This is a genomic window from Parasaccharibacter sp. TMW2.1890 (assembly GCF_023337645.1).
Taxonomy (GTDB): Bacteria; Pseudomonadota; Alphaproteobacteria; order Acetobacterales; family Acetobacteraceae; genus Bombella; species Bombella apis.
The window spans coordinates 1-56977 of the sequence record NZ_NWUV01000004.1 but is presented as its reverse complement, the minus strand read 5'-3'; the positions used below and the strand labels follow the sequence as shown (position 1 = coordinate 56977).

The window sequence follows — 56977 nt, the reverse complement described above, 5'->3', positions numbered from 1 at the left end:
GTCGTGGACAACACGTCCCATTTCCGCATGGAGCCGGGCGTGCCGCTCGTGGTGCCGGAGGTCAATGCAGCTGCCCTGAAGAAGGCCCGCAAGGGCATCATCGCCAACCCCAACTGCTCCACCGCCCAGATGATGGTGGCCCTGAAGCCGCTGCATGACCTGTTCCGCATCAGGCGTGTGGTGGTGTCCACCTATCAGGCCGTGTCGGGAGCCGGGAAGTCTGGCATGGATGAGCTGTTCAGCCAGACGAAGGGCAGCTTCGTGAATGACGCACCGACCATTGCCCAGTTCACCAAGCAGATCGCCTTCAACCTGATCCCGCATATCGACCGCTTCATGGAGGATGGTTCCACCAAGGAAGAATGGAAGATGGCGGTCGAGACCCGCAAGATTCTGGACCCGGACATCAAGGTTCTGGCCACCTGCGTGCGTGTGCCGGTCTTCATCGGTCATTCCGAGGCCATCAGCATCGAGTGTGAGAAGCCGGTCGATCTGGAGAAGGCCCGTGCCGCCCTGCGGAAGGCTCCGGGCGTCGTGCTGCGGGACGAGCGGGAAGATGGCGGTTACGTCACCCCGATCGAATGTGTGGGTGAGGATGACACCTATGTGTCCCGCCTGCGCATTGACCCGACCGTGGAGAATGGTCTGGCCTTCTGGTGCGTGTCGGACAATCTCCGCAAGGGAGCAGCCCTCAATGCCGTGCAGATTGCCGAAAGCCTGCATGAGCAGCATCTGATCGGCAAGAACTCGCCGCTCTGGCAGCCGGTTCCCCGCCCGGAAGAGCCGGCGTAAAAGGCGTTACTTTCTGGAAAAGGTTCTGTCTTTCTGGTGGAACCTTTTCATAAGTTACGCCTGTAAAAGAGTGTAAGTGAAATCCTCTTCCCAAAAGGTGGTGCTGTCTCCATAGTGGATGGGCTATGTCTTATTTCACTTACACGCCTCCTCGCACGCCTGTTCCCTCCGGGGGGCGGGTTGGTGTTCTTCTCGTCAATCTCGGCACGCCGGATGATACGGGGTATTTCTCCGTCCGCCGCTATCTGAGGGAGTTTCTTTCAGACAGGCGGGTGATTGAGGCCCATCCCCTCATCTGGCAGCCGATCCTCAACACGCTGGTGCTGGCCCGTCGGCCCTCGGCCAGTGGGGCCAACTATGCCCGCATCTGGGACAGGGAGGAGAATGCCTCCCCTCTGCGTGTCTTCACCCGCAAGCAGGCGGAAGGGCTGGCCGAGCGTCTGGCCCCGGATGGAATCCCGGTGGCCTGGGGGATGCGCTATGGCCAGCCCTCTGTGAAGCAGGCCGTGGCGGAGCTGATGGACCAGGGTTGTGACCGTATCGTCAGCATTCCTCTCTATCCGCAATATTCCGCCACGACGACCGCAACGGCCAATGACCAGCTGTTCCGTGCCCTGATGCGCCTGCGGCGTCAGCCTTCCGTGCTGACGGTTCCTTCCTTCCCGGATCATCCACAGTTCATTGAGGCCCTGGTGGCTTCCGTGCGCCGGGTTTATGAGGGACTGTCTTTTACGCCGCAGCGTCTGGTGGCCTCCTATCATGGCCTGCCGAAAGAGTTCGTGGAGAAGGGCGACTCCTACCGGGATGAATGTGTCCGCACGACGAAAGCTCTGGCGGCGGCTCTGGGTCTGAGCGAGGAGGAGGTTCCGCTGACCTTCCAGTCACGCTTCGGCCCCATGGAATGGTTGCAGCCTTATACGGCCCCTTACATCTCGGCCCTGCCGAAACAGGGGATCACGAAGATTGCCGTCATCATGCCCGGTTTCATGGCGGACTGCATCGAAACGCTGGATGAAATTGGTCGTGAGGTGCGTGAGGAATTCATGGAAGCAGGTGGTGAGGAATTTGCTTTCATTCCCTGCCTGAATGATGCGCCAGAGGCTGTCACGTTGCTGGAGACCCTCTCCCGGCAGGCCATGAAAGGGTTCCAGTTCTGACTGGGTGAAGGAACATTCCGTTCAGGCATGAAAAAACCCGGCCATTTCTGGCCGGGTTTTTCTGTTCACACAGGAACGGTCAGGCATCAGTGAGCCGCAGGCTGTGCGTTACTTTCCGGATGTTCGGCATCGTACCACTGGGCCTTCTGGTTTGTCGCAGCAGCAGAATGGTTGTTCTGCCACCAGCCGGAACCATTCTGCTTGCTGTCGACAGGATGTTCCTTCTCCCACAGGGCAGCTTTCTCGGCGATGCTCTTGCGGTATTTGTGGCGCTGATACATGCCGACGGCGCAGCCGCCTACAGCACCGATTACGCCATGCTTATGGGCAACATGGCCAGCTACGGCCCCGGCGGCACCATATTTCAGGCAACCACCCGGCTCGGCCATGGCTGGAGCAGCAGAACCGGCCAGCACGGCAGCAGCGATGAGAGAGTAAATCTTGCGGGTCATGATCTGATCCTTGCAGAAAAATGAGACTGGCCTGTTGGTCATGGATGAGTGGCGTCCGGTTTCGGCCATCATGATGAAAGGCACGCCCTCTTATTGCTCATAATGGAGAGAGCGTCCATTGCCCCTTCATGATATGGGGAGAGGGACAGGGCTGGAAAGGATGCTAAAGGTTAATCTTTACTTTAATGATACGATCACACTATGGGGAGCGCCAACATGACAAAGGGACCACGCCGGGAAAGACAACCTGCCTGGCCAACGAAAGAAAATGGAATTGTCAGGGGATGAAATGGTCGGAGTGAGAGGATTCGAACCTCCGGCCCCTGCGTCCCGAACACAGTGCTCTACCAGGCTGAGCTACACTCCGACTTTGTGGGGCTATTCCTACCCTTCATCAGGGAAAGGCGCAAGGGGCAAACGGACTGTTTTTATAGAAAAATGAAGCCTTCTTTACAGAAATGGGCATGACACGCAAAAAAACCCGCCTCCCAGAAGGAAGAGCGGGTTTTTGCAAAGAACCGGGCAAAGGGGCGTGTCTGCCTCGCCTGCCGGGTGCCTCAGAGGGCTTTTTCCAGAGCGGGGAGAAGCTCGAAGAGATCCCCGATCATGCCATAATCGGCCACTTTGAAGATCGGTGCTTCAGGGTCGATGTTGATGGCAACGATCACACGGCTGTCCTTCATCCCGGCGAGATGCTGGATGGCCCCAGAGAGGCCGGTGGCGATATAGAGTTCGGGAGCCACGACCTTGCCGGTCTGTCCGACCTGCATCTCATTGGGCGCAAAGCCGGAATCAACAGCCGCACGGGAGGCCCCGATGGCAGCGCCCAGCTTGTCGGCCACTGGTTCCAGCAGGGTATGGAAGTTGCTGGCATCCTTGAGGCCTTTGCCGCCAGAGATGACCACACGGGCCACTTCCAGCTCCGGCCGGTCAGACTGGCTCTGCTCCAGTTTTACGAAGCCGCTTTTGCCGTCATCTGCCGGAGCGTCCAGCACGTCGATGGGGGCACTGCCACCTTCTTCTTCCACGGGGTCGAAGCTGGAGGAGCGGACAGTCATGATTTTGATGCTGTCGCTGGACTGCACGGTAGCCAGTGCATTGCCCGCATAGATGGGCCGCACAAAGGTGGCATCATCCTTGATGGCCACGACGTCGGAGATCGGCTGGGCGTCCAGCAGACCAGCGAGGCGGGGCAGGATGTTTTTGCCAGTGGAGGACGCTGCGGAGAGGATATGGCTGTAAGACTCTGCCAGGCTGGCCAGCAGGGCAGCCGCAGGTTCGGCCAGAGCATGGTCCAGTGCGGGGACATGCAGGACCTTGCGGATGCCCGGCAGTTTGCTGGCGGCCTCTGTTCCTGCCTTGCCCAGAAGCAGGGCATCGACATCGCCAAAGCGGGAGGCAGCGGCAACGGCGGAGCGGGAGCCCTGACGGATCCTGCCGTTTTCGGCTTCAATCAGAACAAGTGCGGTCATCAGATCACCTTCGCTTCCGTCTTGAGCTTTTCGACCAGCTCTTCCACCGTTTCCACAATGACACCGGCCTTGCGTTCCGGCGGCTCCGCCACGCTGACGATCTTCAGGTGCGGCGTCAGGTCCACGCCGAGGGAACCGGCCTCGATCGTTTCCAGCGGTTTCTTGCGGGCCTTCATGATGTTGGGCAGGGAAGCATAGCGTGGCTCGTTGAGGCGCAGGTCCGCCGTGATGACGGCTGGCAGGCTCAGGGAGACGGTTTCCGTTCCGCCATCGACCTCACGGGCGACCTCGACCCTGCCATCGGCAATTTCCACCTTGCTGGCGAAGGTCCCCTGCGGCCAGCCCAGACGGGCGGCCAGCATCTGGCCTGTGGCGTTCATGTCGTCATCAATGGCCTGTTTGCCCATGGAGACAAGACCCGGCTGTTCTTTCTCCACAACGGCCTTGAGAAGGCTGGAGACGGCACGGGGTTCGACTTCGGCATCGGTCTGGATGAGGATGGCCCTGTCGGCACCCATGGCCATGGCCGTGCGCAGAACATCCTGAGCGACCTGTGCCCCGATGGTAACAGCAACCACCTCGTCAGCCTGGCCTTTCTCACGAAGGCGGAGGGCCTCCTCCAGTGCAATTTCGTCGAACGGATTCATGGACATTTTCACGCCCTGCGTTTCGACACCACTACCATCAGCCGCGACACGCGGCTTGATGTTGTAATCAACAACCCTTTTGACGGGGACAAGAACCTTCATGGTCATCCTTTGTTGCTGTCGCGGCTCAAAGTGAAACTGTCTTCAGACTATCCCCTTTTGTCTCAAAAGTCACATCCCGGAAGGATAGTTGGGCCCGCTGCTGCCCTCTGGCGTGCACCAGGTGATGTTCTGGTCCGGGTCTTTGATGTCGCAGCTCTTGCAGTGCACACAGTTCTGGGCATTGATGACCAGCTCGTCCGTTTCGCTGGTCTCATAGACACCAGCCGGGCAGTAGCGGCTCTCCGGTGCGGCGAAGCGGGTCAGGTTGACCTCTTTCCATGTGGCCATGTCCTGCACTTTCAGGTGTACGGGCTGGTCCTCATCATGGCTCAGATTGCTGAGGAAGACGGACTCGGCCCGGTTGAAGGTCAGTGTCCCGTCCGCCTTGGGGTAGCTGATTTTTGGGGCCTTTTCTGCCGGGATCATCGTCTCGTTGTCGGCATGGCGATGGCGCAGCGTCCACGGGGCCTGCCCGCGGAAGATCATGCTGTCGATTCCGCTATAGAGGGCCCCGCCCAGCATCCCCCAGTGCGAGAAGGCCGGACGGATGTTGCGGGCGGTGTGCAGTTCCTTCCACAGCCACGAGCTTTTGAGGCGGTCCATGTAGGAAGACGCTTCGGCCTGCTCATTCTGGATGGCGTCCATCACCGCCTCGGCAGCGATGATGCCGGATTTCATGGAGGTATGGATGCCCTTGATCTTGGGCATGTTGAGGAAGCCGGCACAATCGCCTGTCAGCACCCCTCCGGGGAAGACCGGGTGGGGCAGGGACTGCACGCCTCCCTCAGAGATGGCCCGTGCCCCGTAGATGATGCGCCGGCCACCCTCGAAATGCTCCCGGAAGGCCGGGTGCTGCTTGGTGCGCTGCATTTCCTCGAACGGTGACAGCCACGGGTTGCGGTAATCTAGGGCCGTGATGAAGCCGTAGGAGACGAGATTTTTCCCGAAATGGTAGAGGAAGGCCCCGCCGTAGGTGTGTGTGTCCAGCGGCCAGCCGAAGCTGTGCTGCACGAAGCCGGGGCGGTGTTTTTCTGCCGGAATTTCCCAGACTTCCTTGATGCCAAGGCCGAAGGTCTGTGGGTCGGCCCCCTTGCGGAGGTCGAAGGTGTTCATGGCCTTCTTGCTCAGGGAGCCACGGGCACCTTCGGCCAGAATGGTCTGGCTGGCCCGCAGGATCATGCCCGGCATGTAGTCCGGTTTTTCTTCTCCCTTCCGGTTCACGCCCATGTCCCCGGTGATGATACCGCAGACCCTGCCATTCTCGATGAAGAGGTCAGCTCCGGCGAAACCGGGATAGATTTCGACTCCCAGAGCCTCGGCCTGTTCTCCCAGCCAGCGGCAGAAGGCTCCGAGAGAGATGACGTAATTTCCCCGGTTGTCCATCTGCGGCATGAGCAGATGCAGGGCCGGGACGGGGAGAGCGGCCTTTCTGGTCAGGAACAGCAGCTTTTCACTGCTGACGGGTGTATCCAGCGGGGCCCCCCGTTCTTTCCAGTCCGGGAAGAGTTCGGCCAGCGTTGTGGGCTCCAGTACGGCGCCAGAGACGATATGGGCGCCGACTTCGCTGCCCTTTTCCAGCAGACAGACGGAGAGGTCCGGATTTTCCTGTTTCAGCCGGATGGCCGCCGTCAGTCCGGCAGGCCCCCCACCCACGATGACAACATCAAAAGCCATTTCTTCCCGTTCAATGGCGGTGTTATCGCTCTGTGGCTGCGTCATGGCGTACTCCTGCTGGCTGCCTGAAACATGAAGCTGTACGGGGGACGTATCTCACCCTTTCCGTGTGAAGGTCCAGTAAAAAGGCTGCCGTCCTTCACGGAAGGCCTTGGCCTCATAACGGGTGGGGGACCAGCCCTCAGGCCGTTCCAGTGCAGGGGCTGGAGCCTCGAAGAGGTCCTGCTGGCCCATCACCTCCGTGACCCACTCCTGATAGACGGGATGGTCGCTGGCCACTCGCCAGTGGGCACCGGGCTTGAGGAGTCTGGCCATCTGCCGGATGTTTTCGGGATGGATGAAACGCCGTTTGGCATGGCGTGCTTTCGGCCACGGGTCCGGGAACATGAGGTAGGCCCGGTCCAGGCAGCCATCGGGCAGGCCCTTCAGCAGCTGGCGGCCATCTTCCGCCCAGAGGCGCAGGTTGTCAGGACCGGTGGCCGTGGCCTCTTCGCCTTCGGGAATGATGCGGGAGAGGAGGGAGCAGACGCCGTTATCGAACACTTCCGAGGCGATGTAGCCTGTCTCGGGGTTCCGGGCCGCCTGATCGAAGGCATGTTCACCGCCACCGAATCCGATTTCCAGATAGAGCTTTGAAACCGGCTTCCCGAAGCCCTTCAGCGGGTCGGCCATGTTGCGGAAATGCACACGGGGCAGGGCCTCATCCAGCAGGCGCTGCTGGCGGGGGCGGAGAGGATGGCCACGCTGGCGGCCATAGAGACGTTCGGGCTGGGGTTTGATGTCGTCAGGCAACGGTCGATACACAGTCTGAAAATGGCAAAAAGCCCCCACCCTCAACGCATGGTCCATGCGGGTCGGGAGAAGGGGCCTGAAGGGTGGAGGGGGACAGCCCCCTCCATGGAGACAGACTCAGCGGTTGAGCGCGCTCTTGAGCTGCTCGGCCAGGTCGGTGTTCTCCCATGTGAAGTTGTCCAGAGTGGGGTCTGGAATACGGCCAAAATGCCCGTAGGCGGCCGTCTTGGCGTAGATGGGGCGGTTCAGGCGCAGGCGCTCACGGATGCCACGTGGGGAAAGGTCCACCATCTCGTTCAGCAGGGAGCCGAGGCGGACCTCATCCACATCCTTGCCGGAGCCGTCGAGATCGACATAGACGGAAAGCGGACGGGAGACGCCGATGGCGTAGCTGAGCTGGATGGTGCAGCGGTCGGCCAGACCGGCCGCCACCACGTTCTTGGCGAGGTAGCGGGCGGCATAGGCGGCGGAACGGTCCACCTTGGTGGGGTCCTTGCCGGAGAAAGCCCCGCCACCGTGAGGGGCGGCACCGCCATAGGTGTCCACGATGATCTTGCGGCCTGTCAGACCGGCATCACCATCCGGCCCACCGATGACGAAGTTGCCCGTCGGGTTGACGTAGAATTCGTGTTCCGGGCACATCCAGCCTTCCGGCAGGACTTCACGCACGGTCTCACGCACCATCTCACGGATGGTGTTCTGCCGCATTCCTTCGACATGCTGCGTGGAAACGACGACGGAAGTTGCGCCGACCGGCTTGCCATCCACATAGCGCAGCGTGACCTGGCTCTTGGCATCTGGCAGCAGGCCAACGCCACGGGCATCACCCTGCTTGCGGTAGTCCCGGATGCGCTCGAGGATGTTCTGGGCATAGAACAGGGGAGCAGGCATCAGCTCTTCTGTTTCACGTGTAGCGAAACCGAACATGATGCCCTGGTCACCGGCCCCTTCATCCTTGTCGCCTGCGCTGTCCACGCCGACGGCAATGTCAGCGGACTGGGCATGAAGGAAGGAGGTGATCTCGGCCTTTTTCCAGGAGAAGCCTTCCTGGTCGTAGCCGATGTCCTTGATGGCCTGACGGGCACGGTCGATCAGGGTGTCCTCCACGGCCTTGGGGCCACGGACTTCACCGGCCAGAATGACACGGTTGGTGGTAACCAGCGTTTCACAGGCTACACGGGCTTCCGGGTCGGCTTCAAGGTAAGCATCGAGGACGGTATCGGAGATACGGTCTGCCACCTTGTCGGGATGACCTTCGGAAACGGATTCAGACGTAAAGAGAAAATCGCCGTGATTGCGCACTCAGGGACCTCACAGGGAATGAGTGGTGAAAAGAGGCTGCCCCTGCCCCCCGAAAGGCACAAGTGACAGGAAGTAAGAGTTCTACCGCTTGGCTGAAAATACCCTCGAGGTCAAGAGCGGGCTTACTGCATGGCCGGGATGTGCTGTATGGGAGGGGCATGATGAATATGAGAGGATAGGTTTCAGAGTGACTGGATGTGCAGGGGAAAATGAAATCCTGTTTCGGGAAGAAGAGGATTTTCTCAGAACCCAGCTGATTACCTATCTGGGAAATAAAAGGGCGCTTCTGGATTTCATCGAGGCAGCCATCGTCGATGTGAAAACAAGGCTTGGCAAGGATCACATTGATTTTCTTGACCTTTTTTCAGGAACAGGCGTCGTGGCCCGCATGGCCAGACGCCATGCCAGATGTATCCACTGCAATGATCTTGAAGAGTACAGCTTCGTTACGAATACCTGCTACCAGACGAACAGGGGGGCTCTTGATATTCATGAGCTGGATCATGAAATCCGGCGGATCAGACGGGATGTTGAAACGAATTTCGAGCCGGGCTTCATTGCGGAATTATATGCTCCGCAGGATGATCGCACCATAAAATACGGAGAAAGAGTTTTTTACACGAGACGGAATGCCATTTTTCTGGACAGTTTTTGTAGAGCCCTTGCCCAGACACCGGATCATCTGAAACCGTATGTTCTTGCTCCGGTCATTGCCCAAGCTTCCGTGCACACGAATACATCTGGTGTTTTCAAGGGATTTTACAAGAATCGGGCCGGATTTGGTCAGTTTGGAGGAGATTCCCGCAATGCCTTGTCCCGCATCATGCGGAATATTGAGGTGGTTGCGCCGGTTCTGAGCCATTTTTCCTGTGAGTCGTTCATTCATAAGGGCGATGCGAATGACGTTGTAAGGGATGTTGGGAAGGTGGACATTGCCTATTTTGATCCCCCTTACAATCAGCATCCTTATGGATCGAACTATTTCATGCTGAATATCTTATGTGATTACAGGAGACCGCTTGATATCAGTCGGGTTTCCGGCATCCCGAAGGAGTGGAACAGATCTTTCTACAACAAGGCACGACATGCAGAGACACGTCTCTTTGATGCCATTGACAATGTGAAAGCCGATTTCGTGCTTATTTCCTATAATTCCGAAGGGTTCATCAAGCGTGACCGTTTCATATCGGAACTCTGGTCCTTGGGGAAGGTGAGTGTCATGGATACGTGTTACAACACGTTCCGTGGCTGCCGGAATCTGTCTGACAGGGACAGATATGTAACAGAGAATCTGTATCTGGTGGACAAAAGGTAAGGATACACGACCAGAAAGGACGGGATGGCATGCGGGACCTGCCTGTTGGCAGCTCCCACATGATGCAGGGGGCTCAGGGTGTGTTCAGTACGTCCTGCATCCCGTAAAGGCCGGGGGTGCGGCGGGGATCAGCCAGCCAGAGGGCGGCTTTCAGTGCCCCACGGGCGAAGACACGGCGGTCCAGCGCCCGGTGGGAGAGGGAGATTTCCTCATCAGCGGCAAAGAAGCGCAGATCATGCTCGCCAACAACCTGCCCGCCCCGCAGGGAGGCAAAGCCGATGGCACCATCAGGCCGTTTCCCGTTCTGATCCAGCCGCCTGACAGCCTCGAAGTCATCATCCCGGCCTGCGGCTACGGCTCGACCGATGGCCAGCGCCGTGCCAGAAGGTGCATCCAGCTTCTGGCGGTGATGGACTTCCAGAATTTCAGCATCGTAGTCCGGCAGGGCGGCGCCGAGTTGACGGGCCAGGGAAAGCAGCATCGTCAGGGCCGGGGAGAAATTGGCCGCCTGTAGAACGGCTACCTGTCCGGCGGCTTCATGCACGGCCTGCTGGGCTGCTCCGTCCAGCCCTGTTGTGCCCAGAACCCAGGCACAGCCTGCCGCAGCGAAGGCTTTGGCATGGGCGGGGACAAGACTGGCATGGCTGACATCAATGATGACATCGCATCGGCTGGCCAGTTCTGATGCGCTGGAGACGATGTTGCGGGCAGGGTCTGCCGTGCGGGACAGGCCGCCAGCCAGAAGGGCCCCGGCCTCCTCGGCGCAGAGATGGCCAAGACGCCCTGTGATGCCAGCAATGCCGATGCGGGGGGAGGTGTTGCTCATCGTTGGTGTCCTTTACCGGTGGTCAAGGAGCTTTTTGACACGGGCAAAGAAGCCGGTATGTTCCGGGCTGCCTTTGCTGTGGTCACCGCTTTCGGCCTCAAACTCCTCCAGCAGCTCACGCTGGCGCTTGGTCAGATGGCTGGGTGTTTCCACGGTGATGCGGATATACATGTCACCTCGTGCCTTGGAGTGCAGGACGGAGAAGCCCTTGCCACGAAGGCGGAAATTGTCGCCTGTCTGTGTCCCGGCAGGGATTTTCACCATTGTCCGGCCACCATCAATCAGCGGCACTTCGATCTCGTCGCCCAGAGCGGCCTGTGTCATGCGCAGGGGCACACGGCAGTGGATATTGGCTCCTTCACGCTCGAAGATGCTGTGACTGTCCACTGTGACCAGAACATAAAGGTCCCCGGGCTGGACACCTTCACCTCCGGCTTCGCCCTTGCCTGCCACACGGATGCGGGTGCCATCTTCGATCCCAGCCGGGATGTCGATTTTTACGGTCTCTCTGGCGGCTTCCGTACCGCTGCCGTGGCAGCTGTGGCATGGATTGCTGACAGTCTGGCCTGCGCCGTTACAGGTGGGGCAGGGGCGCTCCACCACGAAGAAGCCCTGCTGTACCCGCACGGCACCCTGCCCGTGACAGGTCTGGCAGGTCTGCCGGCTGGCGTTGGGATCGGCCGAACCTGAACCATGACAGCTGGAACATGCCTTGCGTGTGGCGATCTCGATCTCCCTGCTGATGCCTGAGAAGGCTTCCGTCAGGGAAATGTCGACCTGGACCTGTACATCCTCGGCCTGACGCTGCTGGCGGCCACGACGTCCGCCCATATTGAACATTTGCTCGAAAATGTCGCCCAGACCGCCAGCATCAAAACCGCCGAAGCCGCCACCAAAACCACCGGCTCCACCGCTGCCGCCCATACCGTTCTGGAAGGCATCATGGCCGAAACGGTCATAGGCGGCCCGTTTCTGGTCGTCTTTCAGCACTTCGTAAGCGGCATTGACTTCCTTGAATTTCAGCTCGGCCTTTTCGTCCCCCGGATTGCGGTCGGGATGGTAGCGCATGGCCAGCTTGCGATAGGCCTTTTTGATCTCTTCACCGCTTGCGGAGCGGGAGACACTGAGTGTCTCGTAATAATCCATCTGTGTAGCCATAGTGATCCTCAGTCACGCAGGAGAGCGGACACCCGGACAAGGCGTGCGGGGTGTGGCCTGCCGGAGCCGGACAGGTGCAAGGCCCTCAATGTAAAAAGGGCGCCTGTTCCCCGCAGAGAGAGGGAAACAAGACGCCAACCGCAGGAAGGGAGCCCGGCCTGCCGGCACGGACTCCGTCCCTTTTCAGCGATTATTTCTTTTTCTTGTCGTCAACATCTTCGAATTCAGCATCGACGACATCTTCGTCAGTCTTGCCACCGGCCTGATGTTCCTCACCGGCGGAGGCACCGGCCTGATGGACGGCCTGACCAACCTTCATGGCAACCTGTGTCAGATGCTCGCTGGCGCTCTTGATGGTCTCGGCATTGTCGCCTTCCAGAGCCTCGCGGGCCTTCTTGATGGCTTCCTCGGCTTCGGTTTTGTCAGCGGCCGGAACCTTGTCACCATTTTCGGAGAGGGTCTTCTCCGTCTGATGGATCATGGCTTCGGTGCTGTTACGCAGGTCCACCAGCTCACGGCGGGCCTTGTCAGCAGAGGCGTTCTCCTCAGCTTCCTTGACCATGCGATCAATGTCGGCATCGGAGAGACCACCATCGCTCTTGATGGAGATGTTCTGCTCCTTGCCTGTGGCCTTGTCCTTGGCGGAGACGTTCACGATACCGTTGGCGTCAATGTCGAAGGTCACTTCAATCTGCGGCACACCACGGGGAGCCGGAGCGATGCCTGTCAGGTCGAAGTTGCCGAGCAGCTTGTTGTCCGCAGCCATTTCGCGCTCACCCTGGAAGACCTTGATGGTCACGGCAGGCTGGTTGTCTTCGGCTGTGGAGAAGGTCTGGCTCTTCTTGGTCGGGATCGTCGTGTTGCGGTCGATCAGACGGGTGAAGACACCACCCAGCGTCTCGATACCGAGGGACAGCGGGGTCACGTCCAGCAGCAGCACGTCCTTCACGTCACCCTGGAGCACGCCACCCTGCACGGCGGCACCGATGGCAACCACTTCGTCCGGGTTCACGTTGCGGGCGGGTTCCTTGCCGAAGAACTCCTTCACGCTTTCCACGACCTTCGGCATACGGGTCTGGCCACCGACAAGGATGACTTCCTTGATGTCAGCCGGTGTCAGATCAGCATCCTTGAGGGCCTTGCGGCAGGGCTCCAGAGAGCGCTTGATGAGGTCTTCAACGAGGCTTTCCAGCTTCGCACGGGTCACCTTGACGACCAGATGCTTCGGACCGGAGGCATCTGCCGTGATGAAGGGCAGGTTGACTTCCGTTTCCTTGGCGGAGGACAGCTCGATCTTGGCCTTCTCGGCGGCTTCCTTCAGGCGCTGGAGGGCCATCTTGTCCGTGCGCAGGTCCAGACCCTGCTCACGCTTGAACTCGTCAGCCAGATAGTCGATCAGCTTGTTGTCGAAGTCTTCACCGCCGAGGAAGGTATCACCATTGGTGGACTTCACCTCGATCACGCCATCGGAGATTTCGAGGATGGAGATGTCGAACGTACCACCACCAAGGTCATACACGGCCACGTTGCCGGAATCGCCCTTCTCGAGCCCGTAAGCGAGAGCGGCGGCGGTCGGCTCGTTGATGATGCGCTTGACGTCCAGACCAGCGATGCGGCCCGCATCACGGGTGGCCTGACGCTGTGCATCGTTGAAGTAGGCCGGAACGGTGATGACGGCCTCGGTCACCTTCTCGCCCAGATAGGCCTCTGCCGTCTCTTTCATCTTGCCGAGAACGAAGGCGGAAATCTGGGACGGAGCGTAGTTCTCACCACGGGCACGCACCCATGCATCGCCGTTGTCACCCTTCACGATTTCGTAGGGAACGGTCTTCTGGTCCTTGGCGACGGTCGGGTCATCGTAGCGGCGACCGATCAGACGCTTGACGGCATAAAGCGTGTTGGTGGGGTTGGTGACGGCCTGACGCTTGGCGGCCTGACCGACCAGACGCTCACCGCTATCTGTAAAGGCAACGACAGACGGCGTGGTGCGGGCACCTTCGCTGTTCTCGATCACCCTGTTCTCGTTACCCTCGCGGACTGCAACGCAGGAGTTGGTGGTCCCGAGGTCAATACCAATAATCTTGCCCATGGATATCTGTCCCTTTTCAGCGGCTTCCCACAACCCCTCAAGGCATTGGGAGAAGCCCTATTGCGACGTTATCAGGTCTGGGGGCAGGCCAAGGCCTGCAACACCCTTGCTGTTCGATCTGGGGAGGGGTGTCTTGTGTTTCAAGAGCAGGAATGGAAAAGATTTACAGTGTCCTGCTGGAGGTGTGAGGAGTTTCTTTTTGGTCAAGGTCTTCTTTTTCGGGTAAGGTCCCACCTTTACCCTGCAACCGGTTTCATCCGTGGGAGCCTGTCTTCTGTCCTGTCTGTTTTCCCTGTTCCGCAAGGCGGGCCGTCTTCTGCCCCTGTTTTCCGAGCCGGGGCGGGGCCCGACCTGGTGTTCGGTTCTTTTTCTGCCGTCTGCTGCTTTTCTGCTGCTGTGTGCCTGCCAGCCCATAGGGCCGGAACATCTCCAGAATGATCAGCTGGCTTATTCCCGGGCACTGGGGGAAGTGCAGAAGCGTGAGATGCTGCTCAATATCGTGCGGCTGCGTTATGGCGAGCCGCCTGCGTTTCTTGACACGACACAGGTGATTGCCGGTTACAACTTCTCCCGCAGTGTTTCGGGGGGGTACTATGGCTATCCGGCTTCTGCTGTCAGCAATTACCTGTTTGGAACGGGGACACTTTCCCAGGCGGAAAATCCGACCATCACCTATCAGCCTCTGACAGGTGAGCAGTATGCGGAAAATGTGGTGCGTCCCATTTCGCCCACGGCCATCATGCCGCTCAGTCTTGGTGGCATGGCCATCGACACTCTCCTGCGGCTGACGGCACAGTCCATTGATGGATTGTCCAATGTGCGGGGTGTCGGGCCATTCGGGGGTGGGTCCGTGCGGTTCTACCTGCTTCTGCATGACCTGCGCCAGCTTCAGCTGGCCGGGGCGATGACGGTACGTATTTCTACCGATGACCCGGCTGCCTCCGGCAAGGGGGGGAAATCGGGTACTGGCAGTGCAACCGGTCAGGGGAATGGCAATGCCGGGCCCGGCAATGGTGGCGGGGGATCAGGCAATACGTCTGGCGAGCATATCTATCTTGTGCTGACAACCACGGCGGACAGCAATCTTCAGGCCATACAGGGGGAGGTACGCCGCCTGCTGCATCTGGAGCCCAATACGGCGGAGGCGGAGATCGTCTATGGGCCATATCCGAAGAAACAGGGGCAGATCGCCATTCTCACACGGTCCATGCTCGCCATGCTGACCCAGCTTTCCTACGAGATGGAAGTGCCGGAGAAGGATGTCCGCTCTGGCAGGACCCTGCCGACCATCGGGCAGGTTGGCATCGAGAGCCGCCCTGAGGTTGCCATTCATTCCGGCAGGAATGAACCTGGGGAAAGCTATGTTTCCGTTTTCTATAAAAAGTGCTGGTACTGGATTTCCGATACGGATTTCCGTAGCAAGGAGGCATTCACCATGGTGCAGGTCCTCAGTACCCTTGCGGCAACCAGTCATGGCGGCGGTGCCGTCGTGACGATTCCGGCAGGGTGACCGGGCACGGGATGGGTGTGGACATAGCGGAAAAATGGTCATGAAGCAGAAACCGGTGATCCTTCAGATTCTGCCGGCATTGGGTATTGGCGGCCTTGAGCGTGGCGCCATCGACATGGCCGAAGCCATAAGTCAGGCCGGTGGCCGGGCGCTCGTGGCGGCGGAGAGTGGAGCTCTGCTGTCCCGTCTGCGGTATGTCGGTGGTGAGCATGTGGAGCTGGCGTTTCGCAAGAGGATGTCCCTGCGGTATTTTTTCAGCCGGGTGAAGGCCTTGCAGACGCTGATCCGGCAGGAGGGGGTCGATCTTGTCCATGCCCGGTCCCGGTATCCGGCTCTTGTGGCGGTTGTGGCCTGCCGCCGGGAGAAAGTGCCGTTGGTGACGACCTGGCACGGTGACCACCAGACGAATTTCTGGCTCAAGAAGTTCTATAATTCCGCTCTGGTACGGGGGCAGCGTGTCATTGCCGTTTCCGAGCATATCGGCGAGAGACTGCGGCATGATTACAGGGTTGGGGAGGACAGGCTGCGCATCATCCCCCGTGGCAGTGATCCGGAGATTTTTTCCCCGGGGGCGGTGAAAGGCCTCCAGATGCAGACGCTGCTGGAGCGCTGGCGGATTGGTGAGGAAAGCCGCATCATTCTCATGCCCGGCCGCATGACCCGCTGGAAAGGACAGGAATGTCTGATCGAGGCTCTTGGCTATCTGGCCACCCATCATCCGGGGCTGGACTGGGTCTGCGTCATGGTCGGGCCAGGGGAGGACAGCAGCTATGCCCGGATGCTGCACAGGATGGCCGAGGAGCGGGGCATAGCGACTCGTCTGCGTTTTGCTGGTCCCTGCCGGGACATGGCAGCGGCCTACCGGCTGGCGCATGTTGTGACGGTGCCTTCTCTCCGACCTGAGCCCTTCGGGCGGGTGCCGGTGGAAGCACAGATGATGGGCTGCTGGGTGATCGGCTCGGCCCGTGGCGGCCTGAAGGAAACCATACAGCATGGTGAAAGCGGGACGCTTGTTCCGGCGGGGGACCATCGGGCGCTGGCCGGTGCCCTGAGGGAAGTGCTGGACGTGCCACCAGAACTTATGGCAGAGCGGCAGGACGAGATCCGTGCCCATGCTCTTGCCCATTATACCAAGCAGCACATGCAGCGGGCGACGCTGGGCGTGTATGATGAGCTGCTTCCTGCTGGCTTGCGGGAAGCGTTTGTGCGCTTTCATGAGGAGAGGGATGCAGGTTCATGAAGCCTGAACAGGAGAAAAAGACCGGCGAAGCCCCCATGACAGCACGGCAGGAGCGCCAGCTGCGGGAAGCCCAGGCCCTGCGGGCCAACCTTCTGCGTCGCAAACAGCAGCAGCGCAGCCGTCCGGCCGTGTCTGGGCGTGTAACAGCCTCTGCCAGCCAGGGGGATCGCTGAGTGACCAGCCCGCGTCTGCCACTGCCATCGCGGCAGGAGGTTGCCCTCGGTATCATCACGGTGTTGTGGGGGGGGACCTACTACATCATCCAGATGGCGCTGAAGACTAGCGGTCCTCTGTTTTTCATCGGGGTCCGGTTCCTCATCGCTGCCCTGTTTGTGGTCTGTTTTGTCGGGCGCAAGCATATCATGCAGGGGATTCCACGTTCGGAGATATGGCGTGGCGGGCTGATCGGTATCGTGCTGGCTTTCGGTTACATCTGTCAGACGATCGGGCTGATGAGCATCACCAGCAGCCGTTCTGCCTTTCTGACAGCTCTCTATGTGCCGTTGGTGCCACTGCTTCAGTGGATCATCCTGCGCAAGGCTCCGAGCAGGAGTGGGATTGCCGGTATTTTTCTTGCCTTCGTTGGGCTGGTTCTGCTGGCCGAGCCGTGGAAGACCGGCCTGACCATGAGCACGGGTGACGGCCTGACCCTGCTGGGGACTTTTTCTTACGCTTTTGAGATCATCTGCGTCGGGCTGTTCGCTCTTCACACGGATAGCCGCCGCATGGCGTTTGTCCAGCTTGTGGCGGGTGGACTTTTTGCTTTCTGTGCCATGCCGGTAATGGGAGAGCATGTGCCCGCCTTCAGCTGGGGCTGGATGGGGTGTGCGCTGGTGATGGGCATTGTGAGTGCGGCTACCCAGCTGGTGCTCAACTGGGCGCAGAAAACGGTCTCTCCCACCAAGGCGACCCTCATCTATTCCAGTGAGCCGATCTGGGGGGGGCTGGTTGGCTGGGTGACGGGTGACGTGTTGACGATGACCACGCTCATTGGGGCTGGTTTCATTGTGGCTGGTGTGCTGGCCAGTGAGGTCAAACCCCGCTGGCCCCGCTTCCGTCGGACGTTGCGTGGTGGTGCTGTGCGTGAACTGCCTTCGGAGAGGAAGCGTCGCCGTCGGCTCAGCATGTCTGAGCTGGTGATCCGTGGTTCATCGGGGGATTGACCCCCCTCCGGGCCGTTCCTCCGCTTTGCGCCGGGGCAGACAGATGATATGACAGGGCAGGCCCGGCTGGTCGGGTCTGTCTCTGTCCGGGGGCGGTCTGTCCCTGTCAGGTTTTTGTCGATTTTCAGTAAGACATCACCATCCACAAGGGAGAACGGCCATGTCGATCATGCCTGACCACTGGATACGCCACATGGCGCAGGAACACGGCATGATAGAGCCGTTTGTCGAGGCGCAGAAGCGTGAGAAGGTCATTTCCTACGGGTTGTCCTCCTATGGGTATGATGCTCGTGTCGCTGATGAATTTCACATCTTCACAGATGTTGACAGTGCCGTGGTGGACCCCAAGAATTTCTCTGCTGACAGTTTCGTGACACGCCGCGGGGACATCATCATCCCGCCCAACAGTTTTGCACTGGCCCATACGGTGGAATATTTCCGCATCCCCCGTGATACGCTGGTCGTGTGCCTTGGCAAGTCCACCTATGCCCGCTGTGGGATCATCGTCAATGTCACACCGCTGGAGCCGGAATGGGAGGGGCAGGTGACCATCGAGATCAGCAATACCACCCCCCTGCCAGCCCGTATCTATGCCAATGAGGGCATCTGCCAGTTTCTGTTTTTTCAGGGAGCCAGTCCTTGTGAAGTCAGCTATGCTGACCGTGCCGGAAAGTATATGCGCCAGTCCGGTGTAACGCCCCCGCGGCTTTAAAATTCAGACAAGCAGAGAACCTCATCCAGCCTGTGAGGCACGGTGATGGGATGAGGTATGGAGAGAGACAGATGGATTATTTCCTGATCGAAGGTGGCCACCGTCTTGAGGGGCGCATTTCTGTTGGTGGGGCCAAGAATTCGGGCCTGAAACTGATGGTGGCCGCCCTGCTTTCCGAAGGGCCTCTCATTCTTTCCAATATTCCCGATATTGCGGATATCCGTACCATGCGGACCCTGCTGGGGCAGCTGGGTTATGACGTGGTGGAGATTGATGGTCCCCGGCAGCTCAGCCTTGGTGGAACCATCCAGTCGGTAGAGGCTCCTTACGACATCGTGTCCCGGATGCGGGCCTCCATTCTTGTTCTGGGACCTCTGCTGACCCGTATGGGAGAAGCCCGTGTCTCCCTGCCGGGTGGGTGTGCCATCGGGACACGCCCGGTGGACCTTCATCTCAAAGGACTGGAGGCCCTGGGCGCCGAGATCACGCTGGAGGGGGGTTACATCAATGCCAGAGCGCCCAATGGCCTGAAGGGCGGGCGTGTCGTGCTGCCATTCCCCAGTGTGGGGGCGACGGAGAATGTTCTCATGGCAGCCACGCTGGCCCGTGGCACGACGGAGATCGTCAATGCTGCCCGGGAGCCGGAAATTCTGGACCTTGCCAACTGCCTCAATGCCATGGGGGCGAAGATCACCGGGGCACATTCCGGCACCATCATGGTAGAGGGGGTGGAGCAGCTTCATGGTGCTCGTTACTCCGTCATGCCAGACCGCATCGAGTGTGGCACCTATGCCTGCGCCGTGGGCATGACGGGTGGGGATGTCCTGCTGGAAGGTGGCCGCATGGTAGATCAGGAAGCGGTTGTCTATGCGCTCCAGCAGGTTGGCGTGGATGTTACGGAAGAGGCTGATGGCTTGCGGATACGGAGTGAGGGAAAGCTGCGGGGGCTGGACCTGACAACCGAACCTTACCCCGGTTTCCCGACCGACATGCAGGCGCAGTTCATGGCCATGCTCTCTGTAGCGGAGGGAGCGTCCATGATCACGGAAACGATCTTCGAGAACCGTTTCATGCATGTGCCGGAACTGAACCGCATGGGGGCCAACATCACCATCCAGGGGCGGTCAGCCGTGATCCGTGGGGTGGAACGCCTCTCTGGTGCCAAGGTGATGGCCACGGATCTGAGGGCATCTTTTTCACTGATCCTGGCTGGCCTCGTGGCCGAGGGTGAGACGGAACTGAGCCGTGTCTATCATCTCGACCGTGGGTATGAGCATGTGGAGAAGAAGCTCTCCGCCTGCGGGGCCAAGATCAGGCGTGTGAAGGTTTCTTCAGACGCCGCATGACGCTGGGCACGTCCGTTACGACCTCGTAGAGGTTTTCTGCCCCTGCATCGGCGAAACCCTGTGCCTGCGTGGCCTGCAGCAGGGCGATGAGCGGGTCGGCCCAGCCATTGGTGTTGAGAATGATGATGGGCCGCTGGCTCAGCCCCAGCTGGCGGTTCACGAGAACCTCCATGAATTCGTCGAATGTGCCAAACCCTCCGGGGAGGATGACATAAGCGTCAGCTTCTTCGAATAGCCGGGCTTTCCGGCTGGGCATGTCTTCTGTCACTTCCAGGTCTGTGACGCCTTCATGCAGGATTTCCTGCGCTTCCAGAAAGCGGGGAATGATGCCTTTTACGGTACCGCCGGCCAGCAGGGTAGCATCGGCCACGGCGCCCATCAGGCCAGCAGTCCCGCCCCCATAGACGAGAGTGAAACCCGCTTCCCCCAAGGCTGTTCCGAGGGCACGGGCTACCTGCATGTGGGCCGGATCGTGCCCGGGGCGTGACCCGCAGAAGACGGAGCAGGAGCGGATGGTCATGATGGACTGTTTCCTCCGAACAGAAAAATGCCGGGCAGAGAAGACTGTGCCCGGCATTCTGGCAACTGGCAGCCCCGCTGGGGAGGAACCGGGAAAGGCCCCCACCCAGCAGGTGGCTGTTGGTCAGGCAGCGTTTTTCGGCACACCACATCCCGGAATACGGGAGAAGATGGCACTGAAGGCGATACCACTGATGCAGAGCACACCAGCCACGGCAAACATGACACCCCAGCCCATGTGGTCACGCAGACCGCCCATGAACCAGCTGGAAATCACGATGGTCAGGTCGGTGAAGATGGAGTAGGCGGCGATCAGGATACCGTGGAACTCCGGCCCATCGGTACGGACGGCCATGGTGCCCATGGCGGGGAAGAGCAGGGAGAAGCCCGCACCCGTCAGTGCAGCACCGATCAGGCCACCCGTGGGGTTGTGCACCAGGCAGAAGACGGCCATGGCAATGGCTTCCGTCACCAGGGACATGTAAGCGATCGGCACACCGCCATGCTTGTCGATCTGGCCGGAGACGAAAATACGCATGAAGATGAAGCAGGCAGCGAAAACGCCGAAGGCCACACCCAGGCCAGTCCAGTGGTTATCCGTGTAATACAGGGCCAGGAAGCTGTTGACCGTACCAAAGCCGACAGACCCGGCAGCCAGAGCGGCACCATACGGCAGCACTTTCTTGACGGCGAGGGCGAAGGACATCGGCTTGCCTTTGCTCGGCAGCGGCTTGATGGCTTTGTAGAAGGTCAGCAGGATGATGCCGCCAATACCCAGCAGGGTGGCAAAAATGCCGACGGGCAGCAGCCGGATGTTCGGCAGGATGCCGCTGAGGAACTGGCCGACGGTCACGCCAACAGCGATACCACCGTAGGAGGTGACACCGTTCCAGGAAATGGCGACGGAGGAGTGCGCAGGGCCGACGCGGCGCAGGTTCCATGTCGTGACGGAGGTGGAGGTGCAGCTCTCGGACCAGCCGATGAAGAGACGGCTGATGAGGGCAATGCCCAGGGCCACATAGCGGGACGTGTCATTCAGGCCCATGAAGCTGGGGATCAGAGCCGCAAGGCACATCAGCAGGCCGGAGATGGTGCAGAAGATGAGACCATACCGCAGAATGGCCTTGGGGCCATGCACGTCAATGCGATGACCGACGATCACACGCCCCATGGCGGTACCGATGTACTGCAGGGAGATGGTGCTGGCGGCAATGGCTGTGCTGAAACCCAGCGTGTTGTGCACGAACTGGGCACCAATGATGGCATTGGGCAGCCCGATGACAAAATAGACAAGGAGGTTGAACAGGACTACGGGCATGACCCGCATGGTCGGCGAGCACGTATAGGTTGCGTCTTCATCAGACATGGGCGTCCCCTTTGCAGTTTCCGCAAGCCGTGCCCACCTGGTAACTGTAACCGGCACAGCCTTTCTTGGTTATCGACCATAGGTGAGAAAGCCTTTTGCGTCACGGGGCAATGATTTGCCCAGCTTGCATAGTTATGAATGGCTGCCATGCAGGGATGTCAGTAGGATGATATCTGGCTGGTTGGGGTAAAGCGTTTCACTTTTTCTTCTTCACCATGATACAGGGCGGCCTGATCACGATGATGAGCGACCGGCCATTGCTGCGAAGGAGCCGATGATGATTGATGATGCGGTAAAGAAAGCCTGTGAGGATGCAGGCTACCAGATTCTTTCTTCCGAGATGGTTTATGAAAACCCATGGACTGCGGTGCGGGAAGACAGGATCATCCATCCTGGTGGCAGGAAGGGTCTGTACGGCGTTGTCGAACGGGGGACGTTTGCCGTCATCATGCCCATGCATGCTGATGGTCGCCTGACACTGGTCCAGCAGTTCCGCTACCCGGTGGGAAAGCGGCTCTGGGAGTTTCCCATGGGCATGTGGGAGACACGGCCGGATGCAGATGCCACGGAGCTTGCCCTTGGTGAGCTGCGGGAGGAAACGGGCCTGCGTGCCGGTGAGTTGATCCATGCAGGGACACTGTATCAGGGAGCTGGATACTCCACGCAGATGGGGCATGTTTTTCTGGCCCGGAATCTTGTCCGTGGTGAGGCCGAGCGGGAAGCGACGGAAGCCGACATGAAGGTGAAAGACATCCCGCTTGCCGAGTTTGAGCGCATGATCGTGGAAGGGGAGATGACCTGCATGGTTACGCTGGCCGCCTATGCCCAGATACGGGCCCGGGGTCTGCTCTGAGGAGTCCCGTTCCGTTGCGGGCGGCAGTCCGCCCCGCTCTTCTGGTCCTGCTTCTGGTGGGAGGGCCGCTGCTTTTGTGGCGGATTCCGGCCATCCAGCATGGGCTGGGACTGATGCGGGAGTGGGCCGGGCAGCCTTATGCGGCCCTGCGGGTCCTGCCGCTGGCCGTGCTGTATTGTGCTTTTGGTCTGCCCCGGCAGGCACTCTGTTTCGTGCTGGGAGCGGGGTTTGGCATTGGCATCGGGGTGGTGGAGGCCAGCCTGGCCTATGGGGCCGGTGCCCTGCTGGGCTATGGCTGGGGGCGGCTCTGGCGGTGGAAATGCCCGGTCAGGGCGGCTTCCGTGCCGTGGTTCATCCGGGCTGGACAGCGGGCTCCATTCCGCATGGTGGCCTGTGCCCGGCTGCTGCCGGTCGGGTCTGCCCTCCTGGTATCGGTCTCGTCTGGCATGGCGGGGCTTGCAGTTGGCCGGTTCCTGCTGGCGACCATGCTGGGAGGATTGCCCCAGAATCTGGTTTTTCTTCTGGCTGGCAGGGGTGTAGAACTACGCCATGGCTGGGCACTGGTTACCGCCGCCGTGCTGGCACTTCTTTCCGCCGTGTTGGGAGGCTGGGTATTACGCGGGTTTCACAAAGAGATGAGATGGGAAAGGCAGGATAGCGGAGCATGAAGACGTCACAGCATGGCTTTTTTGAACATGCCCTGATTGGCAAACCGCTTATCAAGGGTGGGAAGATGCCTTTCTGGCTGCCGATCCTTCTGGGAACGCTGACGGCGGTTGGCCCTGTCTCGACAGATATCTATCTGCCGGCCCTGCCAGAGATGGAGCAGCAGCTTGGTTCCGCACCGGGAACGGGCAGCCTGACGATGGCGGCCTGGGTGGCGGGGCTGGCCATCGGGCAGATCATTGTCGGGCCGGTGACGGACCGCTTTGGTCGTCGTCGTCCGCTGCTTGTGGGTACCCTGTTCTATGCTCTGGCCGCAGCAGGCTGTGCCCTTTCGACCTCCATGCCCATGCTCTGTTTCTTCCGGGCTTTTGCCGCCCTGATGGGGGCTGCCAGCCTCGTGGTGCCCAATGCCTGCGTCAGGGACCTGACAGTCGGTGACGCCACGGCGAAGATGATGTCCCGCCTTATTCTCATACAGGGTGTCGTGCCCATTCTGGCGCCGGCTCTGGGTGGTTTTGCTCTCCAGTTCATCAGCTGGCGGGACATTTTCTGGGCAACGTCCCTTTATGGTGTAGTGGGGCTGCTGGCGGTCTTCCTTTTCCTGCCAGAAACACTGGATGGTGAAGACCGTCATCCCATGCGTCTCTGGCCCATTATCGTCCGGTATGGGCAGACCCTGAAGGACAGGAACTACCGCTTCAATGCGCTCATCTGGATGGTGCAGGGATTCGTCATTTTCACCTATCTGACGGCTGCACCCTTCCTCTTCGAGAGCGTGTATGCGTTCACGCCGTTCCAGTATGGCGTGCTGTTTGGCGTGATGGCGGTGTGCATGATCGGTTCGTCCCAGATCAATGCCTGGCTGCTGAACTACTATCACAGCCGGACCCTGCTCCGGATCGGGCTGGGTGTCAGCTGTTTCGGGGCGGTTGTACTGCTGGGGCTGGCCATCTGGTCCGCACTGGATGTCGATGCGGCAGGGCATCTCAGGCACATCTATCTCTGGCCACTGTTCGGGGCGATGCTCTGTGCGCTGGGGCCGGGGGGATGCATTGGCCCCAATGCCATGGCCGGTGCCCTGCTGACACAGGGGCGCAATGCCGGTGTCGCTACCGCTCTGGCGGGGACGGGGCAGTATGTGTTCGGTATTCTGGCCAGTGTCATGTTCTCATGGCTGCCGGTGGGTACGGCGATCCCAATGGGGGGAATGCTGCTGGCGGCTTTCCTCCTCATGATCCTGTTTGCCCGCATGGCTCCCTGATGGCAGCAAGGAGAGCCTTCCCTTTCAAAAGGACGGCACAAGGGCCTATAAGGGGGGCTTCGTGCATATCATGACCTGCAATGTGAAGGCCTGCCATGTCCTTTGAAGACCCTGCTCCGCTGGATTTGAAACAGTATATCCGTGAAGCTCCGGATTTTCCGAAACCGGGCATCCTGTTTTATGACATTTCCACCCTGATCCGGAATCCGGAAGCGTGGCAGGTGGCTACGGGGCGTCTGGCGCAGGCGGTGGCCCGCTTCCAGCCAGACCTTCTGGCAGGGATCGAGAGCCGTGGCTTCCTCACGGCAGCTCCGCTGGCAACCCGCCTCGGCTGTGGTTTCACCATGCTGCGCAAGCCGGGCAAGCTGCCGGGCAAGACCATTTCCCACAGATACAGCCTCGAATATGGTGAGGATGAGCTGCACATCCAGGCGGATGCCGTCCGTCCCGGCCAGCGTGTGGTGGTGCTGGATGATCTTCTGGCAACCGGCGGTACGCTGGCTGCCTCCATCGACCTTCTGCGCAAGGCTGGGGCCGAGGTTGTCGGGGCTTCCGTGATGATCGAGCTGCTGGCTCTGGGAGGCCGTGGAAAGGTTGACGTGCCGGTCACGTCCCTTCTGACATACGAGGACTGAGCCGGGACAGGGCCTACAGGAGGCAGCATGATGTCGGATTCCCTGCCCGTGACGGCGGTCCTGCCGGCTTTGCTGGAGGCACTGGCCGCTGGCTCCAATGCTGTGCTTGTGGCGCCGCCGGGTGCCGGAAAGACTACGGCCGTGCCGCCTTTTCTGCTGGAGGCTGCGCCTGGCTGGCTGGGGGATGGCCGTATCCTGCTTGTGGAGCCACGGCGTGTGGCCGTACGGGGAGCGGCCCAGCGCATGGCGGCCTTGCGGGGTGAAGCCCCCGGCGGGGTGATCGGCTATCGCACCCGCATCGACAGTGCCGTTTCGGCCCGGACCCGCATTGAAGTCGTCACGGAGGGTCTGCTGGTCCGCCGTCTGCTGGCAGACCCCCTGCTGGATGGCGTATCTGTCGTCCTGTTTGACGAAGTGCATGAGCGGTCACTGGATGGCGACACGGCTCTGGGGTTCTGCCGGGACATGCAGCAGAGCCTGCGGCCGGAGCTGCGGCTCGTGGCCATGTCGGCCACGCTGGATGCGGGCATTTTCACGACCGCCCTTCAGGCCCCGCTGATCGAGAGTGACGGACGGCAGCACCCGGTGGAGGTCCGCTACCGGCGGGACATTGCCCATCTGCGTGATCTGCCGGAGAGCTGTGTCCAGGCCGTGGCGCAGGCCTGGCGGGAGGAAGAGGGCTCCATTCTGGCGTTCCTGCCCGGGGTGGGAGAAATCCGCAGGGCGCAGGCCAGTCTTCAGGGACTTCTTGGGGACCGGGTGCCTGTCTATCCTCTGTACGGGGAGCAGTCGGTGGAGGATCAGGCCCGTGCGCTGGCTCCGGAGTCCGGGCGGCGTATCGTGCTGGCGACATCCATTGCTGAAACGTCCGTGACGGTTCCCGGTGTGCGTGTGGTGGTGGATGGTGGCTGGCGGCGTCTGCCCCAGCGTGATGCCGGTACGGGCCTGCCCCGCCTTCATACACGGCGCATTTCCCGGGCAACGGCGGAACAGAGGGCAGGCCGTGCGGGGCGTCAGGCTCCCGGTATTGCCATCCGTCTCTGGTCTGAAATGACCCAGCGTAGCCTGATCGTGCAGGAAGTCCCCGCCATAAGGGAGGCGGACCTGTGTGATTTTGCCCTCGTGACGGCAGCCTGGCAGCAGGCGATGGGCACGGCCCCGGCGGCTCTGCCGCTCATCGAGCCAGCCCCGGAGGGGGGACTGGCCGCAGCGCAGTCCCTTCTCCAGTTTCTGGGGGCTCTGGATGGTCAGCGGGAGCTGACGGCTCTGGGGCAGCGGATGGTCGGGTTTGGTACGCATCCCCGGCTGGCTGCGATGCTCTGCGCTGCCCGGACGGTGGAGGAGATGGCCGTGGCGGCCTGTCTGGCGGCCCTTCTGGAAGAACGTGATCCGCTGGGCGGCCGTGGGGGCCGGGGAGGAGAGGCCTCCGCTGACCTCCGGCTGCGTCTGAAACTCTTCATGCAGGATGATGCCCGTGTTCCCAGGCATGTGTTGCGGCAGCTCCGCCATGCTGCGGGGCGGTTCCTGCGCCGGGCCGGGCAGGGGACAGGGCCGGATGGTCTTGCGGACCTCGTGAGCGATGGGCTGACGGGTCACGTCGCGGGACGTCTGGTGGCGGCGGGGTTCCCTGACCGTCTGGCACAGCGGACCAGTGCCGATGGACGGTACCGTCTGGCAGGAGGTGGCAGTGCCCGCTTGGGGGCGACAGACCCGCTGGTGCAGGAGGACCTTCTGGCTGGGGCGGCCTTCCATGTCCGCAAGGGGACGGACATGACCCTTGCGGCTCCGGTCACGCTGGAGACCCTGCCCGATTCCGTACAGGCCAGCCTGAAGGAACAGCGGGAACCGGCCCTTGATGGTACATCGGGCAAGGTTATTGTCCGGCAGAGGCTGCGGCTGGGCAATCTGGTGCTGAAGGATCGTAATGTCCCCCCCGAGGCGGAAGACATCACGGTGGCCCTTCTGGCGAAGGTGCGGTCTGATCTGGCCCGGCATCTGGACTGGTCGGCGGCGGCCCGCCAGTTTCAGGCCCGTGTCGCTCTGGCCCGGACGCATTATGCGCCCCATCTGCCTGATCTGTCTGACGAGGCTCTGGCCGAGGACATGGAGTGGCTGGAACCGTGGCTTGCGGGACTGGATCGGCTCACACAGATTCAGGAGCTGGACCTTGCGGCCATTCTGGCCAGCCGTCTGTCCTATGAGGACAGGCAGGAGCTGGACCGCCAGCTTCCGTCCCATGTGGCTCTGAAGGTCGGGCGCCGGCGCATTGATTACACGACGGTCGTGCCATCCCTTTCTGCCCGGGCGCAGGACTTTTATGGCACCACGGCCCTGCCGCAGCTGGCAGGTGGCCGGGTGCCGCTCCATGCTACCTTGCTGTCCCCTGCCGGACGGCCACAGGCCGTGACGGCGGACCTTGCCCAGTTCTGGACGTCAGGCTGGCTGGACATGCGGCGGGACATGCGGGGGCGCTACCCCAGACATAAATGGCCCGAAAATCCCGCCAAGGAGGCTTGAGGCCGTTCAGTCTCCGGTTTTCTGTCCCCGGTGGTTCGAGCATGTGCTGCTTCGGGGAGGAGAGGCCATCATATGGTATCGCCCACACGAGCGGACTGTATGACGAGGGGCAGGACCTGCTCGTGATATTGGTCCTTGCGGTAAATGTTCTTCACCATGTGGGGATTGAGGCCCTTCGCCAGAATGTTTTCCATCCTGATGTCGAATTTGTTCAGGTTGTTGAAGACGACTCTTGTGAACAGGATGGGGCCGGTCACTTTCAGTGTTGCCACGCTGCCCGTGCTGTGCAGGTTGGGCGTGTAAAGGAAGATGTTGGCGATCAGCTGGTTGATGACCTTGGCCATAAGAGGATGACCTGGCGCACAGATGAGACACCATATAGGGAATTCGCCCCCTTCAATGTGGGAAAGTTCGGCTTTTTTGCCCCACTCGAAGTATTGAGGCAGGCTCCAGTCCCATTGTGAAATGATGAACTGGTCGTCATCACGGATAATGGAGGATAATGGCCGGCTGCTGCCCGATTTCATGTCCAGATAGACGCCGCCATGCTGATACAGGCAGAGATATCTGAAAAAATCCGCCTGTGCTGCGCCATAGAGGCGGTTCAGCCGCAGATAGACACTCAGCACGTCCCATCCATAATGGGTATGGATGAAGTCAATGCGGTCTTTTTCTGAATAATACCGGTACTCCCAGTCCTTATTCATTGTTTTCAGGGACGTTATGTTTTCAAGATAGCCTGTTTCCGGGTGAAGGGCATTGTCTGTCTGGTGGATGATGTGCGGTATATGGGGAGAAAAAGGTTTTTCCTGAACGAATTTGAATGGAATGCTCGAGAGGCGTCTGAACTCTTCCCACCAGTTGGCCTTGTTGGCGAAGCCGAAGGTGCCTTCGGGGCGGGCGGACAGGAAATTGCCGTCTTTCAGCAGGACGAACGTATCATCCTTCGGGTTCAGGACGGTGATGCCATGTGCCGTCAGCTGTTCATGGGTGGGGAGGCAGGCCCTGTAATGTTCGATGTCGCAGAAATCGACATGCCTGAACTCATCATTCTGGATGATGAGAACCGTAAAGAAATACGTCACGAAAATCGGGTGATGCAGGACAATTGCATTACGTTCGCTGTGGGCTGTCATGTATCGGTCCTTCTGGCGCATCCGGCATGTCTTTTTCAGGTCTTCAGGAGGTGGGGGGCATGGTTGTTTTCAGCCCGTGCTGTCTGAATGCTGGGTCTTTCCTGACCTGCCCTACCTGCCCTGAAAATGAAAGAAAAGTAAACTGCCACGGAGACCGGGTCCCTGCAAGTATTTTGCAAGGTGGAGACGGGGTGTTTTCTGCTGGGGCGGGCTGATATGTGGTACAGCCTGAAGGTCAGGAAGGTGCTTTCAAACGGGATGGAGTGTGGTAGGGAGTGGAAGACTTGAAGAGACATTGCGGCAGCCGTGCCGCAGTGAGGGGAGCGCATGTGAATGCAGCCGGTTATGAGGCACTTGGTCTGGTCTGTCCTGCTGCCGGCGGCCGTGGGGAGCATGGTGGCTGCGGGCGTATGCCTGTGGTGGGTGCCTGGTGGGGAAAAAGTTCCCGAGCCGATAAAGAATACGAGCCTGTATAAGGCGGTCCGTCATCCGCCTGTTCCGGTATCGTCTCCGCTTGTGCTGCCGCCTGCTGCCACGCCGGTGGGGGCCCTGCCCGTGGGTGTGAACCATGAAGCGCCCGCTTTGCGGGAGGCGTTGAATCTGCCCAGTTTTGCGCCTCTGGTCCATCAGGTCATTCCGGCGGTGGTGAATATTTCAATCTCTCATGCGTCATCCTCGGCGGATGAGGATGATGAGGGAGAGCCTGATACGGCCTCTCCGCCTGCCAGCCAGGAGCAGCGCCGCGCTTCACCGGCCCCCCGGAAGAAGCATCGTCTCCGGCATCATGTGACGGGCAAGGGGCATCACATGCTGCATCCGGCTGATGACGAGCTGACAGGGGCGGGATCCGGTTTCGTGGTGGATGCTTCTGGCATCATCGTGACGAACCGGCATGTCATCGGCCACGCCACGAGGATCATGGTGTCCCTGTCTGACGGCCGCTCCCTGCCCGCTCACAGCCTAGGGGATGACCCGATGACGGATATTGCCGTCATCAAGGTGGATAGCCCGACACCGCTGCCCTGCGTTTCCTGGGGGGACAGCCGGCAGGTGGAAATCGGGGACTGGATACTTGTGGCAGGCAATCCGTTCGGGTTCGGGTCGTCAGTGACGGCGGGCATTGTTTCTGCTGTCGGACGTGATCTGGGCAGTGGGGCGCTGGATGACTTCATGCAGCTGGATGCCCCCATCAATCCGGGCAATTCTGGTGGGCCTGCTTTCAATCTCCAGGGGCAGGTCGTGGCAATGAACGCCGCCATTGCGTCCCCCAGTGATGGTTCCGTGGGGATTGGCTTTGGCATTCCGTCGGAAATCGTGGCGCCTGTCGTGGAGGCCATCCGCCAGACGGGCCATGTGGAACATGGCTGGCTGGGTGTGACGCTCAACGATTCCAGTTTCCCCATGTGGGTGGAGGATGTGGATCCTCACGGAGCGGCATGGCGGGGAGGCCTGCGGAAGAAGGATGCCATCCTGGCGATTGGCAACATCCCGGTGCATGATGCCCGGACGGTGTTGCGCAGTGTTGCGGCAGCCCATCCCGGGACGGTTTTCAATTTCACCATAAGGCGGGAGGGCAAGATCATCACCCTCCCGGTTGCGCTGGGCAAGCGCCCCACGACGGTTTTCTAGGGCTGGCTGCCCCTCCATCAGGGTGCAGTCGGGGGTTCCCTGTCTGCCAGACGGGCCTGGGCGCTGACGGTGACACGGACGGTCTGCATTTCTGCCGTGCTCTCCGGTGCTGCGGCAGCGCTGCGGGCTTCGGCCATCATGAGCATTGGGCCTGCGGGGTGGAGCGGTTCAAAGCCATCTGCGCCGTGGCTCCCGATACGCACACGTTCCAGACCAATCAGGGTCTGGCCCAGAGCGGCGGCATCTTCCTCGGCCTGCTGGCGGAGTTTTTTCAGGGCCCCCAGACGGGCCTGCTTTTCCAGCTTTTCACGGGTCTCGGGGTTGAGAGTCCATTGCATGTCCTCAAGGCCCAGCCCCAGTTTCTGAAGTTTTTCGGCCAGAGCAAGCAGGCCGTCACGGTTCTGGCTGCTCAGGGTCAGGCTCTGGCGGGCAACCCAGCTGCGTTTGTCATGAGGACCATATTCCTGCCCGACCGTGTAAGTCTCCGCCGTACTTTTCACGTCCGGCTGATCTTTCAGGATGGCCATGGCACTGCTGACAAGCTGGTTGAGGTGCTGCTGGGTGCCGGTGGGAGAACTGCCCTCCGTTCTGGCTGAAAAGCGTATGGAGAGCGTATCTGCCTTTGCCTGTGCTTCATCAGAAACGGCAAAGGCGAGCAGCGTACCATGTGGGTGTGGCGGCTCTGGCGGGATCATGGCAGGGGGTTCGCCATCGGGGCTGGTTGGTGCCGGGGGAGCTGCCATGGCCACGCTGCCTAGCAGACATCCGGTGGCCAGTGCAGTCAGGCCCGTGAATTTCAGCGAACGATGGAGGGTCATTGGTGGGAGCCTTCCTGATTTTTCAGCAGAACAAGTGCGCGCCGCAGGCGGCCTATGCCCGCCCGTATGTGGTTCTGCTGGCAGAGTTCCTGCCCTTCTTCCTGAAGATGCCGTGCATCATCCATGGCCCCGACGGGAACATCATGAGGCATGCGCATCTTTTCTGCCAGATGCTCGCTGAGCTGGGCGCAGTAAGCCTGGCTGTCGCTGGTGATGACAAGGTCCTGCGCAGGGGTGGAGGGTTCTTCTTCCGGCAGTAGTGACCCCCAGGCGTGCCCCGGCCGGAGCGGCATCTGGGCCAGCAGGAGAAGGACAGTGAGGAAGAAAACGGTGCGCATGGTCATCAGACTATCACAGCTTGTTTGCCCGGAAGATGGGCGAGGAATGAAGATTTGGTAACAGGCCTGACGGGACGGTGTCTCATGGTGTGGTTTCCGCCGGAGTGGTGCTTCTGCCGGTCCGTTCTGCTTCTGGCAGAAGGGGCAGGAAGAGTGTGACTTTCAGGCCGGGATTGGCCTGGGTAAGGGTCAGACGGCCATGATGCAGGCTGGTGACGGCCTGTACCAGAGAGAGGCCAAGGCCGGAGCCTGGCGTGTTGCGGGCGCTTTCAGCCCGGAAGAAGCGCTCGTGGGCGCGCAGTATGTCGGCATCATTCATTCCCGGCCCCTGATCCCGGACGCTGATCTCGAGTCCCTGTGGTTTTTTTTCTGCGCCGCTGCCCGGGGCTGTTCCGGCCATGACGGGATGGGCGCTGAGGGTCAGCGTACTGTTTGGTGGGGAGAATTTTATGGCATTGTCCAGCAGGTTGGCCAGTGCCTGCTGGAGCATTCTTTCATCACCAAACAGGGAGGGCAGAGGGGTGACATCCAGTGCCAGGCTCAGCCCGGCATCCTCGGCCGAGGCTTCGTAGAGTTCAGCCATGTTGGACAGGAGCTGGTTGAGGTTGACGGTCGTGAAGGCCGAGCGGCGTGCTCCTGCTTCTATCTGGGCGATCCGGAGGAGGGCCTCGAAGATGCCGGTAATGTGGTCCAGGTCCCCGATGGCCCTGTCCACGGCCGTGCGCAGTTCATCGGGTGAGGTGGCAGAGAAGAAAGCTTCTTCCAGCTGGTTGCGGGCCCGGGTTATGGGGGTGCGCAGGTCATGCGCAATGGCGTTGGAGACCTGGCGGACGCCCTCCATCAGCCGGTTGATCCTGTCCAGCATGGTATTGACCGTTTCGGCGACGAGATCGGTTTCACTGCCTGTCAGGGCGATGCGGTGGTTGAGGTCGCCATTGGCTACGGCAGAGGCTGTACGGGCGATGGAGCCAACCATGCGGCGGAAGAGGTCCCGTACCACCAGGGCGCCGCCCACGGCCAGCAGGGAGATCATGACGGCACACCAGATGAGCGTGCGGGTGATGACAGTGCTGAGGAGGGTGCGGCCCCGTATGTCGTGCCCGACAATCAGCTTGAAGCCATGCGGCAGGGTATAGGCCTTGAACTGGGCAGGCGTCGTGAAGGTGTAGCGGCGGATGGTCAGCTCGTAAAAGTGGTTCATCTTTTTGACGGCCACCGGCCAGCCCGGCAGGTTGCCCGCCATTCGCCGCCCATGGCGGTCTATCAGCAGATAGAGGGCGTCATCATCAATGTTCTGTTCCAGCCTGTCATTGATGGCTTCACTCAGGGCGGGGGCCCCGCCGTGCCCCCAGCGGTGCCGGAGTTCCTGCGCATCCGTCTCGATGAAGGCACGGACATGGTCGTTCAGCAGGTTTGTGCTGCTCCACCAGATGAAGGAGAGAAACAGCGTGGCCGAAATGAGAAACAGGACACCATAGCCCAGAGCAAAATTGATGCCCGCCGAGCGGATGGGCCAGCGCCGTTTTCCGTTCCGGCTGTGGAGGAGAGGGAGTCGGAACAGGTGGCGGCGGGACAGACGGCGGTATAGGGGTGTCCTTTCCTCTGCCATGGTGTTGGCTGTCAGTCCTGCGTGGGGCGGAGGATATAGCCTGCATTGCGGACCGTGTGGATGATGGCCGTCTCAAACGGCTTGTCCACTTTCTGGCGCAGGCGGGAGACATGGACATCAATCACGTTCGTCTGCGGGTCGAAGTGATAGTCCCAGACTTTCTCCAGCAGCATCGTCCGGGTGACAACCTGCCCCGCATGGCGGACGAGAAACTCCAGAAGGCGGAATTCACGGGGCTGGAGATCGATTTTCTGCCCATCACGGCGGACTTCGCGGGAGAGGAGGTCCAGCGTCAGGTCGCCTACGGTCAGGGATGTTTCCGGGGCGGATTCATTGTGGCCCCGGCGCCCCAGGGCTTCCACACGGGCCAGAAGCTCGGAGAAGGCGAAAGGCTTCGTGACATAATCATCCCCGCCGGCCCGCAGCCCATCCACCCTGTCATCCACGTCGGAAAGAGCGGAGAGCAGCAGCACGGGGGTGTTGTTCTTCTGGCCACGCAGGGTTTCAAGGATGTTCAGCCCATCAATGCCACCGGGGAGCATCCTGTCGAGGATGATGATGTCGTATTTCTCGCCAATGGCCAGATACAGCCCATCCTTGCCGTTGTCGGCCTGGTCCACGTTATGGCCAGCTTCTTTCAGCCCCTTGAGGACAAAGGAGCGGACAGTCGGATCATCCTCAACCAGTAGAATACGCATTGGTCCTGCCTGTTTTCCTGATATGCTGCGTAGTGTATCGTTGTGGGGCAGGATAGCGGCAAGCCGGGGCAAAAGGGAAGCAGGCCCTTGCCTGGTGGTCGGGCCCTACATTACGGGCATGTCAGGATGCCCGCCATATAGTGACCATGACAGGAAGGAATGCCCATGCAGTACAGAACACTGGGACGGACTGGCCTGAAGGTGAGTGAGCTCTGCCTTGGCACCATGACGTTCGGCCAGCAGAATACCGAGGCAGAGGGTCATGCCCAGCTCGATATGGCGCTTGAACATGGCGTAAATTTCATCGACACGGCTGAACTTTATTCGATTCCACCGCGTGCGGAGACGCAGGGTTCGACCGAGCGGATCGTGGGAAGCTGGCTGAAGGCCCGTGGCAACCGGGACAAGGTCATCCTTGCCAGCAAGGTTGTTGGACGCAGCCAGAATGACTGGTTTCGCCCCGATGGTGAAAAGCCACGTCTGACACCGGCACAGATACGTTATGCCATTGATGAGTCCCTGAAGCGGCTGAACACTGATTATCTGGACCTTTACCAGCTGCACTGGCCGGACCGGGTGGTGAACATCTTTGGTGAGGGCGGCACGACCTTCCGCACGCTCTCCGATGCTGATGAGGTACCGATTGCCGAGACACTGGGCGCTCTGGGTGAGCTGGTGAAGGAAGGCAAGGTCCGTCATGTCGGTCTCTCCAATGAGACCGCTTGGGGCGTGTCCGAGTTCCTGCGTGTTTCCCGGGAGGAAAAGCAGCCTCGCATTGCTTCCATCCAGAATGCCTACAATCTGCTGAACCGGACCTATGAGATCGGTCTGGCCGAGATGGGTCTGCGGGAAGATGTCGGCCTGCTGGCCTATTCCCCTCTGGCGCAGGGCTATCTGACCGGCAAATATCTGGATGGTGCCCGCCCGCCGGGAGCCCGGACGACCCTGTTCAACCGGGGCCAGCGTTATGAAAAGCCGGGTGTGGATGATGCCATCCGGGCCTATCAGGCTCTGGCGAAGGAATCCGGGCTTGATTTCGCCCAGATGGCCATTGCGTTCGTCACGTCACGCCCGTTCGTGACATCCAACATCATCGGTGCCACGACGATGGAACAGCTTGAGACGGCTCTGACCTCCATTCAGGTGGAGATCACGCCGGAGCTGGAAGAGAAGATCAACGCCATCCACCAGCTGAACGCCAACCCGGCTCCCTGAGGCCGGATGTCGTTCCGAGGTTGGCCCCGTCCCGGTTTCTGGGGCGGGGCTTTTCCGTTTCAGGCTTCTTTTTTCAGCAGCCGCCAGAGCGCAAGCAGTATTCCGCCCAGCAGGGCGAGATAGAGCAGGACGGCCGTGCCGATGAAATGGCGGGTGCTGCGGTGGGAATCATCAGCCCACTGGAGAAAGGCCGTCACGTCGCTGGCCATCTGGGGAATGGTGGCCTGTGTACCGTCCGGGAAGGCGATCATGCCCTCATGCAGTGGGGGGCGCATCTTGAACCTGTGATGATGCGTCAGGGCGATGGGGTTGTAATAGGTATTCGGTGCCAGGGTGACGCCGGGCGGAACGGGGCGGTAACCTGCCAGCATCTGGCGGATATAGTCCGGGCCGCCCCGGATGGTGCGGGCAATGTGGGAGAGGTCCGGTGGATAGTCCCCGCCATTATTGGCCTTGCCTACAGCCACACTGGGATAGGGGGAGGCGATGGGGCTTTCCAGCCCGGCATGACGCTGCTGTGCCCAGTGTTGCAGGGCCGTGACGGAGGGCTGGAGGTCAATCATGTCCCCATAATGGGCACGCTCCATGCTGTGGCAGGAGCTGCATACCTGCTGGAAGATCATCAGTCCCCGTTCTTCCGGGCGCATGGTGGTTGGCGGGACTGTCGCAGGGGCCGCCACCTGCGCAGCGGCAGGGGCCTGTGTTGGGGCAGGGTCATCCGCTCTGGCCGTGGCGGGGAGATGGGCCAGGGACAGGGCGGCCAGAAAGACCATGCCCGTTGGGCGGAGGCATGAACGCATCATGGTGCATCTCCCTGTGTGGAGGCGTCACTGGCTCGCCGTTCCCTGTAGGCTGCCAGAGGGAGCAGCCCCAGAAAGGTGAGGAACCAGACCAGCATGGCGCCCCGGCTGAGCCAGACCCAGAGGGGGGTAGCTCTGTTCATTCCTGCCAGAATGAGGATGATGAAGGCGATGAAGAACAGTCCCAGCCCTATCCGGGCCAGCGGGCGGTAGGTAGCGTTATGGCGGGGGGACTGGTCCAGCCAGGGCAGGATGAAGAGGAGAAGCAGGCTGGTGGCTGCTGCAATCAGCCCGCCCAGACGGGAAGGGACAGCCCGCAGCATGGCAAACCACGGGGCCAGATACCATTCCGGTGTGATGTCTGTCGGTGTTTTGAGGGGATTGGCTGGGATGATGTTGTCCAACTTGCCCAGTAGCCCCGGCAGGAAAAAGATCAGCCCGGCAAACAGGGCCAGAAACACGCAGACGGCCAGACAGTCCTTCACCACATAAAATGGAGCAAAGGGGCGGGTTGTGCGGTCCGGGTGGGGGCTGTCCAGCGTGGGGTTGCTGGAGCCCGTACCATGCAGGCAGAGTATATGGAGCCCGACCACCGCAGCGATGATGAAGCCAAGGGTGAAATGCAGGATGAAGAAGCGGTGCAGGGCCACACCGCCCAGCGTGTCTTCTCCCAGAAGATAGACGAGCAGCCCGTGACCGATGCCGGGTATGGCCTCCACGGCATGGGTGATGACGGTGGCCCCCCAATAGGACATCTGCCCCCATGGCAGGACATAACCTGCAAAGGCGGTCGTCATGAACAGAAGCATCAGGAACAGGCCGGAGAGCCAGACAAGTTCCCGTGGGGCCTTGTAAGACCCGTACCAGAGGCCTCGGCCGACATGGAGATAGAGCGCAGCAAAGAGCAGGCTGACCCCGCCTGTATGGATGCTGCGGATGAGCCAGCCGGAGGGGACCCGCCGTTCCATGGCTTCCACACTGTCGAAAGCCTGGGCGAGATCGGGTTGGTAATGCAGGGAGAGGAACAGACCGCTTACGACCATCAGCCCGAAAGCAACCATCAGACAGGCACCAAGTGTCCAGAGCAGATTGACCGGCGGCATGGGGAAGCGGGTCATGTGCTGGCAGAAAGGCCGCAGGAAGGGCAGGCGGGAGTCGAGCCAGCTTCTGGTCGGGTGTGTGTTGTCGTTCATCGTGTGGACCGTCCCTCAGAGCTGCTGGATGCTGTTCATGCCGTAATGGGGTGAGAGAAGGCTTTCTCCCAGCCTGATTGTATGGTCATCCACGAAATGGAGTGGGGGAACCGGGAGATTGTAGGGGGCGGGCATGTTGCGAAGGACCCGGCCAGCTCCATCAAACTGCGACCCATGGCAGGGGCAGAAGAATCCGCCAGAGGCGGGCAGGCTGGTGATGTTCTGATAGTCCGGTACGCAGCCCAGATGGGTGCAGATGGTGACATACACGCCATAGTCGGGCCGGAGGGACCGGTGGGCATTTTCAGCCTCACGGGGCTGCTGCCGGATGCGGGATTGCGGGTCCAGCAGCTGGGCGAGCAGGGCGGGGTCCTCCAGCGCACGGATCATCTCTGGTGTGCGGCGCTGGATGGCAACGGGCATCCCCTGCCAGACGACGATCTTGTGCGCACCGGGCTCCAGGTCCTGTACGGAAATATCCAGGACTGTTTCTTCCTGTGTGCTGGCAGCAGAGCTTGCCCGGGTGCGGCGGAGACTGTCCAGAAAGGGTACGGCCAGCGTACAGGCCCCGGCCCCTCCCAGCGCCACGGACCCAGCCGTCAGGACCGTGCGGCGTGTCGGGCGGGGCAGGAGGGACTCTTCATCAAGGGATGGATGGGGCGTGCTGGCATCATGGTTCCGGGTCATGGGCGGGCGTTCTCCTCAGGCCCTTTTTATAGAAAGAGCCGCAGCGCGGTGCAATTGGCCCGTGGAGGGTCCGGCTGACCGTTTTTTCCTGTCGGGTTCATAAGGGGCAGGCTTACAGGGCGGCCCGGACCCGCCTCATCAGGGACAGACTGTGGTGTTTCAGCTTTTCCATCAGCAGATAGACAGCTGGTGTGGTGTAGAAGGTGAGCAGCTGGCTGATGGCCATGCCGCCCAGAATGGCCACGCCCAGAGGGCGGCGCAGTTCGCAGCCATACCCCTGGCTCATCAGCAGCGGGATACCGCCGAGGGCTGCGGCCAGTGTTGTCATAAGGATGGGGCGGAAGCGGGTGACAGAGGCATGGCGGATGGTCTCCTCGGCTGTCATGTCTGGATGATGGTGGTGGATGTGCAGGGCAAAGTCGATCACCAAGATGGCATTCTTCTTCACGAGGCCCGTCAGCAGGATGACGCCGATGATGGCCACAAGGCTGAACTGCTCACCGGAGGCCCACAGCCCCAGCACGCCCCCCACGCCAGCGGACGGCAGGGTGGAAAGGATGGTGATGGGGTGGAGGAGACTTTCGTAGAGGACGCCGAGGGCAATGTACATGATGGTGATGGCTGCCAGGAAGGCCAGCAGGGCATTGAGCATGAGGTCCGTCGTCTCTCCGGTTGTCCCCGTGAACTCCCCATGAATGCTGTCCGAAGCATGAAGGTTCACCAGTGCCCTGTGTATCAGCGAGATGGCATCATCATAGCTGGTGCCTTCGGCCAGATCGAAGGAGAGTGTCGTGGCATAATAGCCATTATGGTGGGTGATGCTGAGCGGCATGGGCGTTTTGACAATGCTGGCAACATTGTCCAGCGGGATCATCGTTTCCTGGGATGAGGAGACGGCGGCCCCGTTCGAGCTGTTGCCCGAGAGCTTGTTGGCCAGGGAGTTGGTGACGGAATCCCGGGAGAGGGAGGCCTGGGTACTGAGCGTGCCTTTGGTCCTGACCCGGATGAGGTTGGAGGCAATGCCCCCTGCTGCCGTACCAGCCGAGGTGGACAGCCAGAGATGGTGCAGTGTGTTGGAATATTCCCGGAACGGTTCCGCCACCACCATGACCACCCGGTGATTGGTCAGGGGAAGGTGGATGGTGGAGACGATGCTCTGCCCGTAGGCATCGAAGAGCGCATTCTGCACGAGCTGGGGCGTGATGTTGTAGCGGGCTTCCAGGTCACGGTGGATGAGGACATTGGCAAAAAAGCTCAGATCCTCTGCATCGGTGGAGAGGTTGCGGAACTTCCCGCTGGCCCGCAGCTGGGCCAGCAGGGGAGGCATGGTGGCGTAAAGGGGGCCGTTGCTGTCGCTCTGGAGAACATAACGGTAATTGCCCGTGGTGTTGCTGTCGCCCCCTCCCTGGCGGCCATTGTTCAGAGCCCAGAAAAAGGCCTCCGCCCCGGCCTGCTGGGGAATGGCCTTGCGCAGCCGGGCCAGGATGACGGGGATGCTGTCACGCATGCTCTTGGCCTTGAGCGTGACGAAGATGCGCCCCGTATGGCTCGTGCGGTTGAAGGTCACGACGGTCTGCACGGCCGGGTCTTTCTGGATGATGCTTTCCACCTGATGCATCCGGCGTGTCAGGGCCTTGAAGGAGAGGCTTGGTTCGCCATTGATGCTGCCCTGAAGAATGGCAAGGTCCATGGAGGGTATGGCCGTCTTGGGCATGAGAATGATGATGCCGACCATGAGCAGGAAGCTTCCCGGCAGGGTCAGCCCGATGATGATGGGGTGGCGGAGGCTCCAGTGCATTGAACGGTCATAGAGCGACGTCAGGTGGTAAAGTCCCGTTTCCACGGCGCGGACAGTCCTCATGGCACCATAGAGAAGCCAGGAGACAGGGTCTGCCAGGGGAGAATAGCGGGGCCTTTCGGGAATGGCCGGCGTGCTGCCTGCTGGTTCTATCGTCAGGAAATGGGCGCAGAGCATGGGCGTCAGGGTCAGGGACAGGACCATGGAGATGGCAATGGTCGCAGCCATTGTCAGCGCAAATTCATGAAGGGCCGAACCAAGCGTACCGGGGATGCAGAGCAGCGGGATGAAAACGGCGATGAGGGACAGGCTGATGGAGATGATGGTGAAGGCGATCTCGGAGGTGCCGACGATGCTGGCCTGATAGCGGTTCATCCCGTTTTCCATGTGGCGGGCGATGTTCTCCAGCACGACAATGGCATCATCAATGACAAACCCGACTGCAATGGTCAGAGCCATGAGGGAAAGGATGTTCAGCGAGAAATTGAACCACGCCATGGCTGTCAGCGTCCCCGAGAGAGCGACAGGGATGGTGATGGCCGGGATGAGCGTGCTGGCCATGTGGCGGAAGAAGAGGGCAATGACCAGCACGACCAGAAAGATGGAAATGACCAGTGTCTGTTTGGCATCCGCCAGCGAGGCCCGGATGGTCAGGGACAGGTCCAGGCCGGTGCGGAGTTCCGCACTGGCAGGCAGGGCCTGCTGGAGCCGGGGAAGACGCCTGACGATGTCGTTGACAATCTCCACCGCATTGGCGTGTGGCTGAGGGATGACAGCGATTGTGATGGCTGTTTTCCCGTTCAGTGTACTGTTCTGGTACACGTCCTGCACGTCATCCCGCACGGTGGCGATGTCTTTGAGGTAGATGGGATTTTTCCCGTTGCGGTAGGCCACGATGAGGTCCCTGTAATGGGCGGCCTCGGTAGCCTGGTCATTCGTCTGGAGCTGGATGCGCTGGTTGCCCGACGTGATGAAGCCCTTTGGCGTGAAGGCATTGGCCGAGGCCAGCGCCGCCCGGACATCCTCGGGGTTCAGCCCCCAGCGGTAGAGAGGATAGGGGTTCAGTTCGACCCGGACAGCCGGGTTGGAGGCCCCGAACAGCTCGACACGCCCCACACCGGCTATCTGTGCCAGTATGGGGCGGACCCTTATGGTGGCGAGGTCATAAAGCTGTGCCCTGGGGAGCTGGTCTGATGTCAGATGGAGCAGATAGATCGGTTTGTCGCCATCCAGCTTGAAGGCCTGCGGGTCTGCTTCCAGCGTGCTGGTGGGCAGGTCGCTTCGGGCGGCATGGAGGGCTGCTTGCACATCCCGCAGGGCGCCATTGATGTTGCGGGATGAGGAAAAATCCAGAAAGATGGACGTCTGCCCTCTGGTCGTGACGGATTCCAGCGTCTGGATGTCTGCAATGGTCGCCAGCCGCCGCTCCAGTGGAGTGGAGACGGAGGTGGCCATCTGCTGCGGGTCCGACCCCGGCTGGTTGGCGATCACCATGATGGAGGTCGCCGTCATGTCCGGCATGGTGGAAATGGGCAGGAAAGGCAGGGCAATCATGCCGGACAGAAAGATGGCGAGTGCCAGAAGTGTTGTCGCCACGGGGCGGTCAATGAAAAGACGACAGAAGACCATCCCTGACTATTAACTCTTTCTTATCGTGTTATTGCAGAACCTGTGCCTCCATAGAGATATTATCCCACTCAAATCAACCAGTTTTTACTGGTTATTCAAGTAATACCAGTTTGGGAAGAAAAGGTTAAAATCCTCCCTTTTCGTCTGGCCTGCTCAGGGCGTCACGGGCTGGGGCTGCGCCGGAACATAGCCATAGCCCTGTACGTATGTGGTCGTCTGGGCGACATATCCCTGACCGGGCTGAAAATGGGTGTAGCCGGGCACGGGGTAGGGGTAGCCGGGTACAGGCGGAGGAGCTGCAGGCTGCTGGATGACGATGACATTCGTGCTCTGTGGTGGCGGTGGCGGCGGGGCATAGCTCGGGGCCATGTAGGGCATGGCGTAGCCACCATCGTAATAGCCGCCTCCGCCATAGCCGTTGAAGACACGGTCAACCACGTTGTACCCCACACCGGACCCTACGCCGAAGCCAAGCCCCCGGGCGAAGCTGTGGCCGAAACTGTGGTGATGGTGTGCCTCGGCTGGCGTGATGGCCAGACCGCAGGCCAGAGCTGCCAGAGCAAGGCCTGTGGCTGCCCGCTTCATCAGTAGTCCGGAGACATGGATCATCTTGCGTTTCCTTGTACCAGTTCTGTCAGGCTGCCTGCCTGTCCAGCCTCTCTCATGTGGGGCTGTCCGCATGGGAAGATACAGGAGCAGGGTGATAAAATGTTAGTGAAATCACTGTCATGAAATGGTCATGTCTGTGGGGGGGTGAAGACCGGTCATTCGGCAATGCTGGCAAAAATCCCCTGCGTCACCATCTGCACATCCTGGGGTGTCAGGCAGGCCAGAAATCCCCGGTCCCCGGCATTGATCCAGATTGTCCTGTGTTTCTGTGCGCTGCGGTCGATGACGGTGGGCAGGGTTTCACGGGAGCCGAAAGGCGTTGTTCCACCCGAGACGAATCCCGTGCGGTCATGGGCCTCATCGGGCTGCATCATCTTGGCATTCCGGCCACCCAGAGCCGCTGCCAGTGCCTTGAAGTTGACCCGTCTGTCCACCGGGATGACTGCAAAAGCGGGCTGCTTCCTGTCGATCTTGACGGCAAGGGTTTTGAAGACGGCGGAAGGCTCTGCCCCAATGGCGCTGGCGGCCTGCTCGCCGATATGGCCTTTCTGTGGGGCATAGTCGTAGCGGCATGTTCTGTATGAAATGGCGGCACTGTCGAGAAACCGGGTGGCGGCGGTATCCTGCCTGTCTGTCATGGGGTGTCTCCTGTTGGATATGCAGGGGTGGATGATGCTCCAGTCAGGAAACCTTGCGACTCTCCGTCTGGCAAGCCGTCATGATACAGCCCTGCCCTGCTTTGGCCTCACGGCCGGGATGGTTGCGTCTGGTTCGGTTGCGGGCCATTCTGCCAGAAGGGTGGGTCGGTCTTCATCCATCCGTCATGCAGGAGACGTTCCATGTGCGGACCACTTGTCGTTCTGGCAGAATTCGAGGCCAGAGAAGATACTCTGGAGGCATTCCTTGAGGTCTGCCGTCATGATGCGGCCCGTTCCAGGGCTGATGAGCCAGGCTGTCTGGAATTTACCATTCAGTGCAGTGAGGATGATCCCATGCTTGTTGTGCTGCACGAGGTGTATGAGAGCCGGGCTGCCTTCCGGGCGCATGAGGCTGCTCCGCATTTTGCCGTTTTTTCCAGAGCGTTGCAGGATCTGAAGATTGTCACGAGGCAGATACGGTTCTTTCATCGGCAATGAGAGGGGAGTGACTGGCCCTTGATGGATGATCTTTTCCCGGAGACCCGGGAGCAGCTTGTCCTGTCGCCCGGGGCGGTTCTGCTGGGTGGCTTTGCCCGTGCGGAGGCGCAGGTGCTGCTTCAGGCTGTGGAATCCATCAGCCAGAAGGCTCCTTTCCGTCATTACAGGACGGCTGGTGGAGGGGTGATGGCAGCGGGCATGACGGCCTGTGGTCCATATGGTTGGGTGAGTGACGGGCAGGGCTACCGTTACATGCAGACCGACCCGCTGACGGGCCAGCCCTGGCCGGCCATGCCTGCCCTTTTTGCAGATATGGCAGGGCGTGCTGCACGGGCGGCAGGTTACGAGGGGTTTGTCCCACAATGCGGGCTTGTCAATCGGTATGCCGTCGGAGCGGGAATGGGGCTGCATCAGGATCGTGACGAACGCACCATGCAGGCCCCCGTCGTTTCGGTCTCGCTGGGGCTTTCAGCCCTGTTCCTGTGGGGTGGTGCCCTGCGGGGTTCCCCCTGCCGCAAGGTGCCGCTGCATCATGGGGATGTGGTGGTCTGGGGTGGCCCAAGCCGATGTCATTTTCACGGTGTGGCACCGATACGGGCCGCACCAGCCGTCGCCGGGCTGGACTGTCGGTACAACCTTACCTTCCGGGTGGTGGACCGCCCCTTCAGCGGGACGGGGCTACATCATCCAGATTGATGAGGCTTGTTGCAGGCTGGAACCGCCGGGGAGAATGGGCGGCCTTGTCCATGTTGTTTTCTTCTGCCGTTACGGGGGGCACGTGTGTAAAGCTCAGCTTTACCGTGACGGCCCGGTTGTGCAGGAAGACATTCCCGACTGTTTCATCCTGTGCCCGGCTGATGCCATGGGCAGGCTGGGTCCCCCGCCATGGAACGATGAGACGGGATGACCAAGCGTCTTCACTGGACACGGCATCAGGCTGGTCGGTCTGCTCATCCGAGAAATAGGGCGTTAGCTGGCTGTCGGAGAAACAGGCATGGCCCATGTAGGCAGCTACGGCCTCCCGGTAGGGGCGGGTGCCATGATGGCGGGGCATGTAAAATCCGTTCCATCTGGAGTCGTATCGGCACGCCTTGGCCCGCCAGAGATCGTCCTGCCCTTTTTCCATGCTGCACTGCACACGGACATGCAGCGAGTCGTCACTGCCTGTGGAGGCATAGGTGAGAGGTGTACTGGCCAGCGTCTGGCAGGGAAGGGTGGGAATGAGAAGAGCCGGTGCTGCAGGGCGCTTGTCCACAGGGAGAGGATCACCCGGCTCTGCCCGGGCGGTGGACACGACCGCCATCATGGAGGCGGCAAGCAGAAGAGCGGGCATGTGATGGAGTGTCATGAGGCAAGGATACCGCAGCACGGGGAGAAAAAGGACTCACGATATCGTATGAGCTGTGGTGTGTTCAGGCAAGCGGTTCCAGCAACCATCAGCAGGCCGGGACGTTGACAGCCAGACCGCCCAGGGCGGTTTCCTTGTAACGGTGGTTCATGTCACGTCCGGTTTCGGCCATGGTCTTGATGACGTGGTCCAGCGAGACATAATGCGCCCCGCTGTCATCACTCATGGCCAGAGATGAAGCATTGATGGCCTTGACGGCTCCAAAGGCGTTTCTCTCGATGCAGGGGATCTGCACAAGCCCGGCCACCGGGTCGCATGTCATGCCCAGATGGTGTTCCATGGCGATTTCCGCAGCATGTTCGCACTGTTCCGGCGTACCACCCAGGGCGGCCGTCAGCCCTGCTGCTGCCATGGATGACGCCACGCCGACCTCGCCCTGGCAGCCTACTTCCGCCCCGGAAATGGAGGCATTGAGCTTGAACAGCCCGCCAATGGCTGCTGCTGTCAGGAGGAAGGTCCGCAGCCCGTTGGTCGTATATTCGGGGCAGAAGTCCCGATAATAGCGCATGACAGCCGGGATGACGCCCGCAGCGCCATTCGTGGGGGCGGTCACGACCCGTCCACCAGCAGCATTTTCCTCGTTGACGGCAATGGCGAAGAGGCTGATCCAGTTCATCACGCCATGGGGGGACGGGGCAGCATTGGTCTTGGCCTGGAGGCGTGCATACAGTTTGGCCGCCCGTCGCTGGACTTTCAGGGGACCGGGCAGGGTGTCTGTATTGTGCAGCCCGGCTTCAATACAGGCCAGCATCGTGTCGGCAATCCTGTCCATGCCGCGTTCCACGTCCCAGAGAGGGCGGGTGGCGGTCTCGTTGGCCATCATGATGCTGGCAATATCGGTGTTCTGTCGTTTTGTGTGGGCGAGGAGGTCTGCACCACTGCGGAAAGGGAAGGGGACATCCGGCAGGGAGTAGGACATCGTCCGTGCCTGTTCCTCTGGTGTAATGAATCCCCCGCCAACGGAGCAGAAACGCTGGCGGGTTATCAGCGTGCCATCCCGCCCGAAGGCTTCAAACTGCATGGTGTTGGGATGGATGGGCGGGATGGTGGCCGTGTCCAGGCAGATGTCGGTCTGATAATCAAAGGAAAAGCTCGTGCCATTGAGGTTCAGCAGATGCGTGCTTTCAATGTGCTGGACCAGCTTTTTTGCTGCGTCAGGGTCGACATGTTCCGGTGTTTCGCCAGCAAGGCCAAGCAGGACGGCCTTTATGGTGCCGTGTCCTTCGGCTGTCAGGGCCAGGGAGCCATAAAGGGTGACGACAATGCGGGCCGGACTTTTTTCCAGCGGGCCGTCAGGCAGGTCCGCCAGGACATCGGCAAAGCGTTGTGCCGCCCGCATGGGGCCGACCGTATGGGACGACGAGGGACCGATCCCGATCTTGAACAGGTCAAACAGGCTGAGCATGGAAACGGACCCTCATTGCGTAAGACACTCCATCTTTATGGGATAGAATTGTGCCGGAGATAAGCCTTAAAAAATAAATTATTCTGATTATGAAACAAATATCAGACGCTGTTATGAAGGAAACTGTCCGGGGTGCCTGCCATGCACACAGGGTCACGGCAGGAGGGTCTTCCCATGGCCTTTATGGCAGGCTCATCCGGCGCCAGGATGGGTCCAGATATGCTCCAGTGCGGCCCGGCACTGGGTGATCAGGGCAGAGAGGTCGCCTTCATAGAGGCTGTCCGGCACGTCGGAAGAGAAAATCTCCACGGCACAGGCGCCCCGGAATCCGGCATCCCATGTGGCGTGGAGAAGCTCATGGAGGGGGATGCATCCTTTGCCGGGTATGCGCCTGTCTGCGGCAGAACGTGGCGTGCGCCAGTCGCTTATCTGTACGACATTGATGAGTGCTCCTGCACGGCGGATGGCGGCACAGGCCTCTGGCTGCTGCCAGATGTTCCAGTAATCCAGACACAGCCCCAGAGCGGGATGGTCCACGGTCTTGATGATGTCCAGAGCCTGATCGATGGTCCAGATGGCCGTCTCGTAATTGATGGAGGTCGGGTTCAGTGGCTCCAGTGAGAGGGTGATGCCCAGTTCCGCTGCCAGAGGGCAGAGGCGGCGCAGGGCATCGATCGTGCGGGTGATGCACCCTAGAACATCGCCATTCTCAGGGGCCCCGGTATTGACGACAAACGGCACCCCCTGGGTGTAGGGAGCGTAACGGCGCATGCTTTCTTCCAGCCGGGCAAGGCGGCGCCCAGGCTCCTGGGGGTAGGGCATCATTTTGCTGGCCCCAAAGGTACGGACGGCAGGCTGGAAGGAGCTGACCTTCAGGCCGCTTGTTTTCAGCAGCGCCATCTGTTCGTCCACCCGCTGCGGATCCAGCTTGCTTTCACACAGCTCAAGCGTCTCCACGCCCAAGGCGGCATAGCGCTGGATGTCTTCCTCAAAGGGCCATGGCTGGGTTGTGAATTCGTTCATTCCGAAGGCGAAGGGGAAACCACTCATGCTGCTGCTCCTTCTTTCATGAAGGTGAGAACCGTCTGATTGAATTTTTCCGTCTCATCGAGAAAGACCATGTGGGAGCTGTTTTCAAACTCCACGGCCTGACAGTGCGGCATGTGCTCGGCGACCCAGCGGGGCCCCGCAGCCGGAAGAACCTTGTCTTTGCCGGCAATCATCATCAGGCAGGGCAGGTCAAGATGGGGCAGGACGTCTCGCCAGTCCTGGGTCGTGTGGTCGGCCATCATGAGAGAGGCTGCCTGGCTGGGACATTTGGCCATTTCTTCCAGAAGCATGGCCTTTTCGTCTTCGGGCAGACTGGTGCTGAGGCAGTCCGAGAGGTTCTGCCTGTCGAAAGCGGACCGGTTGAAAACCAGCTGCTGCTGGAGGAAGGTCAGCCCGGCCCCGTCGTAGCAGGTGGCGTGGCCCAGCTTCCAGTCCGGGGCGAAGAACTGCTTTGGTGTTTGCTGCACGAAGATGGCGCTGCGGAGCCGGTGTCGGCCGAACAGCTCCAGATAGGACCATATGATGGGGGAGCCGATGGACCAGCCCAGCACGGTGGCGTCTTCAATCTCCAGTGCTTCCAGCAGGTCCCGGAGGTCTGCTGCCAGACGGGCGATACGGTAGCCGTGGTCCGGTTTCCCGGATTCTCCATGCCCTCGCAGGTCCAGCGTGATGACACGATACTGTTTTGCGAATGACCCGACATTGCGGTGGAAGAAGCGGCTGGAAAAGGTCCAGCCATGGATCATGACCAGGGGGCGTCCCTGGCCGTGATCCTCGTAATGCAGTTTCACACGGTCGCTGGTAGTGATGTAGGGCACGCAGGGTCTCCCTGTTTCATTGGCCTGTGCAGGCGGTTGCTGCCTTGTCTTCCAACTTGGGGCTGGCCAGCGTCTGTCTGCAAGGGGGGCTGTCATTTTCCTGCTGCCTGGTCCTGTGGGAGTGGGGCGGCCGGGAGCCAGACGTGGCAGGTTGTTCCCTGCCCAACCGTGCTGGTGAAGTGCAGTTGCCCACCATGTCTCTCCAGAATCTGTCGGACGATGGCCAGCCCCAGCCCCGTACCCTGTCCGGCCTCCGCATGGCTGGAGTCGGATGGCGGCGTGATGCGGTAGAAGCGTTCTGTAAGGCGGGGGAGATGGTGGGCGGCAATGCCAGGGCCGTTATCTTCCACCGTGATCAGGAGTCCCGGCAGGGAGGAGGTCGGTCCTTCGGCTGGGGTGGCCCGTCTGGCGTGAAGGCGGACGTGCAGGGTCCGTTCCGGCATTGTGCCGTACCGGATGGCATTTTCGATGAGGTTGAGGAGAACCTGCACCATTTCATCCCGGTTGGCCAGCAGGGTCAGGCTGTCTTCCTGCGTTACGGTCAGCCTGCGGCTGTCGTGCTGGAAACGTGGGGTGACTTCGCCCAGCACAAGGGCGAACAGTTCTTCTGCTTCCAGCTCTTCCCGGGGGTGGTGGTGGCCTTTCATCTCAAGCTGGGACAGATAGAGCAGCCGGTCGATCAGCCGCTGCATCCGTGTTGCCTGCTGGCTCATGATCTCCAGATACAGGGTGCGGGATGTCTGATCGGTCTGGTCGCCTCCCTCTTTCATCAGGTCGATGAAGCCAGTGAGGGAGGCCAGAGGTGTGCGGAGCTCGTGGCTGGCGTGGGCCACGAAGTCGGCTCTCATGCGGTCTACAGCCTGAATGAGACTGCGGTCATGCAGCAGGACGAGGACAAGGCTGTTCCGTCCTGCTGCACCGGGCAGTCTGCGCATGGCGAGATGGACGGAGCATTTTACGGGAACATCCAGCCTGATGGTGGTTGAACAGGGTGCAGGAAGGCCATCATCCATTGGGGGAGCATGAAGGGCGCTATGCAGGGTGCTGTGTGCCGTGGGGTGGCGAAGGAGCGCCCCGAGGCTGTTGCCATAATGGGTCCGTGCCGCCTCGTTGCAGGCCATGATCTGTCCGACGGAGCCGAGAATGAGGGCCATGCCCGGGATGGTATCTACCAGCAGGGTGGCCTCATGGAAGGGCAGAACGCTGCCCGGGGGTGGGGCAGATGGTCTGGGGCTGTCGGGGCGGGTGGTGCCGTGGGGGCGCCGGGACAGGTGCCAGATCATGGCCCAGCCCGTCAGGGCAAGGCAGGCACAGATTGCCGTGATGATCTCTGGCAGGAGCGGAGAGGCCATGAGGCGGATCAGCCGGAGGATGGGCCGTGCTGGCTGATGGTGCCATCATCCAGCGCATAACCGGCGGCCCGTACGGTCCTGATGAGGTCGGTTTCCCCCGTTTCATTCAGCGCCTTGCGGAGGCGGCGGATATGAACGTCCACCGTGCGTATCTCCACATGGACGTTGGGGCCCCACAGACGTTCCAGCAGGGTTTCCCGGGAGAAGACCTTGCGGGGATGGTGGATGAAGAGTTCCAGCAGGCGGTATTCGGTTGGCCCCAGGGCGATGGGACGCCCGGCCCGTGTGACCTGATGATTCTCCGGTTCCAGCGTAAGGGGGCCGAATGTCACGATGTCCTGTACGGGGCGTGTGCGGCGAAGCAGGGCCCGCAGGCGGGCATCCAGCCTGTCGGTACTGCATGGTTTGGTCAGATAGTCATCAGCGCCGTTGTCCAGCCCGGCGATGACGTCCTGCTCGTCCGTCCGGGCCGTGAGGAAGAGGACGGGCAGGTCCTTCAGCCCCGGTTTCTGCCGGATGATGCGGCAGAGTTCCAGCCCGGAGAGACCGGGCATCATCCAGTCCAGCAGGGCGACGTCCGGTCGTTCTGTTTCGAGGAAGGCCAGTGCCTGTTCGCCATCCATGACGGTGCTGACCTGATAGCCCCGCTGCCTCAGGCTGTGTTCCAGAAGGACCCGCAGGGTGGGTTCATCCTCCACGACAAGAACAGAGCCTTTCTGGGGGCTGGCAGGGGGTTTCATGGGCTGGGGGACTCCTGTCCGGGTGGGAGTGGCTGGCTGTCATGGCCATGCGGGCGGGTCGGGGGCAGCGTAGCCCCCGTGACCATGAAGACCACACGTTCGGCCATGTTGGTGGTGTGGTCGCCGATCCGTTCCAGATTCCTGATGATGAAAAGCAGGGAGATATGGAGGCGGATGGTATGGGGATGACGGGTCATCTGTTCCAGGGAATCTGCCGTCATGGCTTCACAGTATTTGTCCACGAGCTGGTCGGCGGCCCAGATGGCATGGGCGGCACTGTCATCCTTGTGGGCCAGGGCATCCATGATGCGGCGGAGATGCTCCAGCACCAGCCGTCCCATTTCGCTCAGGGCGAGGCGGGCGGGGCGGGGAAGGGGCTGTTCCATCTGGCTGAGGCGCCGGGCGATGGAGCTGGCATAATCGCCCATGCGTTCCAGGGCGCCAGCCATGGGGATGCAGGCGACGATCTCCCGCAGATCTGCCGCCATGGGGCTGCGCAGGGCCAGCAGACGGATGGCGAGTGTTTCCACCTTTTGTTCCAGTGCATCCACTTCATCATCCTGCCGTGCTGCCTGAAGGGCTGTCCGGCCATCATTCTCGGCAATGCCTGCAAGGATGAGGGAGAGCTGATGCTCTACCAGTCCCCCCATCTGCTCCATCAGGGACCGTAAATGGAGCAGCTCATCTTCATAACGCTGCACGATATGCTGCTTCTGGCGCATCATGTGTCTGTCCCCTTTCAGGCGGGCTAACCTACCGTAATTCACGGGGAGCGGAAACAGCACCGCCAATCGGGTCACAAGCGGCGGAAGAGTAGGGTTTTTGCCGGGTTCAGGAGAGGTTTCAGCTCTCTTTTACGGAGATGTCATGAATATTTCATGTTTCCGCACGGTGGGGGTGCAGGTAGGGTTTCCGTGTCGTCGTCAGAAGGAAAAGAGGCCGATAGATGAGCACCCGCCGCCAGTTTCTGCAAGGCTGTTCCGCTCTTTCCCTGGCGGTCTCTGCGGGAGGGGGCAGGCGTGGTCTGGCCCGAGGGACATGCCCTGTGAAGGCCATGCTGCATGATGAGTCTGGCTTTTATCCTCTCTGGCCGGAGGTTGGTACCATGGAGCAGCCCCGTGTTGCGCGGGGAGGGCGTGTTTACGGTATTCATGTGCCGGGTCTGCATGTCATGCGGCCCGTCCATCCGAATGGATCGGCTGTCATCATCGCAGCAGGTGGTGGTTATGGGCATATTGCCGTAGGGCATGAAGCCTTGCCTGCGGCCCGGTGGCTGGTCTCGTTGGGTGTGACTGTTGCCATTCTTCTGTATCGTCTGCCAGGTGAGGGATGGGCTGAAGGCATGGGGGCCCCACTGGCGGATGCCAGACAGGCCCTGCATCTGTTACGGTCCGGGCAGGTTGGTGGAAGTGGTAATGTGCGGCGTGTGGGTTTCATGGGTTTTTCTGCCGGGGGGCACCTGCTGGGTCTGACAGCTTTGCAGGACCATGATGCGCCACCGGTCCTGCTGATGCTGCTTTATCCGGTTGTCAGTGTTGCGCCCCCTTTTACCGGGAGTCGTACCAGTCGGGTGTGTCTGGGGGATAATCCGACAGTGGAACGGGCTGTCCGCTGGTCTCTGCCATCGCATGTCCGGGATGATGCGCCGCCTTTGTTCATGGCTCATGCGCTGGATGACCCGATCGTGTCACCTGAGCAGGAGACGTTGCTGTTGCAGGCCTATCAGCGGCATGGGCGACCTTGTGAAGACCACTGTTTTGCAACTGGGGGTCATGGCTTTGGTCTGGGGCGCAGGAATGGATCAACAGGGCAGTGGCCCATTCTGGCCGCATTCTGGATGAGACGGCAGGGGTTCCTGTGAACAGCCATACCGTCCCGTTGGGGCTGGTGACATTCCTGCGCAGGGTTTCGAATTTGTGCTGCCGTTATCTGTGAGGAGGGAATGGTGTTGCTTTCTTCATGGGGCCGGCAACCTCATCGGGAATCGTATGATTTTTGTCCGGAGTGGCCCCCGTGCAGGATTCGGGTGGCTGTTGGCAACATTGACCAGCTGGCGTCAGGAGAGACTGAATCGCTTCGGGCCGATGGTTCAGAAGACTGTATGTGGAGACTTTTTGGGTGTTGAAGAGGAGAGCATGACAATGGTCTGCTGTTTCTTCATCTTTTTCATGAGCGTGTATGAACAGTCATATAGATTAAAATTCATTAATTGTAGGGTGTGATGCGGGTCTGTTTATTGGATGTTCCAAGGAATTTTAGCAAAATTTTTCATAATTTAACTTTAATTTTTTGTATTTTAATTTTAATTATTAAAATAAAATGTATATAAATACGAATATATGATCAAAATGTTAAAAAAAATACAAAGTAAAATTATAAAATAAATTGTGCATTTAAAGTTATTACAAAGTTAAACTGGAAGAATTCATCATTTTCCTGTTGACTGTATTTCGTGAATATGGATTTATAACCTTGGAAGACGCATATGGGGCTTCCAACTCCTTAATAGAAAGTGTGTGGAGACTTGACATGAGAGCTCTCAGCAACCGCGAGCTGGACAGCGTTTCTGGTGGTTTTGGTCTGGGCAACCTGATTGGTGGTCTGGTTGGTGGTCTTGGTGGTCTTGGTGGCGGCGCACAGAACCCGCTGGCCGCTCTGGCCCCGGCTGCCAATACCAATACGATCCCGGCCGTTAGCTACCCGCAGGGGGCTGCTGCTCCTGCTGCCGGTTTCAATCTTGGTGGCCTTGGTGGGCTTGGGCAGCTGCTGTCTCCTATCCAGGGCTTTACCTCTGCTTTTAGCAATTTCCTGCAGCATCCTCTGCGTACGATCCTGTCTCTCGTAGGGACGGGCATTCAGCAGGCTGTGAACTTCGTCACACGTCTGATCTGATCCCTGTCATCCCGCAAGGGATGGCCGTGGGTAGGGTCTCTGTCCAGTCAGGGCAGGCTCTCTGTGAGGGGATGGTCCGTATGGGCCATCCCCTTATGTGTTTTCAGGCAAGAGCATAGGGGCCTGCACTGAGTATCTCGAGCTTCAGCAGGCAGCCATTCTGCTGTTTCATGTCAGGCAGTGGCAGATGGGCTGCCCCGGTGGTCCAGCGGCATGGAACAGGCTCTGTAACATCCCATCCTGTGTTCGGGGCGGCTGTCAGGTGTGATGTCAGGGGGATGTCGGTTCCATCAGGCTGAACGAGCGTTATCTCGCCGACAAGAACGCCCAGGGTTCGTCTGTCATCCACGAAAGGGCCAATCTGTCTGTCCGGCCGGCTTGTCCGGGACCTGATGGTGAGAAAGGATGGACTGTTTTTCAGCCAGAACAGGTAGTGTCCGCCATTGCGCTGATACAGGGCGAGTTCGGTCCCCTGTGGGTCCAGCAGGGTCAGGGCCGGGTCGTCCGTGGTGGCTGGTCTGGCGGTTTCCGGTGGGAATCCCAGCCGGGTTGCCCGTTCTGCCAGTGCAGCATGCAGGGGCTCGACAAAGGCCCGATCCACGTTCAGCGGGGCGGCGGCGTCCTGTTGCCAGTCTTTGGGGCGGGAGTGGAAGGACGCTGGGGAGGAAATGGACAGGGCTGCTTCAGGCGTCGTGAAACTGTGGCGGTTGCCCGTGTCCAGATATGTTTCGGACAGGACACCATTGGCACTGATGATGCGATGCTCATAGGTCTCGATGTGGTAAATGTCGTAGCTGTCCCGTTCTTCCCGCAGGATCGTCCTGCCATTGACGAGCATACGGGCGGGAATGAAGCTGCCTTTCAGCAGCAGGCAGTGCTCTTCGGTAATGTAGAGGTCACGGAAGGGGCAGTTCTCCCCGAATGTGTGGCGTCTGATGCGTATTGGCCAGTCGTCAGACGAGGTGGGTGTGACGGATTTCCAGCCACTCCAGCGGAGATGTTCGATGTGTTTGTGACCATTCCGGAAGACATGGATGGCATCACCGGCCCTCAGCTCCTCAATGGGTCTGGGGCCCTGGGGGGTGTCTATCAATGTGCCTGCGAGGTAGCAGACAACATCCGCACTGGTTTGTGGTGGTGCCGGAGGTGTGAACGGGGACCAGCGTCCATCCTGCGGGAGACCATATGGATTGCCGGGAATGAAGATGTTTGCATGGACCGTGCTGTAGAAGCTGTAATCCTCGTTCATCTGGATGATGGTCTGGTTGGCCGAGGCATCGTAGCGCTGCCGTGTTGTCGTTCTGGATGTCGTCTGGCCGGAAAATGTGAACTGGAATGTGAAGCCGGATGGTGGTGGGCTGACCAGATGGAGGTCCAGGGAAAGATTGGTCTGGAGGGAGGCGCCGCTCAGCCCTCCGTAATCAAGAGCAAGCTGTCCACCTGTTCCGGGGTCTATGGTCAGGGAATGGGGGGCAGCCATGAGAGAAGAGCTGACGGTGCCATTCCATGATGCCGGTGAGATGACCAGTGACCCTCCCTGAAAGGCGAAAAACGTATCCTCCTGTGGCAACGACAGGTTGTCAGGCATGAAAAGCGTGGTGTTGATGACAGCTTTACGGGATTGGGGAGTGTACGTGATGGTCTGGTTCTGTGCGACAATCATGAGCAGCTATCTTGGGCGGTATCCGGTTTTTTCGTGGAAACCGTCTGAAGATAGGGGCTGTTCCCTTATCAGAGATTAAGCCAGTCCTTCATAATTACCTGCACAGGTCCAGTCTGTTGCGGTCTGTTCTGTACTGTGGGCAGGCGTATCCCCAGGGGGCAGCTGGTAGGAGCCACACCCAACAAAAAGGGCGGACCATGGTGGTCCGCCCTTTTCTGTCTGCGATACCGGAGATACGGGATCAGAACTTCATCTTGAAGGTTCCCGTTGCACCGCTTTCGGTCGACTGGTTGCCGTACTGGCCAATGTAGGACAGATCCAGATCAATACGATCAGTCAGGCGGGCCGTCATGCCAGCATTCACGACAGCCGCATTGCTGGAGAGCAGAACACCGGCGACGTCCATGTCGCTGGTCCCGCCTGTCGTGGCAAAGGCCGCATGCTGGCGGGACCCCAGGCGACCGAAGCCATGGCGGTAGGCTGCCGTGAGGTGCGGCATGAAGATCGTCCGGCCGATATTCAGCGTCGTGGCGGCACGGAAACCGAAGGTTGAGAAGGTGACCCCCGTATCCGTCCCACGGCTGCGCAGGGCGGCCTCGTTGCCATGCTCATGATAGCTGTTGGTCTGCATGTTCACATACGCCACGTTCATGAACGGCTCGAAGACGCCGCGCCCGGTGCGCATCTTGTAGCCCAGTTCAGCGAATGTCTGTGCAGTTCCACCCAGATAGCCACTGCTGAGGCGCCCGCCATAATCACCAACGGCGACATGCCGACGGGTGTTGATGACATTCCAGCTATAGGCAGCGCCCAGCCGTAGGTTCAGGCGGCCCCAGTGTGTCCCGGCATAGGCCCCAACAGTGATGTTGTTGCTGTTGCCGGAGGAGGAGCGCCCCCGCTGGATGTTGAACTGGGAGTGACCATAGGACAGCAGCCCGCCGACACGCCAGTTGCTGCGGTTGATCGGCGCATCCGCCCCCATGATGAACCCGGCCGTGTTGTGGTGCATGAGGGCAGCATTGCCATCTCCGCTGTTATGGCCGAGGGCTCCGTAAGCCTGCCCCCACAGGACAGCATGGTCGGAATAGCAGGCGCCATTCTTTTTATGCGTCTTCAGGTCATAGAGGCTCTGGCCATTATGGCCATAATCGCAGTCGCTGTTTGCCAGACGGTCCATCACCGCATTGCGGATGTAGAAGCTGTCCTGAATCAGCGCCGTACGGATGGAGGCGTGCAGCTCACCGGAGAGATTGTCCAGCGCCCGCCGTGCCTGGTCCCGTGTCAGGCCTGTCATGGCCTGGCTGAGCGCCGAGCTGGGAGCGAGATGGTCCAGCCCCTGGCCGGTGGTAATCTGGTTGCGGGTTTCACCTACCGTGCTGAACGAGCTGGCATTGCGGCGCAGGACGATGTCAACAGCATCGGCACTGTAGGCAAAGGCTGGGTCCAGATAGGCATACTGGGGTGCCAGATTGCTCGACAGTTTTTCGTCAAACTGGCCGTTGACACCGCCAGATGCCGTCAGGACACGGTAAGCCTGCCCATATGTCAGGCCCGCGCCTGCATTCTTCAGCTGGAGGTCCAGAGTCCCGCCCTGCAGATAAGCCGTGCCCGTGACAGCCAGACGGTCGGAGGTGAGTTCATGGAACCCGTTGCCTTTTGCCGTGTCAATGGTCTGGCCCGTCGTATCGCTCGTCCCGCGGATCCGCAGGACAGAGCCCTTGGCCATGGTCAGGTTACCACTGACATGCAGGGTGGAGAGCGCATCAGAGCCGATCGCACCGGGGGCGACTGTAGCACCGGAGACAGCCTGGGTTGAGCCGACGGTGCCGGTACCACGCAGGGTTGCGCCATTGCCGACGGAAACCGGGCTGGAACCATTACGACCATCCACTTCCAGAGTTGCCTGGTTCTGGATCATCGTCGGGCCTGAATAGGTGCTGTCACCTGTCAGGATTTCCGTCCCGCCATCGATGGTCAGGCCACCATTGCCGGAAAGAGACCCGGCGTAGGTGTCACTGGCCTTTGTCAGGGTGAGCGTGCCATCCAGCGTGCCGTTGCTGTTTCCTGCGAGGGACCCGGCGGAGGCATTGTTGCTGGTGACGGTCAGGTTCTGGCCATCATGGGTGAGGGTACCGCCGATGGTGCTTCCATCGAGTGTCAGGGACCCGTTGCCCGTATTGGTGACAGCACCATCCGTTTTGTTGCCCCCGGCGAGGGTCATGACGCCGCTGTTTGTTGCGGAGGCCTGGGACCCGCCCGTGGCGCTGAAGGTGGCATTGGCAGCGTTTGTTACGGTCCCTGCGGATGTTCCGGCAAGGGCTGTCTGTCCACCATTGCTGCTGACGTCCCTGACGATGCTGTCATTCAGGGTGACGGTCCCCGCATTGGTAACGAGATTGGCCAGTCTGGCTCCGTTCGCCACCAGTGATCCATCATTGTTCGTGACCGTTCCGGTGACGGCTGAACCATCCTGGAGGGCGGAGTGGCCGTTGTTGACAAGTGCCCCGGAAAGGGAGCCTGTCAGGGTCAGGTCACCACTCTGCCCGACGGTTGTGTCACCGGTATAGGCCTGATGGTTCGTGAGGGTTTCTTTCCCCCCGTCAAGGGCCAGCCCGCCCTTGCCGGAGAGGATACCGTTATAGGTGTCATTGGCCTTTGTCAGGGTGAGCGTGCCATCCAGCGTGCCGTTGCTGTTTCCTGCGAGGGACCCGGCGGAGGCATTGTTGCTGGTGACGGTCAGGTTCTGGCCATCATGGGTGAGGGTACCGCCGATGGTGCTGTTGTCGAG

The 56977-nt window shown here is 60.3% G+C and carries 51 protein-coding genes and 1 tRNA gene (1 of these 52 cut by a window edge); 20 read left to right on the top strand and 32 right to left on the bottom strand.

Translation table 11 applies throughout. The features are described from left to right. Together CPA54_RS08180 and hemH are read left to right on the top strand one after the other, a co-directional pair. Positions 1-792 carry the 3' portion of an aspartate-semialdehyde dehydrogenase gene (locus CPA54_RS08180; protein WP_249086080.1) on the top strand. It extends 273 nt beyond the left edge of the window, so 792 of the gene's 1065 nt are visible here — the last part of the coding sequence; its start codon lies off the left edge, out of view; the stop codon is at positions 790-792. 125 nt (positions 793-917) lie between these two features. Continuing rightward, on the top strand, positions 918-1949 hold the full coding sequence (gene hemH / locus CPA54_RS08175; RefSeq protein ID WP_043558690.1) for a ferrochelatase: 1032 nt from the start codon (positions 918-920) through the stop codon (positions 1947-1949). Between the two features lie 86 nt (positions 1950-2035). Here the strand turns inward: hemH and CPA54_RS08170 are convergent, their stop codons facing one another. The 7 genes from CPA54_RS08170 to metK all read right to left on the bottom strand — a co-directional run bounded on the left by CPA54_RS08170 (position 2036) and on the right by metK (position 8390). After that, positions 2036-2401, bottom strand: coding sequence for a hypothetical protein (locus CPA54_RS08170; RefSeq protein ID WP_249086078.1), 366 nt, complete (start codon positions 2399-2401; stop codon positions 2036-2038). Positions 2402-2691: 290 nt separating this feature from the next. After that, positions 2692-2768, bottom strand: a tRNA-Pro gene (locus CPA54_RS08165). Positions 2769-2958: 190 nt separating this feature from the next. Beyond that, a complete protein-coding gene (locus CPA54_RS08160; protein ID WP_249086077.1) occupies positions 2959-3873 on the bottom strand; it encodes an electron transfer flavoprotein subunit alpha/FixB family protein in 915 nt (304 codons plus the stop codon). Then, on the bottom strand, positions 3873-4622 hold the full coding sequence (locus tag CPA54_RS08155; RefSeq protein WP_043558796.1) for an electron transfer flavoprotein subunit beta/FixA family protein: 750 nt from the start codon (positions 4620-4622) through the stop codon (positions 3873-3875). The genes CPA54_RS08160 and CPA54_RS08155 overlap by 1 nt, the downstream gene beginning before the upstream one ends. Before the next feature lie 69 nt (positions 4623-4691). Further along, on the bottom strand, positions 4692-6341 hold the full coding sequence (locus CPA54_RS08150) for an electron transfer flavoprotein-ubiquinone oxidoreductase (protein ID WP_249086076.1): 1650 nt from the start codon (positions 6339-6341) through the stop codon (positions 4692-4694). Between the two features lie 51 nt (positions 6342-6392). Then, entirely contained in the window at positions 6393-7145 is a 753-nt protein-coding gene (locus CPA54_RS08145) for a tRNA (guanosine(46)-N(7))-methyltransferase TrmB (protein WP_081562490.1), read from the bottom strand. 60 nt (positions 7146-7205) lie between these two features. Beyond that, the gene (gene metK, locus CPA54_RS08140; RefSeq protein WP_248460300.1) at positions 7206-8390 is read right to left on the bottom strand and encodes a methionine adenosyltransferase; all 1185 of its coding nucleotides are present in this window, start codon (positions 8388-8390) and stop codon (positions 7206-7208) included. A 187-nt stretch (positions 8391-8577) separates the two neighbouring features. Between metK and CPA54_RS08135 the strand changes: the two genes are divergently transcribed. Next, positions 8578-9705, top strand: coding sequence for a DNA adenine methylase (locus CPA54_RS08135; protein ID WP_197981632.1), 1128 nt, complete (start codon positions 8578-8580; stop codon positions 9703-9705). A 73-nt stretch (positions 9706-9778) separates the two neighbouring features. On the opposite strand, the gene dapB is transcribed toward CPA54_RS08135, so the two are convergent. The 3 genes from dapB to dnaK all read right to left on the bottom strand — a co-directional run bounded on the left by dapB (position 9779) and on the right by dnaK (position 13778). Next, entirely contained in the window at positions 9779-10531 is a 753-nt protein-coding gene (dapB, locus tag CPA54_RS08130) for a 4-hydroxy-tetrahydrodipicolinate reductase (RefSeq protein WP_043558682.1), read from the bottom strand. 12 nt (positions 10532-10543) lie between these two features. After that, positions 10544-11689 (bottom strand): molecular chaperone DnaJ, encoded by a 1146-nt coding sequence (gene dnaJ / locus CPA54_RS08125; RefSeq protein ID WP_249086075.1) that lies wholly within the window; start codon positions 11687-11689, stop codon positions 10544-10546. 190 nt (positions 11690-11879) lie between these two features. Beyond that, entirely contained in the window at positions 11880-13778 is a 1899-nt protein-coding gene (gene dnaK / locus CPA54_RS08120; protein ID WP_043558677.1) for a molecular chaperone DnaK, read from the bottom strand. Between the two features lie 484 nt (positions 13779-14262). On the opposite strand from dnaK, the gene CPA54_RS08115 reads away from it, so the two are divergent. The 6 genes from CPA54_RS08115 (at position 14263) to murA (ending at position 19749) form a co-directional block, all read left to right on the top strand. Next, positions 14263-15288, top strand: a complete 1026-nt coding sequence (locus CPA54_RS08115; protein ID WP_283163770.1) for a hypothetical protein — start codon at positions 14263-14265, stop codon at positions 15286-15288. Between the two features lie 40 nt (positions 15289-15328). Further along, complete coding sequence (locus tag CPA54_RS08110; RefSeq protein ID WP_081563343.1) at positions 15329-16528, top strand: glycosyltransferase family 4 protein; 1200 nt, start codon at positions 15329-15331, stop codon at positions 16526-16528. Beyond that, entirely contained in the window at positions 16525-16701 is a 177-nt protein-coding gene (locus CPA54_RS08105) for a hypothetical protein (protein WP_193699480.1), read from the top strand. Before CPA54_RS08110 ends, CPA54_RS08105 begins: the two co-directional genes overlap by 4 nt. Then, a complete protein-coding gene (locus CPA54_RS08100) occupies positions 16702-17691 on the top strand; it encodes a DMT family transporter (RefSeq protein WP_227431401.1) in 990 nt (329 codons plus the stop codon). A gap of 160 nt (positions 17692-17851) precedes the next feature. Next, positions 17852-18403: a dCTP deaminase gene (dcd, locus tag CPA54_RS08095; RefSeq protein ID WP_043558674.1), complete on the top strand. Its 552-nt coding sequence runs from the start codon at positions 17852-17854 to the stop codon at positions 18401-18403. A gap of 71 nt (positions 18404-18474) precedes the next feature. Beyond that, positions 18475-19749, top strand: a complete 1275-nt coding sequence (gene murA, locus CPA54_RS08090) for a UDP-N-acetylglucosamine 1-carboxyvinyltransferase (protein WP_043558672.1) — start codon at positions 18475-18477, stop codon at positions 19747-19749. Here the strand turns inward: murA and CPA54_RS08085 are convergent. Both CPA54_RS08085 and CPA54_RS08080 read right to left on the bottom strand, forming a co-directional pair. Further along, positions 19715-20269, bottom strand: coding sequence for a TIGR00730 family Rossman fold protein (locus CPA54_RS08085; protein WP_249086070.1), 555 nt, complete (start codon positions 20267-20269; stop codon positions 19715-19717). The two genes, murA and CPA54_RS08085, sit on opposite strands and share 35 nt — an antisense overlap. Before the next feature lie 123 nt (positions 20270-20392). Beyond that, the gene (locus tag CPA54_RS08080) at positions 20393-21634 is read right to left on the bottom strand and encodes an MFS transporter (protein WP_043558670.1); all 1242 of its coding nucleotides are present in this window, start codon (positions 21632-21634) and stop codon (positions 20393-20395) included. Positions 21635-21908: 274 nt separating this feature from the next. Between CPA54_RS08080 and CPA54_RS08075 the strand changes: the two genes are divergently transcribed. The 5 genes from CPA54_RS08075 to hrpB all read left to right on the top strand — a co-directional run bounded on the left by CPA54_RS08075 (position 21909) and on the right by hrpB (position 27566). Further along, positions 21909-22487: an NUDIX hydrolase gene (locus CPA54_RS08075; RefSeq protein ID WP_043558668.1), complete on the top strand. Its 579-nt coding sequence runs from the start codon at positions 21909-21911 to the stop codon at positions 22485-22487. Between the two features lie 14 nt (positions 22488-22501). Continuing rightward, positions 22502-23155, top strand: a complete 654-nt coding sequence (locus tag CPA54_RS08070; RefSeq protein WP_227449756.1) for a TVP38/TMEM64 family protein — start codon at positions 22502-22504, stop codon at positions 23153-23155. Continuing rightward, positions 23152-24414, top strand: coding sequence for a multidrug effflux MFS transporter (locus CPA54_RS08065; RefSeq protein WP_192848561.1), 1263 nt, complete (start codon positions 23152-23154; stop codon positions 24412-24414). The genes CPA54_RS08070 and CPA54_RS08065 overlap by 4 nt, the downstream gene beginning before the upstream one ends. A gap of 95 nt (positions 24415-24509) precedes the next feature. Beyond that, positions 24510-25049 (top strand): adenine phosphoribosyltransferase, encoded by a 540-nt coding sequence (locus CPA54_RS08060; protein WP_249086069.1) that lies wholly within the window; start codon positions 24510-24512, stop codon positions 25047-25049. A 30-nt stretch (positions 25050-25079) separates the two neighbouring features. Continuing rightward, complete coding sequence (gene hrpB / locus CPA54_RS08055) at positions 25080-27566, top strand: ATP-dependent helicase HrpB (protein ID WP_249086148.1); 2487 nt, start codon at positions 25080-25082, stop codon at positions 27564-27566. Positions 27567-27634: 68 nt separating this feature from the next. Here the strand turns inward: hrpB and CPA54_RS08050 are convergent, their stop codons facing one another. Next, on the bottom strand, positions 27635-28702 hold the full coding sequence (locus tag CPA54_RS08050) for a glycosyltransferase family 32 protein (RefSeq protein ID WP_249086066.1): 1068 nt from the start codon (positions 28700-28702) through the stop codon (positions 27635-27637). A gap of 345 nt (positions 28703-29047) precedes the next feature. Here CPA54_RS08050 and CPA54_RS08045 point away from each other — a divergent pair, with 345 nt between their 5' ends. After that, positions 29048-30331 (top strand): S1C family serine protease, encoded by a 1284-nt coding sequence (locus CPA54_RS08045; protein ID WP_227656456.1) that lies wholly within the window; start codon positions 29048-29050, stop codon positions 30329-30331. A gap of 17 nt (positions 30332-30348) precedes the next feature. On the opposite strand, the gene CPA54_RS08040 is transcribed toward CPA54_RS08045, so the two are convergent. The 4 genes from CPA54_RS08040 to CPA54_RS08025 all read right to left on the bottom strand — a co-directional run bounded on the left by CPA54_RS08040 (position 30349) and on the right by CPA54_RS08025 (position 33794). Beyond that, positions 30349-31149, bottom strand: a complete 801-nt coding sequence (locus CPA54_RS08040) for an SIMPL domain-containing protein (RefSeq protein ID WP_249086064.1) — start codon at positions 31147-31149, stop codon at positions 30349-30351. After that, positions 31146-31493, bottom strand: coding sequence for a hypothetical protein (locus tag CPA54_RS08035; RefSeq protein WP_227449758.1), 348 nt, complete (start codon positions 31491-31493; stop codon positions 31146-31148). Before CPA54_RS08035 ends, CPA54_RS08040 begins: the two co-directional genes overlap by 4 nt. Before the next feature lie 76 nt (positions 31494-31569). After that, positions 31570-33096, bottom strand: a complete 1527-nt coding sequence (locus CPA54_RS08030; protein ID WP_081562482.1) for a HAMP domain-containing sensor histidine kinase — start codon at positions 33094-33096, stop codon at positions 31570-31572. Between the two features lie 11 nt (positions 33097-33107). Further along, positions 33108-33794, bottom strand: coding sequence for a response regulator transcription factor (locus tag CPA54_RS08025; protein WP_043558662.1), 687 nt, complete (start codon positions 33792-33794; stop codon positions 33108-33110). 165 nt (positions 33795-33959) lie between these two features. On the opposite strand from CPA54_RS08025, the gene CPA54_RS08020 reads away from it, so the two are divergent. Beyond that, on the top strand, positions 33960-35009 hold the full coding sequence (locus CPA54_RS08020) for an NADP(H)-dependent aldo-keto reductase (RefSeq protein WP_043558659.1): 1050 nt from the start codon (positions 33960-33962) through the stop codon (positions 35007-35009). Between the two features lie 59 nt (positions 35010-35068). Here the strand turns inward: CPA54_RS08020 and CPA54_RS08015 are convergent, their stop codons facing one another. The 6 genes from CPA54_RS08015 to ybaK all read right to left on the bottom strand — a co-directional run bounded on the left by CPA54_RS08015 (position 35069) and on the right by ybaK (position 42363). Next, positions 35069-35812 carry a cytochrome c1 gene (locus CPA54_RS08015; protein ID WP_086431723.1) on the bottom strand — a complete coding sequence of 248 codons (744 nt, stop codon included), beginning with the start codon at positions 35810-35812 and terminating at the stop codon, positions 35069-35071. After that, a complete protein-coding gene (locus CPA54_RS08010; protein ID WP_249086062.1) occupies positions 35809-37002 on the bottom strand; it encodes a cytochrome b N-terminal domain-containing protein in 1194 nt (397 codons plus the stop codon). Before CPA54_RS08010 ends, CPA54_RS08015 begins: the two co-directional genes overlap by 4 nt. Before the next feature lie 15 nt (positions 37003-37017). Continuing rightward, positions 37018-37689 carry a ubiquinol-cytochrome c reductase iron-sulfur subunit gene (petA, locus tag CPA54_RS08005; protein WP_248460314.1) on the bottom strand — a complete coding sequence of 224 codons (672 nt, stop codon included), beginning with the start codon at positions 37687-37689 and terminating at the stop codon, positions 37018-37020. Positions 37690-37801: 112 nt separating this feature from the next. After that, positions 37802-41116 (bottom strand): efflux RND transporter permease subunit, encoded by a 3315-nt coding sequence (locus CPA54_RS08000; RefSeq protein ID WP_248460315.1) that lies wholly within the window; start codon positions 41114-41116, stop codon positions 37802-37804. Between the two features lie 153 nt (positions 41117-41269). After that, positions 41270-41725: a hypothetical protein gene (locus CPA54_RS07995; RefSeq protein ID WP_249086061.1), complete on the bottom strand. Its 456-nt coding sequence runs from the start codon at positions 41723-41725 to the stop codon at positions 41270-41272. A gap of 155 nt (positions 41726-41880) precedes the next feature. After that, positions 41881-42363 carry a Cys-tRNA(Pro) deacylase gene (ybaK, locus tag CPA54_RS07990; protein ID WP_043558642.1) on the bottom strand — a complete coding sequence of 161 codons (483 nt, stop codon included), beginning with the start codon at positions 42361-42363 and terminating at the stop codon, positions 41881-41883. Between the two features lie 201 nt (positions 42364-42564). Between ybaK and CPA54_RS07985 the strand changes: the two genes are divergently transcribed. Together CPA54_RS07985 and alkB are read left to right on the top strand one after the other, a co-directional pair. Then, positions 42565-42861 (top strand): putative quinol monooxygenase, encoded by a 297-nt coding sequence (locus CPA54_RS07985; RefSeq protein WP_043558639.1) that lies wholly within the window; start codon positions 42565-42567, stop codon positions 42859-42861. 21 nt (positions 42862-42882) lie between these two features. After that, positions 42883-43557, top strand: coding sequence for a DNA oxidative demethylase AlkB (gene alkB / locus CPA54_RS07980; RefSeq protein WP_081562478.1), 675 nt, complete (start codon positions 42883-42885; stop codon positions 43555-43557). On the opposite strand, the gene CPA54_RS07975 is transcribed toward alkB, so the two are convergent. The 7 genes from CPA54_RS07975 to phoU form a co-directional block, all read right to left on the bottom strand. Then, the gene (locus tag CPA54_RS07975) at positions 43526-44209 is read right to left on the bottom strand and encodes a hypothetical protein (RefSeq protein ID WP_249086059.1); all 684 of its coding nucleotides are present in this window, start codon (positions 44207-44209) and stop codon (positions 43526-43528) included. The genes alkB and CPA54_RS07975 overlap by 32 nt on opposite strands. 88 nt (positions 44210-44297) lie before the next feature. Beyond that, entirely contained in the window at positions 44298-45674 is a 1377-nt protein-coding gene (locus CPA54_RS07970; RefSeq protein ID WP_043558632.1) for an L-serine ammonia-lyase, read from the bottom strand. 192 nt (positions 45675-45866) lie between these two features. After that, positions 45867-46724, bottom strand: a complete 858-nt coding sequence (locus CPA54_RS07965) for a sugar phosphate isomerase/epimerase (protein ID WP_081562476.1) — start codon at positions 46722-46724, stop codon at positions 45867-45869. Further along, positions 46721-47542: an alpha/beta fold hydrolase gene (locus tag CPA54_RS07960; RefSeq protein WP_249086057.1), complete on the bottom strand. Its 822-nt coding sequence runs from the start codon at positions 47540-47542 to the stop codon at positions 46721-46723. The genes CPA54_RS07965 and CPA54_RS07960 overlap by 4 nt, the downstream gene beginning before the upstream one ends. Positions 47543-47634: 92 nt before the next feature. Next, a complete protein-coding gene (locus tag CPA54_RS07955; RefSeq protein WP_249086055.1) occupies positions 47635-48894 on the bottom strand; it encodes an ATP-binding protein in 1260 nt (419 codons plus the stop codon). A gap of 8 nt (positions 48895-48902) precedes the next feature. Continuing rightward, the gene (locus CPA54_RS07950) at positions 48903-49634 is read right to left on the bottom strand and encodes a response regulator (protein ID WP_249086054.1); all 732 of its coding nucleotides are present in this window, start codon (positions 49632-49634) and stop codon (positions 48903-48905) included. After that, positions 49631-50359 carry a phosphate signaling complex protein PhoU gene (gene phoU, locus CPA54_RS07945; RefSeq protein ID WP_227449759.1) on the bottom strand — a complete coding sequence of 243 codons (729 nt, stop codon included), beginning with the start codon at positions 50357-50359 and terminating at the stop codon, positions 49631-49633. The genes CPA54_RS07950 and phoU overlap by 4 nt, the downstream gene beginning before the upstream one ends. 221 nt (positions 50360-50580) lie before the next feature. On the opposite strand from phoU, the gene CPA54_RS07940 reads away from it, so the two are divergent. Further along, positions 50581-51495: an alpha/beta hydrolase gene (locus CPA54_RS07940; RefSeq protein ID WP_249086052.1), complete on the top strand. Its 915-nt coding sequence runs from the start codon at positions 50581-50583 to the stop codon at positions 51493-51495. 668 nt (positions 51496-52163) lie between these two features. Next, positions 52164-52526: a hypothetical protein gene (locus CPA54_RS07935; RefSeq protein ID WP_249086049.1), complete on the top strand. Its 363-nt coding sequence runs from the start codon at positions 52164-52166 to the stop codon at positions 52524-52526. A gap of 103 nt (positions 52527-52629) precedes the next feature. Here CPA54_RS07935 and CPA54_RS07930 read toward each other — a convergent pair whose 3' ends face one another. Beyond that, positions 52630-54189: a Hint domain-containing protein gene (locus tag CPA54_RS07930; protein ID WP_249086048.1), complete on the bottom strand. Its 1560-nt coding sequence runs from the start codon at positions 54187-54189 to the stop codon at positions 52630-52632. Positions 54190-54430: 241 nt separating this feature from the next. After that, positions 54431-56977 (bottom strand): autotransporter domain-containing protein (locus tag CPA54_RS07925; RefSeq protein ID WP_249086047.1); only part of this gene is annotated, 2547 nt, incomplete at its 5' end.

Coding starts and splice junctions, on each gene's coding strand:
- hemH (WP_043558690.1), top strand. CDS start 918: ATGTCTTATTTCACTTACACGCCTCCTCGCACGCCTGTTCCCTCCGGG.
- CPA54_RS08170 (WP_249086078.1), bottom strand. CDS start 2,401: ATGACCCGCAAGATTTACTCTCTCATCGCTGCTGCCGTGCTGGCCGGT.
- CPA54_RS08160 (WP_249086077.1), bottom strand. CDS start 3,873: ATGACCGCACTTGTTCTGATTGAAGCCGAAAACGGCAGGATCCGTCAG.
- CPA54_RS08155 (WP_043558796.1), bottom strand. CDS start 4,622: ATGAAGGTTCTTGTCCCCGTCAAAAGGGTTGTTGATTACAACATCAAG.
- CPA54_RS08150 (WP_249086076.1), bottom strand. CDS start 6,341: ATGACGCAGCCACAGAGCGATAACACCGCCATTGAACGGGAAGAAATG.
- CPA54_RS08145 (WP_081562490.1), bottom strand. CDS start 7,145: ATGGACCATGCGTTGAGGGTGGGGGCTTTTTGCCATTTTCAGACTGTG.
- dapB (WP_043558682.1), bottom strand. CDS start 10,531: ATGAGCAACACCTCCCCCCGCATCGGCATTGCTGGCATCACAGGGCGT.
- dnaJ (WP_249086075.1), bottom strand. CDS start 11,689: ATGGCTACACAGATGGATTATTACGAGACACTCAGTGTCTCCCGCTCC.
- dnaK (WP_043558677.1), bottom strand. CDS start 13,778: ATGGGCAAGATTATTGGTATTGACCTCGGGACCACCAACTCCTGCGTT.
- CPA54_RS08115 (WP_283163770.1), top strand. CDS start 14,263: ATGCTGCTCAATATCGTGCGGCTGCGTTATGGCGAGCCGCCTGCGTTT.
- CPA54_RS08110 (WP_081563343.1), top strand. CDS start 15,329: ATGAAGCAGAAACCGGTGATCCTTCAGATTCTGCCGGCATTGGGTATT.
- CPA54_RS08105 (WP_193699480.1), top strand. CDS start 16,525: ATGAAGCCTGAACAGGAGAAAAAGACCGGCGAAGCCCCCATGACAGCA.
- dcd (WP_043558674.1), top strand. CDS start 17,852: ATGTCGATCATGCCTGACCACTGGATACGCCACATGGCGCAGGAACAC.
- murA (WP_043558672.1), top strand. CDS start 18,475: ATGGATTATTTCCTGATCGAAGGTGGCCACCGTCTTGAGGGGCGCATT.
- CPA54_RS08085 (WP_249086070.1), bottom strand. CDS start 20,269: ATGACCATCCGCTCCTGCTCCGTCTTCTGCGGGTCACGCCCCGGGCAC.
- CPA54_RS08080 (WP_043558670.1), bottom strand. CDS start 21,634: ATGTCTGATGAAGACGCAACCTATACGTGCTCGCCGACCATGCGGGTC.
- CPA54_RS08075 (WP_043558668.1), top strand. CDS start 21,909: ATGATGATTGATGATGCGGTAAAGAAAGCCTGTGAGGATGCAGGCTAC.
- CPA54_RS08065 (WP_192848561.1), top strand. CDS start 23,152: ATGAAGACGTCACAGCATGGCTTTTTTGAACATGCCCTGATTGGCAAA.
- CPA54_RS08060 (WP_249086069.1), top strand. CDS start 24,510: ATGTCCTTTGAAGACCCTGCTCCGCTGGATTTGAAACAGTATATCCGT.
- hrpB (WP_249086148.1), top strand. CDS start 25,080: ATGTCGGATTCCCTGCCCGTGACGGCGGTCCTGCCGGCTTTGCTGGAG.
- CPA54_RS08050 (WP_249086066.1), bottom strand. CDS start 28,702: ATGACAGCCCACAGCGAACGTAATGCAATTGTCCTGCATCACCCGATT.
- CPA54_RS08045 (WP_227656456.1), top strand. CDS start 29,048: ATGAGGCACTTGGTCTGGTCTGTCCTGCTGCCGGCGGCCGTGGGGAGC.
- CPA54_RS08040 (WP_249086064.1), bottom strand. CDS start 31,149: ATGACCCTCCATCGTTCGCTGAAATTCACGGGCCTGACTGCACTGGCC.
- CPA54_RS08035 (WP_227449758.1), bottom strand. CDS start 31,493: ATGACCATGCGCACCGTTTTCTTCCTCACTGTCCTTCTCCTGCTGGCC.
- CPA54_RS08030 (WP_081562482.1), bottom strand. CDS start 33,096: ATGGCAGAGGAAAGGACACCCCTATACCGCCGTCTGTCCCGCCGCCAC.
- CPA54_RS08025 (WP_043558662.1), bottom strand. CDS start 33,794: ATGCGTATTCTACTGGTTGAGGATGATCCGACTGTCCGCTCCTTTGTC.
- CPA54_RS08020 (WP_043558659.1), top strand. CDS start 33,960: ATGCAGTACAGAACACTGGGACGGACTGGCCTGAAGGTGAGTGAGCTC.
- CPA54_RS08015 (WP_086431723.1), bottom strand. CDS start 35,812: ATGATGCGTTCATGCCTCCGCCCAACGGGCATGGTCTTTCTGGCCGCC.
- CPA54_RS08010 (WP_249086062.1), bottom strand. CDS start 37,002: ATGAACGACAACACACACCCGACCAGAAGCTGGCTCGACTCCCGCCTG.
- petA (WP_248460314.1), bottom strand. CDS start 37,689: ATGACCCGGAACCATGATGCCAGCACGCCCCATCCATCCCTTGATGAA.
- CPA54_RS08000 (WP_248460315.1), bottom strand. CDS start 41,116: ATGGTCTTCTGTCGTCTTTTCATTGACCGCCCCGTGGCGACAACACTT.
- CPA54_RS07995 (WP_249086061.1), bottom strand. CDS start 41,725: ATGATCCATGTCTCCGGACTACTGATGAAGCGGGCAGCCACAGGCCTT.
- ybaK (WP_043558642.1), bottom strand. CDS start 42,363: ATGACAGACAGGCAGGATACCGCCGCCACCCGGTTTCTCGACAGTGCC.
- CPA54_RS07985 (WP_043558639.1), top strand. CDS start 42,565: ATGTGCGGACCACTTGTCGTTCTGGCAGAATTCGAGGCCAGAGAAGAT.
- alkB (WP_081562478.1), top strand. CDS start 42,883: ATGGATGATCTTTTCCCGGAGACCCGGGAGCAGCTTGTCCTGTCGCCC.
- CPA54_RS07975 (WP_249086059.1), bottom strand. CDS start 44,209: ATGACACTCCATCACATGCCCGCTCTTCTGCTTGCCGCCTCCATGATG.
- CPA54_RS07970 (WP_043558632.1), bottom strand. CDS start 45,674: ATGCTCAGCCTGTTTGACCTGTTCAAGATCGGGATCGGTCCCTCGTCG.
- CPA54_RS07965 (WP_081562476.1), bottom strand. CDS start 46,724: ATGAGTGGTTTCCCCTTCGCCTTCGGAATGAACGAATTCACAACCCAG.
- CPA54_RS07955 (WP_249086055.1), bottom strand. CDS start 48,894: ATGGCCTCTCCGCTCCTGCCAGAGATCATCACGGCAATCTGTGCCTGC.
- CPA54_RS07950 (WP_249086054.1), bottom strand. CDS start 49,634: ATGAAACCCCCTGCCAGCCCCCAGAAAGGCTCTGTTCTTGTCGTGGAG.
- phoU (WP_227449759.1), bottom strand. CDS start 50,359: ATGATGCGCCAGAAGCAGCATATCGTGCAGCGTTATGAAGATGAGCTG.
- CPA54_RS07940 (WP_249086052.1), top strand. CDS start 50,581: ATGAGCACCCGCCGCCAGTTTCTGCAAGGCTGTTCCGCTCTTTCCCTG.
- CPA54_RS07935 (WP_249086049.1), top strand. CDS start 52,164: ATGAGAGCTCTCAGCAACCGCGAGCTGGACAGCGTTTCTGGTGGTTTT.
- CPA54_RS07930 (WP_249086048.1), bottom strand. CDS start 54,189: ATGATTGTCGCACAGAACCAGACCATCACGTACACTCCCCAATCCCGT.